The organism is Polyangium sp. y55x31 (assembly GCF_029946505.1).
Classification (GTDB): Bacteria; Myxococcota_A; Polyangia; order Polyangiales; family Polyangiaceae; genus Polyangium.
This window is the reverse complement of the sequence record NZ_JARZHG010000004.1, coordinates 114314-171984: the sequence shown is the minus strand read 5'-3', so window position 1 is coordinate 171984 and position 57671 is coordinate 114314. Positions and strand designations below refer to the sequence as shown.

Here is a 57671-nt window from a genome sequence, read left to right as displayed (position 1 = left end):
AGGACGATGCCGCCTTCATCGAGTTGGTCTTGCGCGAGGGGCGCATTCGTTCGGCGCGGCGCACCGCGGCACACCCGCAGGTCGTTCGGCAGATGAAGGAACGGCTTTGCAGCGACCACGAAGCAATATGAGGTAGCCGCAGGACTATGCAGCAGCTTTGGCGCGCTCGAACACGTCGAGGGATTGATACGATTCAGAAGAACTCCAGGCGGTTCTATCTCATCGGACCACGCCATCCCGACGAGCCACGCTCTTCGCACGGCGAACACCAGGACACCCTCGACAAACTGGAAGCCGTTCTCCAAGCCGGACCCGACGGCGCTTCACGCCACGGGTCAATGCTGCGTTAGCCAGACGAGGCCGTAGCGATGCGACCACTTCGCGCGTTCTGGATTGCACGCTCGCCCTTCGACTCTGCTGGCATCGCGGAGCGATTCGGCATCACCGCGTTCTCGCTGGCGGACGCCCTGGATATTCTTGTTTGGGCTGGCGTGCGGATCCGGGCGAACCGCGGCCCGTTTGTTGTGGTCGCGGTCGTTGACTACCGCGACCTCGTCGAGCAACCTGGATTTCGTTCGCATGTGGAATACAACATGGGCCCGATCGTTTGTCGGAGTCTCTGGTACCCTTGGATTTCGTCCCAACCACCTGCCCCCCGAGCCATGCGCCCAGATGACACGATGTCCCTGCCCCCGCCCCAGAAGCTTGCAGCTTGCCTCGCCGTACTTGAATGTGCGGCGATTCGTCTACGGCTTCTTGGATACGCCGGGGAGAAGGAGGGCATGGCCCCGTCTGATGCCGCCGAAGTAGCTGTGCTGGCCGACGCCGTACATCATCTGCCATATCTCATTCAGCACTGGGATACCTGCGACGAGGAGCTCCTGCGTGGAATGCTGCACGACTACGATAACCGTTTCCCATCGGGACACAGCCTGGTCGCCGCGTACGAACGTGCCGAAGCCGCGGCAGGCTAACAAGCGGCTGGTGTCGACCGCGCTTCGCGCGGCGGCACATCCGTGCGTTGGGCGGACGGAGACGATGGCATGACCACCCGAAGGGACGTCGAAGGTACTCTGGCGCGTTGGTTCGCCGTCGATGCGGACTCCCATATTGGTGTCTTCACTGGCCCGTACGCGGCGTGGCCAGCGTCGGTATTTGATGACTACCAAGCGGTCGACGCAGCCGACGAGTTCCTCGCGTCTGCTCCTCCGAGCACGGAGGCGATCCTCAGTGCTCGGTGGCGCGAATCAGGGGCGTCTCCAGAATTCCCGTCGCTCGAAGCTTCCTGTGGCCTCTACTCCTTTGATGCGGACCCTGGCTACGGGGGACAGACGGTCTACCATCTCGACGCCTCACCCGTACGCCCTCTGCTGGAGCCCGAGGCGCCCCCCATTCTTCGTCGCGCTGCACGTCTTGTCTGCTTCCCAAGCGTCCGATTTGCCACCGTCGCGCAGATCGACCTCTCCGGCCTCGTCCCAATCGTCATCGGCGGCGGTTGAGCCTGAGCTTTGTTGCCCATCCATCTGACTGCTCGTGGTATGGTGCCCGCTGTCGCCACCGGAGGCGGATGCGTGACGCAGCTCAACAAGCGCCTGCTATCGATGGCGCTCTGCGCCGCGGCAGAAGCTAGCGTTCGCCGTCATTGGAGGGCTCGTGGGCAAGATTGATCTCAAGAGCGAGTTGAAAGACCTGTACAAGCCTTCCGCAAAGGAGGTGGTCGAAATCGACGTTCCTGCGTTCGACTTTCTGATGGTCGATGGCGAAGGGAACCCCAACACATCCGAGCGTTACAAAGAGGCCGTAGAGGCTCTCTATTCCGTTTCGTACACCATCAAGTTTGCACTGAAGAAGGAGAAGGGGCTCGACTACGTGGTCATGCCACTTGAAGGTCTGTGGTGGGCGGACGACTTGACCAGCTTCAACCGCGATGAAAAGGGAAGCTGGAAATGGACAATGATGATCATGCAGCCGCCGGAAGCTGCAAAGCAGATCGTCCAGTCGGCGATTGCCAGCGTTCAAGACAAGAAGGGACTGCCCGGGCTCAAGGGTATTCGCTTTGAAAAATTCAAAGAAGGTCGGTGTGCGCAAACATTGCATGTAGGCCCGTTCTCGGCGGAAGGTCCGACAATCCAGCGGGTGCATGACTACATATCAAGCCGTTCTGCCCTCAGGGGCAAGCACCATGAGATCTATCTGAGCGACATTCGGAAGGCGGCACCCGAAAAATGGAAGACAATCATCCGTCAGCCAATGGAATGACGGCCGACGATTCATTCGAGCCGACGCCGCTATCCCGAACCATTCGCTGCAGGAGCGTCCCGTACCGCCAGGGCGTCGTGGAGGTGGCTCCAGCCATCCATGCCGGCTGCGTCAACATCGAGACGTGGCAGATCTCCGCCCATTGGAAAGAATCCGGTCCAGCGTCGGTAGATCAGATCCCCGAGAGCGCGTTCGAGGCCAACACGGAACTCGAACTGACCCCCGGTGAGGCTCGCGCGCTTGCGCGCGCTCTTCTCGACGCCGCGGATGTCGCCGAGCTACCCAGGTTCGAGATCGATGGATCTCGCTTCAGCACGCTCGAGGTGTTCTTCGACGAAGCGTCACGTGTTCTCGCGCCGGGTGAACCTTGGGGACGCAATCTCGACGCGTTCAATGACATTCTCCGTGGTGGGTTCGGCACTCCCTCGGGTGGCTTTCTCATCATCTGGGCGCACCATGGCTTGTCACGCGAGCGGCTTGGGTACCCTGAAACTGTTCGCCAACTCGCGCTCCGGCTGTCACGGTGCCACCCGGAAAATCGTACCCGCGTGGCAACCGAACTCGCAGCTGCGCGTCGGGCAGAAGGTCCCACCGTCTTCGACTGGCTCGTCGAGATCATCTCGGCTCACGGCCCCGGCGGACAAGAGGCAGAAGACGGTGTCCGACTGGAGCTTCGCTGATGCCGGCTGACAATGGCTTGCTGACCCACGCGCGGCAGAAGCTCAGGTCGTTCGGCGGCTACACCGCTTGGAAGTGCAGAATGAAAAACACGTCGATGCAGCCGCAGTTTTCACAAGAGCTTCGCTCCGCTATCGAGGAGCGCATACGCCGGTATCCGGCACTGAGTGAAGCGTATACTGATTTCGGAGAGGAGGTACGTAAGTTCAACGCACTTCCAATCGGATTCGACATGGACACCATTTTCTTTGTCAAACCGAACGGTGAGATCTTGGCGTGGGATCTTCCTTCGGACGAGCCTCGCCCCGTCACCAGCCTGTGGCTTCAGCTCGTATTGCTGAGGCTCGGGGCGATTCATTTTCCAGAGCTGATCGAGGCGCTACCCCGGCGGCCTGATGGCGCACCGAGTTGCAGTGCGTGCGGTGGCAGGGGCTTCGTGGACAATCGGTCCCCTATGGGGGGCGGCTCGGCAGACTGGCCGTGCTGGCCTTGTGGCACGATGGGTTGGCACGATGGTGAACCTCTGTATCCATGAGCGCCGCCGAACCTGCGGTTGCACCGGGCCGCGTGCAGACTGGGCTCGTGCGGCTCAGGGCAGAGCAAGATCGCGCGGGGCCGGTGAACCTGGCGTTCGGCGGGACTCTCACCAAGAAGAGCAGGCTGTTGGTCAAGAGGTAAAAACGCGACCGGCAAGCAGCCGAGTCAGTCAAATGGCGTGGCTGTCGAAGGTGGGGCATGGCGACGTTACCTACGATGCTCACGCTTCGGACGTAGTTCGCCTCCGCGCAACTCGCGGAGTCTGCCAATTCGTACGAGGTCAACGTGGGAATTGATCTTTCCTTGTTCATCGAACGACGGTCGGGCGGACAATGGGTCAATCCCACTGAGCTTTGTGCCCTGTTTCCCCGGGAACCTCCGACGGGTAGGGCGGATATCGAGATCTGTTGGTGGCCGCTGCGCTGGCCTCAGACGGATCTGTTCTTCGGCCCGAACTGCGTTTTCCTGATGGAGCGGGAAATCCCCAGCGACCTGAGCCCCGAAGTGTCGCGCGTCGTCCGCCCCAACTTCGAGAACGACACGACGTACGCCGGATGGATCATGGTAGAAGATCTATTTCTCGATCTCTGGGAGACGGAAATGGTGCTCGTCGAGCATGTGGTACCTGAGCGGCTCGTGGACGCCTTCGGCTCCGGAGAACGAGAAGCCGGACAGATTCGACGATCCCTCGAGGGGATGGGGCTCCAGCGACGAGACGTCGATTCGATCCTGGGGCGTGCTTGCTTGGCTGGGCGTGCGCAGGACTGGCAAGTGGTCCGTCACCATGAACTCCATGGCCTCTCACCAGATCACTTGATTCCCGTGACTTGGCGACAGTCCATCGCGGAATTCGCTGGCCGAGCCATATGGGAAGACGGCCTGAAGCGCCTGCGGGACCTCCCGTCGCTGAACACCTACCGTGTGGTGACTGGACTCGGATGAACTGTCGGCCCAAACGTGACCGTGCGTTCGACCTGGCCGGCTCTGGACGGCCTGCTTTGCAGGGCGACAGGGCTTTCGGAGGACCTTCCCGAGCAGGAAGAAGCCGATTCGATTGGGATGTTCGTGCGACCCTGGAGCACATCCGCGCCTAGCGCCCCGAGGCCGACAAACTCGCCGAGCTCCTCCGGGAAAACAAGGCCTACTACGAGGACAAGCTCGACAGAACGCAGGCGCGCCGGCCGATGAGGCCCCGAGCGAGGCATGACGCGCCCGCCTTGAAACGCCCCGCCTGACCTGCCCCCCTTCAATCCCCCGTCTTCCCGCTCCCCGGCGGATACGCGTGCCTCCGCCCCCACGGATCCTCCACGGTCCGCCGCCCGTCTTCCCCTTCCGCCCCGAGATATCCCGGCCCGATCGGCACCTTCCCGTATCCGCCCGGGATATCCAGCACGTACGTCGGCTGCGCAATGCCCGACAAACTCTGCCGGAGCTCGCGCATGATCGATTGCCCCTCCGCGATGCTCGTCCGGAAATGACCCGTCCCCACCGCCAGATCCCCGTGGTGCAGGTAATACGGCTTGACCCGTAAAACCACGAGCTCCCGGAACAGCTCCTTCAACGTCTCCGCGTCCGCGTTCACCCCGCGCAAGAGCACCGTCTGCGACAGCATCGGGATCCCCGCGTCCACGATCCGCGCGCACGCCTCGCGCGCCTTCGCACCAAGCTCACGTGGATGGTTGGTGTGCAAAACGACGTACGTCGTCAGCCCCGGCACGCGCAGCGCCGCGATCATCGCCTCGTCGATACGCCCGGGCTCCATCACCGGCACGCGCGTGTGTACCCGCAGGATCCGCACGTGCTCGATCGCGGCGAGCGCGGCCGTGATCTCGGCGAGCTTGCGGGGCGGCAGGATCAGCGGATCGCCCCCGCTCAGGATCACCTCCCACACGTCCTCGTGCGCGCGCACGTACTCGATCGCCGCCGCGAGCTCCTCGCGCGACAAGACCTCGCTGCCCGGACCGACCTTCTCGCGCCGGAAGCAGAAGCGGCAGTACGCGGGACAGACGTGGACCGGCTTCAAGAGCAGCCGGTCCGGGTAGCGGTGCGTGATCCCCTTGACCGGCGTGTGCGGTTCGTCGCCGATCGGATCCACGCGTTCCTCCGGCAGGATCCGAAGCTCGCGCTTGCTCGGCAAAAACTGCTTCGCGATCGGGTCGTTCGGATCTCCCGGCGTGACGAGGTCCACGAGGTCGGGCGTGATGGCCACGCTGAAGCGCTCCGCGACACGCTCGAGCGCCTCCAGCTCCCCGCGATCCACGAGACCCTTCTCGACCAGCTCGCTGACGCGTCGCGACGTCCGGCGCGCGTCCTCGTGCGCGCCCTCGCGCTCTTGCGCGCGTTCCACTTCGCATGCCCTCGCAGCCACGGCGCCGCTCCTCCTAGACTCCTTTCGGTCCAAAAGCCAGCGACGTCGAGCGTCCGCCTGCTCGCCAGCCCTCTGTCGCCCCTGGAAAGGGGCCGGCCCGCGTCGTAAGAAAGAACCTGCCTTTCCGGCTCGACGAACATGCGCACGAACCGCTCCTTTCTCGCTGCCCTCTTCGCCGTCACCCTGCTCGCTCCGGCCGGATCCTTCGCGGACGAAACGTCCGGCAAGGTCCTCGGGCGCGTCGCGACCCTCGTGCAAAAAGGCGACTACGCCGCCGCGCAGAAGGAGCTCGACGCCGTCAAGTCCGGGCCCGAGCGTGGCCCGGCCCTGCTCGAAAAAGCGCGGCTCGAGCTCCTCCAGGGCCGTTACGCCGACGCCGTGAAGACGGCGAAGAGCGCCGCGGCGCTCGGCAAGGACACGAAGATCCAGGCCGCGCCCATCATCGCCGAGTCGCTCGCGTCGCAAGGGAAGGTGAGCGAGGCGATCGACGCCGTGAAGGACGTCGCGGACGAGGACACGGCGCACAGGGCGCGGCTCGTCCTCGGCGAGCTCTTGATCCGCAGCGGAAAACGCGGCGCCGCGAGCGTGCCGCTGCGCAGGCTCGTCGAGGCGTACAACGACGACACGATCAACGATCGGGACGCCGAGGGCCTCTCGCTCGTCGGCCGCGCGGCGCACCTCCTGCGCTCGGCGCACGACGCGAACCAGGCCTACGGCGAGGCCGAGAAGGCGGGCGCGAAGACGCGCGTCGAGACGCTCCTCTGGCGCGCCGAGCTTTTCCTCGACAAGTACAACCCCGGCGAGGCGGGCGAGTCCGTCAAGGCCGCGCAGAAGATCGCGCCCAAGGATCCACACGTCCACGTCGCCATGGCGCGCGTCAAGCTCGAGAACGCCATGGACTTCGAGGCGGCCGAGAGCGAGATCAAGCAAGCGCTCGAGGTGAATCCGAACCTCACCTCGGCCTACGTGATCCGCGCCGGCCTCGCGCTGCGCACGATGGACATCGCGGCGGCCGACGCGGCGGTCAAGCGTGGCCTCGAGGTCGACGCGACGAACCTGGAGCTGCTCTCGATGAAGGCGGCGACGCGCTTCCTCGCCGACGATCTCGCGGGCTACGAGGCGACGAAAAAGCAGGTCCTCTCGCTCAACCCCGAGTACTCCGCGTTCTTCCAGATCGTCGCGGAGTACGCCGAGTGGGAGCATCGCTACGAGGACATCGTCCGCATGATGGACGAGGCCACGCAGGTCGACGCCCAGGACATGAAGGCCTTCGCGACGCTCGGCCTGAACAAGATCCGCCTCGGCGACGACGACGGCGGGCTCGATGCGCTCCGCAAATCGTGGAAGAAGGATCGGTTCAACGTCCGCGCGTACAACACGCTGAACCTGTACGAGAAGACGATCCCCGGGGAATACGTCGCGACGAACGGCACGCGCTTCCGCATTCGTTACCACAAGGACGAGAAGCCCGTCCTCGAGCGCTACGTGCCGCGCATGCTCGACGAGGCGTGGGATTCGATGGTGAAGCGGTATGGCTTCACGCCGAAGATGCCCGTCTCGATCGAGCTCTACGCCGACTCGGAGCATTTCAGCATTCGCACGAGCGGCCTGCCGAACGTGGGCATCCAGGGCGTCTGCTTCGGCCAGTCCCTCGCGGCGCTCTCGCCCGGGGCGGGCCCGTTCAACTGGGGCAACGTGCTCTGGCACGAGCTCGGGCACGTCTTCGCGATCCAGTATTCGAAGAGCCACGTCCCGCGCTGGTTCACCGAGGGCCTGAGCGAATACGAGACCATCATCCGCCGCCCCGAATGGCAACGCGAGGAGGATCCGGCCCTCTTCGCCGCGCTGAAGGGCGGGCGTATTCCGCCGCTCGACGGCTTCAACCGAGCCTTCACCCACGTCGACTCCGTGGAGGACGTGACCATGGCCTATTTCGCGGCGAGCCAGCTCGTCGTGTTCATGGCCGACAAATACGGATTCGACAAAGTCGCGGCCATGCTGCCGCGCTGGGGCAAAGGCGAGCGCACGCCGGACGTCATCAAGGGCGCGCTCGGCGTCTCGCACGAGGAGGTCGATCGGCAGTTCCGCGAATGGCTGAAGACGCGGCTCGCGCGTTACGAAAAGCAATACGTGCCGGACCTCCACGCCCCGCCGCTCGACGAGGCCCGCAAGGCGCTTCGTACCGATCCGAAAAACCCGAAGAAGCTCGTGGAGCTCGCGCTCGCGCTTTTCTCGGACGGGCAAAAGCCGGAGGCGCTCGCGGTGCTCGACGAGGCGCTCGCGCTCGATCCGAAGCAGCCCGACGCGAACTTCGTGCGGCTGCGCCTCGCCATGGGCGAAAAGAAGCTCGACGACGCGGCGCGGATCCTCGACAAGATGGTGGCGAACGGCCACGACGGCTACATCCTGCGCATGAAGGCCGCCGACCTCGCGGAGATGCGCAAGGACAAGGCGCGCATGAAGACCTGCTTCGAGGCCGCCTTCAAGTTCGACCCCTCGCAGGCCGAGCCGCTCCAGGGCCTCTACGACCTCGCGAAGGAGCAAAAGGACATCGCCGGGCAGCTCGACGCCCTGCGGCGGCTGTCGCTGCTCGATCAGCACGATCGGCGCGTGTGGGTGCGGCTCCTCGAGCTGCTCGTCGAGCGCGGCCTCTGGGAAGAGGCCGTCAAGGTGGGCGAGAGCGCGATCTACGTCGACGTCGCGAACGCCAAGGTCCACCGCCTCTACGCCAAGGCCCTCGCGCGCACGGGCCGGCAAATCTCGGCCATCTTCGAGCTGAACAGCGCGATCCTCACGAAACCCGAGCCCACCGAGATGACCCAGATCTACGAGGACCTCGCCAAGGGCTACGACAAACTCGGCAAAGCCGATTACGCCAAGCAGGCGCGAGACCTCGCGAAGCTCGTCGCGCCGAAGGGCTGAGCCGATCCCGCGGGCGCAAGGCGCGCCCTGCGCCCGCGCGGGATCGATTCACTTCAGGTGCTGCGCTTTTCCTTCGCGTCGGCGCGCTTTTGCGCGATCTCGTCGAATCCGCCGAAGATCCGCTCGTCGAGATCTCGCGGCAGGTGCGGGTGCTCGACGAGCTCGTCGCGCAGCGCCGCACGGAAACGGCCGAGCAGGCCGATCGTGGTCACGCGGAGCGCCGTCTGCTGGCGGAAATACTCGATCCCCGTCGCCTGCCCGCGCCCCGAGAGGAGCTGCGCGAGTTTGTCGCCGTGATCCACGAACGAGCTCGCCCAGTCGTAGAGCGTCTTTCCGTCGGGCGTCGGCGCGGCGCGCAGATCGGCTTCGAGCTCCGCGAGCTTCGGCCGGTTTTGCTTCGCCGCGGCCGCCTCCTCCGCGTAGCTGTCGCTGAGCACGCCGAGGTCCTTGATGAACGCCTCGCGAATGCGACGCGCCGCCGCGCGCCGCTCCTCGGGCATGAACGGATGGGAGAGGACGGCCTCGGTATAATGCCAGATCGCCGCGCCGAGCCCGTCGTGGTGCGCGTCGGCCTCGGTCAGATCACCGACGGGCCTGCCGCCCGCGTCCTCGAGGTTCTCGATCGCCTTGCGCTTCGCGGCCAGGATCGGGCCATAAAGCTTGCCCGTCTGCGTGGCCTTCAGCGCCTCGTCCCGGTGATGGAACAGGTCGAGCAGGCCCGCGCGCAGGTCGGACAGAGTCAGGTTTCGCATGACAAATCCCTCCGTGAGTCGTTCGTTCCCGCCGGAGGGTAGCAGCCGGCCTCGGCGCGGGGGAAGGACGAGCGCCTCAGAATCGTCCGAGGAGGGAGAAGCCGCCGCCGAGGGGACCAACGGTGGGCACGACGGTCATGGCCGCGCTGTCTTTGCGCTTGCCCGAAGGTGTTACGAACCAAAGGATGCCCGCGGCCACGAGGCTCGCGCCGCCGAGCCCGATGCCGACCGCGGACGTGGCGCTTGTCGGGCCGGACAAACCGTCCGTCGCCGCCGCCACGCCGGCGATGCCCGCGCCCACGAGGAAGGCGCCGGCGCCACCGACCCCGAGCACGAGCGCGGCCGTGGTGCGCGTGCTCGGGGCCGCGGTCTTTGGGCTCGCGTCCGCCGTGGGAATCGCGACCTCGATTCGAGGCGCCGGGGGCGCTTCGTGCTCGCCGCGCAGCGACGGCACGCTGAGTTCGATGGGCACGGACGTGTCGTGCACGGGCACGACGCGACGATAAGGCTTTCGCCCGGGCGCCATGGCTTCGAGCACGTGCTCGCCGAGATCGACCGGGAGCGGATCGCCGGTCCAGGCGGCGCGATCGAGCGGCCTGCCGTCGATCGTGACCTCGAGCTCGGGCGTCTCCGCGACGTCCTTGGGCACCCAGACGACGAGCCGCGCGAGCATCGCCGACAGCGCCTCGCTGCGCAGGCGCGCCCGGCTCTCCCGATCGGTCATGCCGGCGCGCTTCGCCTCGATCGCGACCTCGGTATAGAGCCGGTACGCGGCCTCGCGCCGGTTCGTCCTTTCATAACATTCCGCGAGCCTGTACCGCGTGCCCATGGCCGGATCGAGCGCGAGGCTCTGTTCGAGCATGGGGCAGGCCTCGGGATCACGTCCCTCGGTCGAGAGCTCCATCGCGCGGTTGAAGAGCACCTCGGCGCGCTCGACCGGGCCGAGCTCATGCGCCGACGTGGGCTCCTCGGCGCGGGCGACCGTCATCGTGGTAAAGAGGGCGAGGGCCGTGCACAGCGCGGCGCCTGTGTGCTTCCCGGACGTCATCTGGAGTCTCCCTGGATTTCCCCGTCAATGGCGCCCCGTGAAGGGGTCGTAACCTCGTTGTCCCGTCTGCGCGGGTTTGGCCGAGCTCGTCGTCGTGGGCGTCCCGCTCGGCGTTTTTCGCGAGGGCGCGCGGCCCGGGCCAGCGGACGCCGACGTGGTCGGCACGGGCTCGATCACGATCTCGATATCCGTTTCGTCCGCCGCGGGCGTCACCGTATCCGTGGGCGCCAGCGGCTGCGCCGCGGGCGCGGGGAGCGCTTCCCGCGTGGTCGTGAATGGCACGTGCACGCCGAGGGCTTTCGTCTCCTGGGTTCGTTGCGGCATCGTCCGGAAGGCGGGCCATTGCACGCCGATCGCCGCGACCCCCGCGCCTGCGAGCGCCGAGAGCGCGGTCAGGCCCGCGACGAGCACGAGGCGCACCGGTCGCGAGGCGGGTTTGGAGTGCGGGCCCTCCCAGGGCCCCATGCTCTTGTCGGTTTTCTCGGTCATCTCGGCAGCGGGCTCCTGTTCACCGACGAGGGTGAGGATGGGGCGGCTCGGCATACGCGCGGGCACCGGGGGGGGCGTGGACGGCGGCGCGGGCGTCGGGGGCGACGATTCGAGGGTTTCTCGCGGCGTGACCAGCCGGAGCCGGCCGGGCGGAATGCTGCTGCGGCGCGCGAGGGAGCCAAGACGTGTCGCCTCCCCCTCCTCCTCCATCGTCGCGCCCCAGGGCCCGAACGGCCGGAGCGCGGCGAGCAGCTCCGTGGCAGAGGCATACCGGCGTGAAGGGTGTTTGTCGAGGCAACGCAAAACGACGTTGTCGAGTCCACGCGGAACGTCGGGCCGGATCGCGGAGGGCAGCTTGACGGGTTTGGCGAGGACGGCGGCGAAGATCTCGGGGACCGTGGCAGCCTGGAACGGAGCGCGTCCCGTGAGCAATTTGTAGAGAATGGCGCCGAGGGCCCAGACGTCGGCCCGCGCGCAAACCTTGCTCGCCGAGCGCATCTGCTCGGGCGCCATGTAAAGTGGAGAGCCCATGAGGTCGCGCGCGCCGGTCATCTCGGGATCGTCGCCCTCGGGCCTCGTATGCTTGGAGATCCCGAAATCGAGGACCTTGATGCAGGGCGATCCGTCCGTGCGGCGCGTGAGGAACAGGTTTCCGGGCTTCAAGTCGCGGTGGACGATCCCGGCGCCGTGGGCCTCGGCGAGCGCGTGGCAGGCTTGCGAGACGTACAGGACGGCCTCCTCGATGGGGAAGGCGCCGCGGCGCTTTTGCAATGCGGCGAGGTCCTGTCCTTCGAGCATCTCCATGACGATGTAGGGCGCGCCGGAGTCGAGGCGGCCGACGTCGTACACCTCGGCGACGTGCTCGCTACGGAGACGGACGACGGCGCGCGCCTCGCGCAGGAAGCGCTCGACGGATTGGTCGCTGGACGCCTCGGGACGCATGAGCTTCACGGCCCGGACCTCGCGCAGGTCGAGGTGCGTGGCGGCGACGACGACGCCCATTCCGCCCATCCCGAGCACCTTCTCCACGCGATATTTGCCGGCGAGGACGTCCCCCACCGAAACGATGTTCGATGCCTCCTGCTTCGACATGGTGCCTTCCAATCAAATGAAGAAAGGTAGGTATGGCTCCACGCCCCCCGAGGGCGCGCGGCGGCGAGCACACGAAAGTCCTGCATCCGACGCTGGATCAGCGTCACGGACGTTTCGTCGTGGCATGGCCCCGCCGGTCGGGCCGTAATGTGTCCCACCCCTGTAGCTTTGCAAGTCTCTGCAAAACCGGGCGAGCCGAGATCGCGGAGAAAACCACGAAATCATGCCGTGGATTTTTTTCGTGGTCGGCAGCCTTCTACCCGGGTCGTCCGGGCAGCGGCGCATGTCCGCGTCATGCAGGGGCTTTCCCCCGATGCGGGGCGTTCCTGAAGGAAACACGCGATCAGGGAGAGATCGCGGGGGCGTGGGGTGGGAGAAGGGAATGCGGCGTGAAAACGAGATGCGCCGCGACGGACGCGAGGGCGCCCGGAACGATTACTTCCGCGGCAGCGACACGCGCACGACCTCACCGCCGCTCGTCCCGACCCATACCCAGGCCGAGCCTTTGTTCGTGATGAGCATCGTGGTCGGCTCCCCGCGGGCGCCGAGGGAAAGCGAATGCGTCGCGGTCATCGGCCCGCCGCCCGCGGCGTCGAGCGTCGCGCCGTCGAAGAGCGCCGCGCGTCCGTCGGCGAAGCCCACGACGAGGCTCGTCTCGCTCACGACCGCGCACGTGATCGGCACGCCGACGTCGACCATCTTCGTCGAAAGCCTCCCGCCGCGCTGGGTCACGATGCACGCGGCGCTGTCGCCCTTCTTGTAAAGAACGTGCAGCGCCGTGCCGCTGCTCAGCCGGTCGAACTTCTTCGCCTCGGCGGGCAGGCCCACGCGTCCGTTCGCGCCGGGCTCGGGCGTCGGGCCGGGGTGCATGCGCAGCTCGAGCCCGCCGGGGACCTCCACGACGACTGTGGTGTCGACGGCGCCGAGATCTGCGACCTTCACGTTTCCGCGCAGCACGAAGGGCCGCGCCTCGACCTCGTTGCCCGAGATCGAGAGCTGGATGGCGTTGCCGTCCCAGGTGAGCGCGAGCGCGTGTTCGCCCGAGGCGCGACCGCGCAGCGAGCGCACGTCGCTGGCGACGCGCTCGAGCTTGGCGCGATGGTGGATGTCGAGCACCGCCCAGACCTCGTTTTCGCTGCGCACGAGGGCCACGTCGCGCGACAGCATCGCGACTTCGTCGCCCTGACCGAGCGAGAGGTTCACCGTCTTGTTCGTGCCGCTGCCGATCGGCACGACGGCGAGGCGCGCGGGTGCGGCCGAGACCATGGCCACGAGGCCCGGATTGTCGATCGCGGCCGCGCCGCGGATGTCCGCGTCGAGGGACTCGACACGACGGGGAGCAGAGAGGCTTTTGTAGGGCATCGCGAGGAGCGTAATGGATCCCGTGGCCGGTGCGGAAGCACCTTTCGCCCGCGCGCGCGCATCTTCTCGGGTACGCATTTTCCTGTACGATGCCGCCATGCGCTTTCCCTCCCGCTCCTGCCTCGATACGCCCCGAAAGCTCTTTGCCGGCCTCACGGCGCTCGCCTTGCTCGTCACCGGTTGCAGCGATCCTCCCGAGACCTGCGGCGTCGCCGGGTGCGGCGTGGGCGGCGCGGGCGGCGCAGGCGGCGCAGGAGGCGGCGGCGGCATGGGGCCGACGGGGGACATCACGGCGAACGTCGTCCGGTACGACTACACGTTCGACCTCGTCACGGCCGAGGCGCGCTCGCTCCTCGCGCTCGACGTCGCGGCGCCGGGCGGGGATTGCTACAGCGTATCGTGCGAGACCTCGTCGCTCACGGACGTCACGTGGAACGAGGGGCCCGCGACATCCGCCGAATTCGCGAACAATGTGGTGAAAGCGTGCGGCGCGGGTATGCCCGCGGGCCCGACGGTCACGGTCGGGGCGCGCACGACGGTTTCGAAGGATACGTGGTGGGGACTCGACGTCGGCTTTTCGCGCAAGAAAGACCTCGCGGGCGGCGAATTTTCTTATTTGCTCTCGTGGGTCGGCGGTTGCGACAGGTTCGGCCCTTGCGACGACGATCCCTCGCGCATGAGCGATTTCCATTTCGAGGTCACGCACCCCGCGGGCACCGTGGTGCTTTGCCCGGGGACGCTCACGGTGGGGGACACGAAGACGACGTGTGACGTCACGAATGCGCCGACGTACTCCGCATTCGCGATCGCCGCCGATCCGCTCTGGGAGCGCGCGCCGTATGGCAGCTTCGCGGGCGTCGATCTCGTGTTTTACGAGGTCCCGCTCGGCACCCTCGCCGCGTCGCTCGACAAGGCGAGCGTCGGCGCGTTCATGGACTGGATCACCTCGCTGCTCGGTCCGTTCCCGTATGGCAAGGAGCTGCGCATCGCGGGCGGGCCGACGGCGTGGCTCGGCTTCGAGCACCCGGGCAACATCATCCTCCAGGAGCAACTCGACAAACTGCAGACCGATTACGCCGACGCCATGATGCACGTGCTCATGCACGAGATCGTCCATCAATGGGCCGGCGATCACACGACGCTCGCGTCCGCGGCCGATTTCGTCTGGAAGGAGGCGACGGCCGAGTATCTCGCCTACGTCTTCGAGGATCTGGCGCGCCCCGAGGGCGAGGCCGCGGCGACGCGCGCCTACTGGGACGGCGTCTCGCCGCTCTCCGAGCATTGGCCCCGCCCCACGGACGAGCCCGCGCCCGAGGTGCAGGACTTTTACGGGGACGTGTACGGCCCCGGGCCGATGGTGCTTTATCTCCAGCTCGAACCGCTCATCGGCCGGGACGTGGTGCTCGCGGGCATCGCGGACTTCCTCTCGAAATCGGGCGGTCGCAGCGTGACGGAGCTCAAAGAAGCGCTCGAAGCCGCGTCCGGGCAGGACCTCGACGCTTATTTCGACGCGTGGGTCTTCGGCAAGGGCGCGCCGGTCTGGCCCACGTTCGCGGTCTCGGCGACGCAGCTCGACGGCCTGGCGACGGTCACCGTCACCCAGCAAAACCCGAATGGAAAACTCTTCCCCTGCGTCGTCGAGGTCGAGGTGAAGGGCGCGACGGAGACGGCGCGCGTCAACGTCGATTTTGGCCTCGCTCCCCAGGACGAAAAGGCCACGATGCAGATCCCGTTCACCGAGCCCGTCGAGACCGTCACGCTCGATCCCGATCACCGCCTCCTCGGCACGAAGGCGGGTCTGCAGCCGATCAAGGCCGCGCGGCCCGTCTGGATTTTCTGATTCTCCTCGCTTGACGACATTTTCCTCGTGAGGGCTCATCGATCGCTTTGCTCAGCCGCAAGCGCGCCCGCAAGCCCTGACGACGATGACGCCTGCTCGGCATCCGTTGGCATCATCCTGGCAATCGCTCCGGGGCGAGGGGCCCGTTCGCTTGGGGCGCGCGCAAAACGCGCTCCCCCGGCAGGGCCGCTGGAGGGATATGGTCAGGTCCAAAGGTACGGGACTCGGTCGACTCGCGGCATTCGCGCTTCTCCCGCTTTCCGGTGTGGCACTCGCGGATACGGTTTCGCTTCTCGCGCAACGAGGCGGTCCCGATGGCGGATCCGAGGTTCCACCACCTCCGGACGGGCCAAGTGTCTCGTCGGTTTGGTCCTACGACGAGCTTTTCACGTTTCCCCTCGATAACGGCTGCTGGTACAGCGCGAGCATTCGCGGCACCGTGCGCCCGATCGTGGCGGGCCGCGACGCGGGCCAAAAGGTCGAGCCCGACCTTGCGGTGACGGCCGTGCTCACCTGCCAGGGCGCGACGACGGTCAAGGTCTCCGAGCGCGTCGCGGGCACGGGCCCGATCACGCGGGCGCAGGTGGAAAACCTGCTCGAACGACGCGCGAGCATTCTGACCGACGAGGCCGGAAAGAAATGTTCGTACGTGCCGGAGATCGATCTCGTGGGCGAGGGGCTCGTGGGCGCGGGCGTCACCTACCTCTGCCCGCTGCAGAGGCCGTGAACGATCACCCCTTCACGCCACCCGCCGTGAGACCCGCGACGAGGTGGCGCTGCGCCACGTAAAAGAGCGCCATGACCGGGAGCGACACGACGAGCGCGCCCGCGGCGAATTTTTCCCATTGCGCATCGTACTCGCCGATGAACCGCTGGAGCATCACGGGCAGCGTGAACATCTCCTCCTTGTCGAGCAGCGTCGCGGCGAGGATGAATTCGTTGTACGCGCCCATGAACGCGAAGAGCGCGGTCACGGCGATCGCGGGGCGCGCCGCCGGCAGGACGACACGGACGAATGCGGAAAACCGCGTGGCGCCGTCCACCATCGCGGCCTCTTCGAGGTCGACCGGGATCGCCTCGAACGCCGCGCGGAGCTGGAAGATCGAGAAGGGCACGCTCGTCGAGGCATAACAGACGACGAGGCCCGTCCGCGAGTTCAAGAGGCCCAGGTAATTGAGGATCATGTAGAGCGGGATCGCGCTCGCCACGGCCGGGAACATCTGCGTGGCGAGCAGCGCCCGCACGCCCGACTCCTTGCCGGCGAAGCGGAACCGCGCGAGGGCGTACGCCGTCGGAATGGCGATGAGCACGCCGACGAGCGCCGTCGCGAGCGAGACGACGAGCGAATTCGCGAGCTGGCGGCCGAAGAGCCACACCTCGGCGCCGTCGACCTTGCGCGCGGCGCCCACGACGGCCGAGAGGTGCGCGAGCGTCGGCGCCTCCGGAACGGGAATCACGCGGGCCGAGGGCGTCTGCGTGCCCGAGAACGCGAGCGCGACGACCCAGAGGACGGGATACAGCGCGAACGCCACGGCAATCACGAGGACGACGTGGCACGCCGCCGATTCGAGGAGCGAGGGCTTCTTGTTCACGCCGCACCTCCCGCCGCCTTCGCGATCGCCGCCGCCGAGACCTGCTTTTCGCGCGCCTCGCGCCGCTCCGCGAGCCAATCCGAGAGCCGGGTCCGGCCGAAGAGCAGGAGGAAGATCAACACGGCGTACGCCGCGGCGTACCCGTATTGCGCATTGCGGGTGAAGGCCCAGCGATAGGCCTCGGTGACGAGGATCTCGGTCGTCCCGTCGGGCTCGCCGCCCGAGACGAGGAAGACGACGTTGAACATGTTGAACGTCCAGACCGCGCCCATGGTCACGGCGGGCAAGAGGCTCGGCCGGATCATCGGGAGCGTCACGAGCCAGAGCCTTTGCCAGCGGCTCGCGCCGTCGACCTTCGCCGCTTCGAGCACGTCGTCGGGCACCGCCGTGAGCGCGCCGATCGTCACGACCATCATGAAGGGAAAGCCGAGCCAGACGTTCGTCGCCACGTTCGCCGCGAATGCGGTGGAGAAACGGGCGAACCACGAAATGGGCTCGAGGCTCGTGCCGAAGGTCTCGTTGAGCGATTGAATGAGCCCCGTCACGGCCCCGAATTGCCGGTGAAACATGCCTTTCCACGCGAGCGCGGTCACGTAGCTCGGCACGGCCCAGGGGATGATCAAGAGCACGCGGTAGAGCGCGCGCAGCCGCAGCATCGGCCGGGAGAGCAAGAGCGCGAGCGCGACGCCGATCGCGACGTGGAAAAACACGTTGATCACGGTCCAGAGGACGGTGACGAGCAGGACCACGTAAAACGATCCCGTCGAGAGGAGCGAGCCGCCGCGCGCCGTGAGGATCTGGACGAAGTTCTCGAGACCGACGTAATTGTTCCAGCCGACCTCTTTCAGATTCTGGATCGACCCGCCGAGCAGCGACGTGAGCGCGCCGAGCACGAGCGGCAAGACCACGAGGACGCCGACCGCGATCACGGCATGCGTGACGTACGCATACGCGGGCAGCGAGCGCTTCACTTCCTTCCGGAACTCGGGATCCTTGGCGCGCCGGACGAGCGTCCATGCGCCGAGCAAAAGCAGCGCGCCGAACACGACGAGCCCGGGCGTGCGCGAGGCAGGCGGGGGCGGCGGGCGGCGCACGTCGTCGAATCGACGCTTGGCCTCGGAGAGCGCGGGCGCGGGGAGCGCGTCGCGGCGGAGGACCTTGCGAATGGCCCGATCGGAAGGCTCCCACACGGCGTTCATCGCGAGCGACGAGGGCATCGCAATCGTGGATCTGGCCTGCTCCGCGAAGGCGGCGAGGAAGGCGTCTTCCGGCGGCAAGGGGACGTCGATGCGCGCGGGCAGGGTGCGCGCTCGGTCGAGGCGGATCTTCGTGGCCTCGGGGCTCGCGAGCAGCCGCGCGAGCGCGCGGACCTCGGGGCGCGTCGCGCCTTTCGGCGTGAGCATGACGGCCTCGACGCCGAGATAAGGCTGGATGGGTTTTCCGGCGGCCCGGATCATGGGCAACGGGGCCACGCGGTAATGCAGCGAGGTCGCTTCGGCCAGGCTCGTCGCGAGCCACGGGCCATCGATGGCGAAGGCGGCTTTCCCCGAGCGGAAGAGGTTCGTGACGACCGAGACGTCGGTATCCTCGGCGACGATTTTTTTCGCGCGCAGGTCGAGCACGAAATCGAGCGATTTTTCGGCCGCGGGGCCGAAGAACCCGAACTGATCGTCGGGCGTCAGCATGAGCCCGCCGAACGCGTGGACGAACCCGGCGTGGTAATACGTCGACTGCGAGTTGTAGGCGAGGGGAACGACCCCGGCCGGGAGGTTTTTGGCGAGCGCGGCGATCGATTCGAGGTCCGCCGGCATTTCCTTGACGAGGTCCGTGTTCACGTAGAGAGCGACGCTCTTCTGCGTGATCGGGACGCCGTACGGCTCGCCGTGGAGCGAGACGGCGGCGAGCGTGGGGCCTGCGAACGCATTCCGGTCGAGCGCGTCGCCCACGGGCGCGACGACCTTGCGGCCGTCGTAATCGCCGAGCTTGTCGTGCGCGTCGAGGAAGAGGTCCGGCCCCTCGCCGAACTGGACGGCGGCGGAGACCTTGGATTTGAAGGCATCCGACGGCAGCGCGAGCAATTCCACGCGCTCGCCCTGGAAGCGCGCGACGATCTCTTCGAGCGCTTTTTGCTCGTCGCCGCGCTGCGCGTGCCAGAGCCGGATCGGCTCGGCCCGGGCCGCGGGCGCGAAAAAGACGACCACGAACAAGAGGGCGAAGGCCCAACACCCGCGGAACGGTCGCCGCTCGGTCGATTTCACGCTTTCACCTCGCGCGGAGCGATGTTCCGGTGGCCGCGTCGAACAGGTGGATCGATCGGAACACGATGGGGAGCGTCTCGCCTTTCTTGATGCTCCGGCGAGCCTCCACGCGGGCAATGAACGGCGCGCCCGCGATCTCTCCGTGCGCATACGTCTCCGGCCCGAGCGCCTCGACGACCGTGACCACGAGCTTCGTCGTCTCCCCGCCGCCCTCGGCGAGCGCCACCTCGTGCGGCCGCACGCCGAGCGTCACCTTTCGCCCCGGTTCGAGCCCGCCCGCGAACGTCGCCTCGTCGACCGGCACGACGAGGCCATTGGCACGAAAGACCCACGCCGAGCCGGCCCGCTCCAGCGCCCCTTCGACGAAATTCATCGCGGGGCTGCCGAGGAAGGCCGCGACGAACTTCGTCGCCGGTCTGTCGAAGATTTCCAGAGGCGCGCCGGATTGCTCGACCTGGCCCTTGTTCAGCACGAAGATCACGTCGGCCAGCGTCATCGCCTCGACCTGGTCGTGCGTGACGTAGACGCTCGTCGCGCCGAGCTCGTCGTGGAGCTTGCGGATGTCGACGCGCACCTGCGCGCGCAGGGCTGCGTCGAGGTTCGAAAGCGGCTCGTCGTAGAGGTAAAGATCCGCCTTGCGGACGATCGCGCGCCCCATCGCGACGCGTTGCCGCTGCCCGCCCGAGAGCTGCTTCGGCAATCGATCGAGCAGCGCCCCGAGCCCGAGCATGTCGGAGGCGCGCTTGACCTGGTTTTCGATTTCCGCCGGATCGGTCTTCCGGAGCTTCAGCCCGAACGCGAGGTTTTCGCGCACGGTGAGGTGCGGATACAGCGCGTACGATTGGAACACCATGGCGATGTTCCGGTCGCGCGGCTCGAGCCGCGTGACGTCGCGATCGCCGAGCTCGATCTTGCCGGTGTCGGCCTCTTCGAGCCCGGCGAGCAGGCGCAGGAGTGTCGATTTCCCGCACCCGCTCGGGCCGACGAGGACGGCGAAATGGCCCTCGGGCACGCGCACGTCCACGCCCTTGAGGACCTCGGTTTGTCCGAACTTCTTCTTGAGGGCCGTGACCGTGACCGACGCCATCGATGGGAGCTCCGGGGCTAGCGCTGGGACTCGGGGACGAGGACGGCGCCGCTCGAAGGCGGCAGCTTGATCGAGAGGCGGCCGTCGTTCGTGACGGTATAGGTTTGTCCGCCTTCATTGAGCACGTCGACGAGCACCGTGCCGGGCGCGGCGCCGACCTGCATGGGCTGGCCGCCGAACTCGGGCGAGCCTTCCTTCTCGATATTTGCGTTGATCACGACGATCGCATAGGAGTCGCCCGCGTCGCCGCCCGTGCGCTCGAAGGCGAACACGTTCGCGTCGGGATCATTCGGGCCCGTGCGGTCGCTGGCCCAGAGGATCTGGAGGTCACCCTTGTTGAGGGCGGGGTACTTGCGCCGGATCTCCGAGAGGCGGCGAATCCGCTGGAACGTGGGCGCCTCCATGTTGTAGCCGGAGGTCCAGAGGTCTTCGCGATTGCCGGGATCGTTGCCGCCCTGGAAATCCTGCTCGGTGCCGTAATACACGCACGGAATGCCCTCCTCGGTGAAGAGGAAGAGCAGCGCGTTGTGCAGCATCTTCCGGCGCGTCTCCAGCGCGAGCGGCGTGCCGAAGATGGGATCCTCGGGGTACATGCCCGCGCCCGTGAAGAGGAAACGCGGCACGTCGTGGTTGTCGAGGAAGTTGACGAGCAGCTTTTGCGGCGAGACGCCCTGGCCCGCCGCGTTCACCGCGCCGCCCTGCGCCGGCGTCACGCCGTAATTGGCGGTGCGGTCGGTCCAGAGCTTCTGGATGTTCGAGGTCGGCCCGCGGTAGCGGAAGACGTCGCGGATGACCTGGAATTGCTGCGGGAAGTAAAACACGCTGTCGAGCATGTCCGCCGTCAGCGGGACGCCGTCCGTCACGCACGCGTTGTCCTTGGCGAGCTCGTCGGCGGGCGGCGGCGCGTCATTTCCGTTTTTCGTGAAGGAACCGACGAGCGGATCGCGGCCGTCGAACGCCTCGCCGAACATGAAGAAGTTCGTCTTGCCCTTCGCGGCCAGGCGCTGCCGAACCTTCTGCGTGAAATGCCGCCAGAAGCCGTTCTCGACGTGCTTGACCGTGTCGATGCGGAAGCCGTCGATGTCGGTGAGCTCGATCCAGCGCGTGTAAGCGTCGACCATCGCGTCGCGGATCGGGCAGAGCTCCGTGTTGACGTCCTTCAATCCGCCCGGGAAATCGCCGCGCACGAGCTGATCCGGGTCGTCGAAATTGTACGTGCGGCCCTTGCGGTTGTAGGCGAGCGGGTTTTGCAGGATCTCCGGCAGCGGCGGCATGTGATTCGACGCCGGGTCGTGCGCGAAGATGATCGGCGCGAGGCCCGATTCCCCGAGGGAGGTCTCCGCCTGGACGCCGCGGACGTCGTAGGTCGGGTCGTATTCGTTCTCCTTGACGACGTTCGGCGTGCCGGGCACGGATTGGTTGAGCGGGTCGTCCGCCTGCCCATTGCCGTTGATGTCGTAGAAGAAGAGCTGCCCCATGTGGTTCGTGACGATGTCGAGGATGACCTTGATGTTGCGGGCATGCGCCGCCTTCACGAGGCTCTGCAAGGCCGCGAGGTCACCGAACTGCGGGGCCGGCTGGGTGAGGTCCTGCGCCCAGTAGCCGTGGTAGGCGTCGAACCCGGCGTCCGTGTAGACGTTCTTCACGACGGGCGAGATCCAGAGCGTCGTGACCCCGAGCTCGTCGAGGTAATCGAGCCGGTTCTCGAGCCCCTTCCAATCGCCGCCGTGCCACTTGCCGGGCGCCGACGGATAGATGGAGAAGTTATTGCCCCAGTCGCCGTCGGCGAAGCGGTCGACGAGGACCTGGTAGATGATCTCCTCGCGCCAGTCGGCGACGTTCGTCTTGAGCTCGACCTCCGGTGGGTCCTCGAACTCCATGCAGCCTGCCTGTCCCAGGCCGGCGACGACGAGGCCGAGGATCGCGGCCGATGAACGCGAAAGGTTCATGAGGCTCCTTCGATTCGCTTTCATGTCATCCACCGTAGGTCGTCTGCGCGTTGAACCACCACTCGACCCCGACGCCGAAGAAATGCTCCCATTCCCGGAGGCTGAACACGTCGTCCTTCGGGTACATCGAGCGCGCCCCCTCGTCGCGGTGCGTGAGGAGGTAAATGAGCCGGAGCTGCGGGCGGCTGTAGCTGCCCTTGCCCGCGGGATTCAGGAAAGGCACGAGGCCGATGCGGAAGAGGCCGCCCATGACCGGATCGTTCGTGGGCGCCGGAATGGGCTGGCCCGGCGCTGCCTGAGGCTGGTACCGCACGCCGCGCTGCTGCGCCTGGTACGAAGCCTCGACCGCGACGCCGCCCCACTCCGAGAGGAAGAAATGGGGACGGGCCATGATGATGCCCTCGTCGACGTCGTTGTAATCGAGGCCGGTGCTCGCATCCCGAAAACTTCGGAAATATCCGGCCGCCATGAGCCCGAGCGGGCCCGTCTCCCAGTTGCCGCTGAGCGTGATCCAGAGCTCGCGCGCGCCTGCCGAGGTGCGATCCGGCGCGAGCTGGAACGGCGTGCCGAATTCGCCGTACGCCGCGGCGCCGCCCGCGTACCGGATGAACAGGTTCACGTGCGAGGCGTCGCGCCCCGTGAACGCGCCGAATTGCGCGCCGACCACGTACCCGAAATCGGCCGGCAAGGTCTGGAACGTGCCCTTTACCTCGGTCTCGCGCTGGCCCGAGGGGATGTCGTGCAGCTCGCCGTAAAAGACCGCCTTCACGCCGGCCGTCTCCCCGACCTTGACGATATGGCTCGCCTTCAGGCTCGTGATGAACTTCTGTCGGTCGAGGATGTTGACGCTCGTCGCGCCGACCTGGTTCAACGCCGGTGTGCGCGTGACGGTCTGGCTGAAGAAACCCGTGCGCGGCTGGTTCAGGCCGGCGTGCCAGGCGATGAAGGTGCGGCCGTTCGCGAAATCGTAGCGCAGGCCGCCGCCCATCGTGTTCAGGTTGTCGAGCGGCCAGTAATCGATGAGGTAGGCGTCGTCCCCGCGGTACATGCGCGAGCCGACCCAGGCCGAGAGGCCCTTCGTGACGATGTTGTTCGCCTGGAGGAACAGGTTCCGCACGGCCATGCGGATGTTGAAATCCGCATTGTAATGAAAGAGCGGCGCCGAGGTGCCGAGCGTGATGACGGCACGTGTCGTCGCGCCCGTGGTTTTCCAGTAATCCTGGCGCTGGACGTCGAGCTCGAAATAAGGCGATTCGTCGAGGCGCGAGCCACGCGCGACGATGTCGGCATCACGGCCGGGGCGCTTTCGGAAATCGGTGGCCGCTCCGACGCGGCCGTACGAGCCCAGGAAAAACCCGCTCTCCGGCGGCGGAGGCTCGGCCGCTTTCGGCGCCTCCGCCTTGGGCTCGGCCGGCTTCACGTCGCCCGCCTCGGCGCGCCTTTGCGCCTCAGCGCCGTCGTTCGCGGGGGGCGGATCCGCCGGCTTGCCCGCTTCCGTCGTCGGCGGCGCCGGCGGCGCATCGGCCGGCGGCGGCGCGCCTTCGGACGCGGCAGGCTTCGGGTCGGCGGTGGGCTCGGTTTGCGCTGCCGCGAGAGACGGGGAGGCACAGAGCGCCGCGGCGAGGAGGGCCAGCGGGACGCCGTGAACACGGCTCCTCCGCGGCCCGAATTCGGGTCCGGGTCGTCGCACGTCGGGCACGGTACACCAAGGTGCGGCCCCGCGTGAAGATTGCATCGTCGAGACGCACGACGCCGTCGTCAAACCCGGATCGTGCGCGGCAGGACGCTGCGGACCCAACCGACCACCCGCGCGTAGCCGTCGAATGCGAGGGCGATCACGATGCCATCGTAGGGTACGCGATACCGTACGTCTCCAAAGTAAACGATGGCCATGAGCACGAGGGCGACGAGGTGCGCAGAGAGGAGCGCGTGCCGCGCGAGATCACGTCTGCGCGAGGCGGCGAAGGCCACGAGCATCGGCGGCAGGAGCAGCACGTTGTGCAGATCGAGCGCGCGCCGCATGGGGCGGCGATAGTCGTCGGTGCCCGAGTCGGGCCAGACGATATTGTAGCCCCAGAGCATCACCACGTGGCCGAGGGCGTATCGCGCCTGCCGGACGAGCCCGGTCTTCGCGACGCACTTTTCCGCGAGCGAGTAGAACGGGCCCGCATTCCACATCGTGCCCTGGACCGTGAGCCTCGTGCCGAACGCCGGATCGAGCCGGACGAACGCGTCGGGGTATTTCTTGTCGCGATAGGCGAGGTAGCCCATCGGAGGCGGCCCGAACGAGGCGTAGTAGCCACGCGTGCGCGCCTCGATGTCGACGGCGTGGCAACGTCCGAACGCGTAATTGAGGGGGCCGTTCGCGCTGATCAGGCCGAAGCGGCCCATGTGGTGGTGAAAACGCGCGGCGGAGACGGCGAGCACGAGGACGACGGGCACGAGCGCGCGCGCGATGTGCGCGGGGCGGATGCGCGGCAAGGCGCGGCGGCGCGCGAGCCAGACGAGGAAAAGCAAGGGGAGCGAGAGCAGGATCTGCGGGCGGAACGTGGCGCCGAGCGCGACCGATGCGCCGAAGAGAAAGGCGTCACGCGCGCGGCCCGTATCCGCGAGGCGAAGCGAAAAGAGCGCGGCGGCCGTGACGCAGACGGTGAAGGGCAGCTCGCTCAGGAAGTATCCGCCGAGCGAGATCCACGGGTAATAAAAGCAAGCGACGAGCGCGGCGATCCGAGGCGCGATCCGGCCGCGGCCGAGCCGCTCCGCGAGGAGCGAGACGAGCGGCACGAGGGAAGCGCCGACGAGCGCGTAGAGGACGGCCGGCGCGGCATGGTTTTCCCGGCCAAACACGGCGCGGACGAGGGCGATGAGGACGTGCGTGCCGTACGGGAAAAAGGCGTCGGCGGGGTTCTTGCCGAGCGGGGCGTCGAGCAGCGCGGTCGAGCGCTCGAAGTAACCCGCCATGTCGGAGTAGACGTGCTCGGACGGCGGGTGGACGACGAGGTTCCACACGAGCCGGAGCGCGAGCGCGAGGAGCGTGACGGCGGCGAGGAACGGGCGGCGCAGAGGCCGGAGCGTCATCGACGCGAGGCGCGGAAAGCTTCGGCGAAGCGCGCGGCGAGGTCGCGATCGATCGGGGTGCCGGCGCGTCCGCCTGCGCGGAGCGCGGAGCCGACGATGATGCCGTGGGCTTTCCGGACGGCCGCGAGGTTGTCCATCGTGACGCCGCTCGCGACGTAGACGGGGACCGAGACGGCGCGCGTGACCGCGTCGAGATCGGCCTCGGAGGCGGCGCGGCCGGTGCCGCTGCCCGTGACGAGCAACGCGTCGGCGAGCCCGCGCTCGGCGAGGTCGTGCGCCTCTTCTTCGATGGGGCGTGGCGCGAGGGGCGCGGAGTGCTTGACGTCGACGTCGCAGAAGATGCGGACGCGGTCGGCGGCGAGCGCGCGGCGCGTGCGTAGCGTGTGGTGCGCGGCGCCTTGCACGAGGCCTTGATCGGTGACGCGCGCGCCGGTGTGCACGTTGACGCGGATCATGTCGGCGTGCGTGGCGACGGCGACGGCGAGCGCGGCGTCGGCGTCGTTGCGCAGGATGTTCACGCCGAGGAAGAGGCCCTTGCTGCCCTCGCGCGCGGCGCGCGCGCAGGTGGTCATGCACGCGATCGTGATCGGCGGGACGGGGCCGGGGAAGAAGGGCGCGTCGCCGAAGTTCTCGATGACGATGCCGTCGTAGCCGGCGGCCACGAGCAGCTCCGCTTCGCGAAAGGCGCGCTCTTCGGCGGGGCCGAGATCACCGTCGGATCGAGGGCTGCCGGGCAGGGGCGGGAGGTGGATGACGCCGAGGAGGCTGGGGAGGACGCTCGTCACGCGCAGGCCTTTACCACGAGCTTCACGAAGATCGTTTCTTCGCCGTGAACTGGTTGTAGGTCATACGGATCGTCTCCTTCTGACCGCGGTTCAGATAGGGATCGCCATCGAGGGCCGCGAGGAAATCTCCGCCGCCGCCGCTCGCCGCCGCGGCCGCCGGGGGCGGGGGCGTCTTCGTGGCTTCTTCGCGGGCTTTTCCGAGCTCGGCTTCGAGGGCCGTGGCCTTCGCCTGGGCTTCCTTGGCCGCTGCTTCACGCTCGTAGAGCTTCGCCTCGATCTCCGCGACTTGCTTCTTCGTGGCGGCGGCTCCCTCCTCGGCGGCCTTCTTCTGCCGCTCCACGTCGGCGAGCTTCTTCGCGGCGGCCGCGGCCTCGGCGCGCGCGGCGCTCTCGGCCTTCGCGAGCTCGCTGATCTTCTGCTCGCTCGAGGCCGCTGCGCTGCGACCTTCCTCGGCGGCGCGGGCGAGCTCGGCGATGGTCTTCTGCGCGACGTCGCCTTCGATGGCCTTCGCTTCGAGCGCGCGTTTCGCCTCTTCCTGCGCCTTCTGCGCCGCGTCCCGCTCCTCGGCGAGCCGCGCGACCTCGGCCTCGATCGCTTCGAGCTTCTTCTTCGCCTCGGCGGCCGCTTCGGCCTCCTTCTTCGCGTCCTCGGCTTCCTTCTTCGCGGCCTCGGCTTCCTTCTCGGCGGCGGCGCGCTGCGATTTCTGGTGGAGGAGCTCGCTCGCGTGGCGCTCGCGATCCTTGCGCTCTTCGAGGAGCTGGCGTTGCGCGGTCGCGAGGCGCGCGGCGGTTTGTCGCCGGAGCAACGAGAGCATCACGCAGAGGCCGAGGGCGATGAGGGTGAGCCAGTAGAGCGTGGACTGCGGCATCGAGCTTTGGGGTCTACGGTAACGGAAACGGCGCTTCGTTTCACCTCCCGCGGGCCGAAGTGGTCTGCCTCGATCCTGTGGGAAAAATCTCGAAGACGGACTAGGCTCCGCCGCCATGTGGTGGCTGTGGATCGTCGCGCCGATCGCCGCGGGGCTCATCTTCGTGCTCACGGGGCAGGTCGACAAGCGAGCACTTTCGGCAATCGAAGCGTGGCGTGACGCGCTCGGCGCGCGGCGGGCAGGGCAGGGCAAGGCCCGGTCGAAGGCGGCGGGCGCGAAAAAGAAGAAGGGCAAGGACGCGCGTCCGAAGCGCGTCGGAGCGCTGCCCCCCCCACTCGCGCCGGTGGCGGAGCTCGCGGGCGGCGGGAAGTTGCTCGGCACTTACGAGATCGTGCCGAAGGTGGCGTACGCGTACTTCGTCCAGGGAGACCTCGCGGGCAGCAGCGATCACCAGACGGTGATCGTGGCGCTGGAGGAGCCGGGCCCGGCGTTCACCGCGCGGCCGCTGCCGTTCGTGGACGGCAAAATCGCGCCGAACACGGGCATCCAGTTCCGCAAGCACCCGGAGTTCATGGAGGCGTACCTCGTCGAAGGGTCGACGGCGGCGGCGAAGGCGATCGGCAAGTGGTTGATCCGGCCGCTGCGCGAGCTTCTGTGCGAGTCGGGCGAGGTGTGGGTGCGCGTGGAAGGCAAGGCCCTGGCGCTTTCGATCTACGGCGCGGTGCGCGAGGAGAAGATCGCGGCGCTGCTCGAGATCGCCGACGTGTTCGTCGCGGAACATGGCGCGGAGGGCGGGCCGTCGCTCTTCGGCGAGGACGAGGATGCGCGCGCGGCGCGGCTCGCCGAGGATGATGCGGACGAGGACGACGAGGACGAGGACGAGGACGAGGAAGAGAGCGACGAGGAAGAGGACGACGGGGACGAGGAAGAGGACGACGAGGAAGAGTCCTCGAAGCCTGCGGCGAAGGCACCTGCGAAGCCTGCTGCGAAGGCACCTGCGAAGCCTGCGGCGAAGGCGCCGGTGAAGTCCTCGAAGTCGGCGAAGAGCTGAGCGGCCGGCGCCTAGATCCGATCGGGGAGGCTTGTCAAGCCTGGGCGGAGAGGGGCGCGGCCTCGGGCGGGGCTCCGCTCTGCATGGCGGCGCGCGTGCGGTCGGCGCTCAGCTTGTCGATGTAGGCGAAGAGCGAGGCCTCGTGGCCGGCGGGCAGGGGAGAGCCTTCCCCGCCGCAAGGGGTGGTGATGGCTTCGGGATCGGGCGCGAGGGCGTCGAGCTGTTTGCGAGTATCGAGCGCCGCGGCGGCCTCGTCGGCATAAGGGCGGCGCAGGACGGCGAGCTGGGGGATGAAGGTCTCGCGAATGCGCTGGGCGGCGAGCTTCGTCCCGGCCGGGAGCGTGGGGTGGGCCTCGACGGCAAGGCAGGTGTAATGGATGGCGGTGCCAAACCCGTCGTGCAGGCCGTCGGTGGACGCGAGCTCGGCGGCGAGGGGAGCCTGGGTCAGCGCGGGACGGGCGAGCAAGAACCGGACGGTGTTGTGGGCCGATGCACCGCTGCATCAAAGCGAGAAGAGCAACGCGCGGACGGGGCTCGCTTCGAGCGCGACCGGTAGCGGCGGGCAAACGAGCGTGTAGGTGCCCGCCGCGACGCCATCGAGATCGAGCGCGACGAGCGCGGGCAGCCCCGCGGCCGCGAGGCGGGTATGGGCGGGGAAGGTCGTGGAATCGACAGGGTCGAGGCTGTAGGCATCGAATCCGATGAGGACGGGGCGGCGCGCGAGCAGCGCGTCGATCGCCTGCGGATCCAGAAAGGCGAGGTCGGCGGCGGGAGAAGGACCATGCCAGCAGGCGCTGTTGCGCGTGCGGATGAGGAGGCGGCTCCGGCGCGGGATGCGGGTGAGGTCGCCGAGGTCCGAGGTCTCGATGCGGTCCTTGGGGAGGCGCGCGAGATCCAGGACGAAGGCGGGGCCGACGAAGGTGTCCGGCGGAAAGGCGGAGAGATCCGGGGCGCCGAGGAGGAAATGGGAGGGCGCGTCGAGGTGAGTGCCGACGTGGGCGTGGAGGTGGAGGCTCGAGACGTCGAGCGGGGCGCCGTCACGAATGCGCGCGAGCGGACGAAGCTCCGGCGGTGGATCGCCGGGAAAAACGGGGGTCGTCGCGGCAAGGGGGAGCGAGAGGTCCTTGACGAGGTGCATGGCTTGCGAAGGTGGCCGGGCAGCGGGGTGCGTGTCCGATATCATAGCCGACAACCTCGTAACCATGCCGCGCTCGGCGGCGGCCGGAGTGTCGTCAGGCAAGCTCGCGGTCGCTTCGACCCCGGCCCGAGCCGGCAGCCTGCCGACGCAGGACGCGCCAGTGCACCCACGAAATCGCCACGACGAATGCGGTTCCAAGGAATACGAGCGGGTCGCCGGTCTGAATGAAGTCGCGTGCGTTCCAGCCGATCACCGCAACCCCCAGCGCGACGAACCAGCGCGGATCCGCGAACCCGGAGACGGTGCAAGCGACGAGCAGAAGAGCCGCGACCGCGGCCGCGCTCCGGTCGATTGTGCCGGGCACGAGGTGCCAGGTCGTCGTCGCGAACCAAGCCGCGAGGCGAAAGGTCGTCGTCGCGAACGACGCCAGCGCAAGCCCGACGAGCGCCGGCCGAACGGCGAGCGCGCGCTCCGTCTTCCTCGCGGCCACCGTGAACGCAGCAACGAGGAAGGGAATGGCGCCCGGAACCGCCATGCCGAGAGCCCAGCGGATGCCGATGGGTCCAGGGTAGCGGAGTGTTTCGAGGAGGCCGATGCCGCCGAGGGTGATGGCTCCCGTCCAGAGGAGCACGCGCCGCTGCTGCAGCATTGCGACCGCGAGGAGCACGTACACCGCGAGCTCGAGCGCGAGCGGCCCTGCGTAGAGCGCAAGCTCATCGGACGGCACACCGGCGGCGCTGTTGATGGGAAGCCAATGCACGAAAAACCCGAAACGAAGCAGGAGGGCGCCGACGCGAACGCTGGCGAGGAGGGCCGCGCCCAGCACGATGCCCTGTGCGAGCACGACGCGGAAGGGTTGGTTTGCGGGCGTCGTCGCGTGGGCACGAATCGCCGATAGGACGAGATCCAATACGTCTCGCGGGTGGGGCCAGGACTGCTCGGCCGTGCAAGTCTCGAGCGTGGTACGGACGAGATCTTCCTCCCACCGCGCTCGAAACGACGCAGGAAAGAGGGAAATGAGCGCGCGGACGCGGCGTTCGAGGGGGCTCATCGGTGCGCGAGCCTTCGCTTGGCGAGCCCCACGAGGGCCTCCCGCCGTTCGGTTTCTTCGACGAGGACGCGCCGCCCGCGCCGCGTCAGGCGGTAATAACGTCGCGGCCGCCCCTCCTCGATTTCCTCGCGATCGAGCTCCACGTGACCGGCTTCTTCCAATCGCTCGAGTGCTCCGTACAAGGTCCCGGGGCCGAGCCGGATCGTTCCGCGGCTCAACTCGCTGGCCTCGAGAAGGATGCCGTAGCCGTGGCGAGGCCGATCCGAGAGCGCGAGGAGAATCAGGTACGTGGGGTCCTGCATCGCTCCTCGATCTATCGCATCACGATGTATCGGTCAACGATATATCGAGCCCAGGGGGACCCGAGGTCTCGACCATGTCCACGGAGCGGGTTGCCATCACGGCCAGGCCGAGCGGCGTCGCTGCATCTACGTGGACGGATGATGCTGGCCCTCCTCTATCTTGGCCGCGAGTCGCGCCAGGGCTTGCTCCAGGTTCGTGCGCTGCGAGCGACTCTCGATTCCATACTCGTAGAATCCGTCGTCTCCGCCCACTTGCTCCGGGTAGCGCGAGCGGAGCCACGCACGCAATCGTGCGTCCAGCGCGGCGTGCATGAGGTCGAGCCGCACGCATATGCCGGGGGAGACCCAACTGCCTCGGTACACGCCGTCGTAGGGTGGTGCATTCGGGATGAGCGGGTGCGCAGGCGCCTGATCGTAACGGTACGGGGTCCAGCCAACCTCCTCGTGCGGACGCGCCGGAACCGCATCGAGCGCGTCAGCGAACGGCAGCAACGTGGGCGGGAGCCTGGAGAGGGAAATTGGCATGTGGCGCGAATACCACGCCCTTATGCGCGCGTCGACGCTGGTGGGCGGCAACCGTGCTTCCTCGATAACGGCTACCGTGGCGGGTATCAAAATGCAGACGGCGCTTCGGTGCGGCGGCGCGTGCCTGCCTGCCTACAGTGAGCGATACTGGAGGGGGCCTCGCCATGCTCGATCTACGCCGCACTGGGGTCATGTCCCTCCTCGCCGTGACGGCCTGCCGTTCCTCCAATGAGGCGCCGGCGCCTGCGGCGACGGTGATTCCTGCGCCGCCCAGCGCGCTCGAGGCCGCCCCGCGGCCGAGCGCGACCGCGCCCCCAGCTGCGGCGAGCAGCGCTGCGCCTACCGCGGCCGAGGACGACGGCCCCGAAGCGCTGAAGAAGAGCTGCCCCGCCGTCTCTCCGATCGAGATCGCACTCGGAAAGAGCACCAAGCTCGACCGGGGCACGCGCTACCGGATTGCGGAGACGCGTATCTCGTTGTGCCTCTTGTCGAGCAGTTATCCGCTCGTCAAGCAGGGCGGGCATCATCGTCACGCGATGGCAGTCACGATCGTCGCCGCGGAGGGCGACGAGCTTCTCCAATACGATCTGGTCGGGCCGCAATCCTTCGTGTTCGGCGGGTACGAGGTGAGCTACGAGGCGGCCGGGAGGATCAGCCACACGGAGGCGATCGACATCTCGGTCACGGTGACGCGCAAGGGCGGGCCCGTGCGGCTGTGATGCGCGGCTCCAGGCCTCTGCCTTGATCTGACCTCGCCGTCGGCCTCACCGGTGAGCCCCGCGCCCTGGTCGGACTCCGCCCCGTGCCTCGCCGACGAGCCCCCCGCCCTGATCGGACTCCGCCGTCTGCCTCGCTGGCGAGACCCGCGTCCTGATCGGACTCCGCCGTCTGCCTCGCTGGCGAGACCCGCGTCCTGATCGGACCTCGCCGGGGTCTCGCCGACCAGGCAACCGACGAGGTCCGATCTCCTCCGGGGTCTCGTCGGCGTAGGGATCCGGGTGAACTTACGTTGTGGTGGCGTGTAGGTTGCGCTCCTATGCCCTGATCCATGCGGTAGGGGTGTTCACGCGACGGCGGGCCAGGTACATGGAGGATCCGGCCGGAGCACGTATGAATCCTCGCAACACTGTCGCGACCCGAATGCCGCTCGAAGAGCTTTGGACGGACGACGGTGCGTTATCCGCGACGCGCCTCCGTACGCTCGACCGAGAAGCCGTTCGTGAGCTCCTGCGCCGTGGTCCCGTTCGGTTCGTGATCGCCAATGTCGGCCACCGGCTGCGGTGGATCCCTCCCGCCGAACGATTCAATTTCTGGAAACGCGACGGCGATCCCCACCTCGCCGAAACGGACGAGATGCATCTCGACGATTTTCCAGATGGCATGGTTTACCGGGCGTCCGAATGGACCGTTTCCGGCGGCGAGGCCCCCATCATCCTCCTGGAAGTTCACCATTGAACGAGGCTTCCGTTGCCGGAACGATGAGCGTCCCCATGGCAGAGCACCTTCCTCGGACCGTCGATTACTTTCTGGTGCTGGCCCGCGCACGCGACCTCCTGCCAGATGCAAAGGCGGTTCTCGACGAGAGGGCTCTCGTGAGTCCCGATCTGATGGCCGAAGCATTGTGGATGCGTGGCATGACACCGGCGTGGGCGACGTTCGATCCCGAAAATGCATCGCACCTCGAACGGCTGCTCGAAGCGTTCGCCGGGGACGTCTATGTCGTTGGTCATTCCTCGGAGCTTCCACGCTTGCAGGTGATTCAAGCTCGTCATGATGAATGGGATGACGTTCAGCGTGACGTCGATCTCGGTTTCGACGCCACGCTGATCGGAGTCACTGCTCCAGCCATCGCTCTCCTTCATCACGAAGGACTGTGCGCAGTCGTGACCGGCCTCAGCGCCCACGGGTCGCCGGAAGACGCGCGAGAGCTCGAACGACATCTGCGAGAGCAAGCCGAGCGACGACGTAACGAAGCGCTGGCGAGCGTGCCGCGGGCCGAGCGGGAGGGCATGCTCGCGATGCTCGAAGAGAAGAGGTCCATCGATGCCGTCAAGTATCTTCGAGAACGGCTCGGGTGGTCGCTGGCGACCGCAAAAGGCATCGTCGACGCCGTTCGTCCATGGTGGCCTCGCGGCGCGGATGGGCGATCTACGATTCGATGAGGAAGCAATGGCCACATCCCCTTCCGACATCGAAACCATCCCCGGGTTCATGGACTGGTTCCTCGGGGAGCCCGACGCATCGCGCGGGGCGCCGGCCGCGGTCGTCGAGGTTCACGGCATCGGTTGCACATTCTCTCGATCGCTCACCGAAGAAGAGCGGGCCGAGGTCCTCGGTTTGCTCGTTCGCCACGCCGACGCACACAAGGAGCACCGACTGATCGGAACTCTCGCGGTCCCTCTCGCCGAGATCACGGCGGAGCGTATCGATGAAATCCGCACCGTCGCGCGCGAGATCGAGCTCGCAGGCAATCATGGCGGCTCCTACCCGGACATGAAATGCATGGTGGGCCTCGCATTCGGCGCGCGCCGCGACGCCGCCGAGAAGAAGCGCGCGACCTTCGGCGGCGAGATCCTGGAAGACGACGAGAAGTGCGCCTTGATTGCGTCTCTCGTGATTCCCCTCAGCCAGCACGCGGGGACGGTCGCCGAGATCCAGAAGTACCTCGCGCACGAACGGAAAAGGATCGGTGACGTCGAGCTCGACCGTCCGCCCGTTTTCCTTGCCGAGCTGACGATGGTCTTCGAGGAGCGCGCGGCCGCCGAGGCTCTGCGCCCGCGGTTCGACGCCATCGGGCTCACGACGAATGTCGTCGAGCGTGTCGGCAAGTCGGTCTTCTGGGAGGTCCTTCGGTGGCAGGAGCGCTGGCTGGTCAAGTCGGGGCGCGTCGAAGAGCTGATGCGACCCCGCAGGCTGTCCACGGCGGGATTCCTGGGAGAGACGGAGCGCCTCGAAGAGGTGCTGAAGGAGGACGCGAGCACCCTTGTATCGCTCGGGATCACCGCCGCCGACGTCGCCGGTCGTATTCGCGAGATCGTCGGCAAGGCGCTCCGCAGCCGGTCGAGCCGCTACAGCCGGCAGGATACCTACGACGTCGGCAGATTTCGTGTTCGATTGATGCAATGGGGTGGATCTCAGGAATGCCCCTGGCTTTGCGCGATCGATTCCGGCTGGGCGTCGATCGATTTCGCGATCGAGAACCGCCGGACGGGCGCAAAGCTCAGGGGGCCCGGCCTCATCGTGCACTTGATTGCCGAGCACGGCTTTTTCGAGGGCAAGGAGAGCCCGTACCGCGTGGACCCGAGGCAGGCGGCGGAGGTCCTGGGGCTCCCGCGCAAATGGTGGGATCGGTTCTGGCGGCTCGGATGATGGGGGGAAAGAATCGCATGGCCTCGTCTCCTTACGATATCGAGAACATCCCCGGGTTTTCGGGCTGGTTCGTGCATGCGCGCGACACGTCGGGCGAGGAGCCGGCCGCGGTCGTCGAGCATGATGGCATCGGCTGCACGTTTTCTCGGTCGCTCACCGAAGAAGAGCGGGACGAGGTCCTCGGCTTTCTTCGCAACCACGCCGAGGGATCCGAGGATTACAGATTGTATGGGACCGTCCGAGCGCCCCTCGACGAGGTTTCAGGGATGCACATCTCCGAACTTCGCTCCGCCGCGTGGGGGATCGGGCTCGAGGGCGGCCATGGCGACGCGCGCCCGAGCGTGGACTTCGACGTGGTCCTGTCCTTCGGCGTGCGCCGCTCCGCCGCCAACAAGAAGCGCGTGGAGCTCAAACCCAAAGGCTACCACGCCAACGTCGTGGACCAGGACGGAGCATGGTATTTGATCGTGATCCTTCCCACGTCCCGCCGCAAGGAAGAGGGGACGGCCGCCGAGATACGGCAGCATATCGAGGTCGTACGCAAAGAGATCGGAGACGTCGAGCTCGACGCCCCCCCGATCTTCCGGATCCGGTCCGCCTGGCATCTGCGTGCGCGCGCGGCCGTGGAGGCCGTGCGCGCATACCTCGACGCTGCCGGCTTCACGACCGGGGTCGAAACGCATGCGCATCAGAAAGCTCGCATGTGGCAAATGGTCTGGGTCAAACAGAAGCCCATGTACGATATCGAGAACCTCCCCGGGTTCGTGGGCTGGTTCGAGGGGGAGCTCGAAGCGCCTCTCGGGGATCCAGCCACGATCGTCGAGGTCGATCGTCTGGGCTGCGTGTTCTCTCGACCGCCGACCGAAGACGAGCGGGCCAAGACCCTCGGCTTTCTTCGCAATTACATCGAGCGGCACAAACGGTACGAGGTGCGGGGATCCCTCACGATGCCTCTCGCCGAGATCTCGGGAATGCACATCGAGAAAATCCTCACCGCCCTGCACGATAGCGAGGTCGACGGCCATGACAGCATGAGTGCGCACCTGCGCTTCGGGGTGGTCCTGAGCTTCGGCGCGCGGCGCGACGCCGCCGAGAAGCTGTGCAGGGAGCTTTGGCCCAGCGTGTTCGATGCGGAGATCGTGGACAGGGACGGAGAGTGTTTCGTGATCCGGCGTCTGTTCATTACCCTCCAGGGCATGGAGGTCGCCGAGATGGATAAAGCCATCGAGGACGCACGCAAAGAGATGGGCCAGGTCGCGCTCGACGTCCCCCCGAAGGTTCGCGCGGATCTATCGTGGAGCTTTCCCGAGCGTGCGGTCGCCGAGGCCGTGCGGGCGCGGTTCTGCGCGGCCGGGCTCACGGCCGAGGTCGTCGAGGAGGTTTTCCAGTCGGTGCGCATGCGTCTCGTCGAGCAGAACCGGTGCCGGATGCTCGCGTCCGGGAGCATCGAGGACCGGATGCGACCCGGCGTGCTGTCCATGGCGGGATTTCTGGGGCTGAGGGAACGCCTCGACGACGTGCTGAAGGAGGACGCGAGCACCCTTGCATCGCTGGGAGTCACGACCGCCGAGGTCGCAGACCGCCTCCGCCCGCTCGTCGGGGAGGCGATCTCCCGCTACTGGAAGAACCCGGCGGATGGTGCATTTCACGTGATCGGCATGTTCCGCGTCGCCATCCATCAATGGCGCGGGACGCAGGAATGCCCTTGGGACTGCGACGTCGATTCGAAGTGGTCCTCGATCGATTTCGTGATCGAGAACCGCCGCACCGGCGACAAGCTCAGAGGGCCCGGCCTCATCGTGCACCTGATCGCAGAGCACGGCTTTTTCGAGGGCAAAGGCACCCGCTACCGCGTGGACCCGAGGCAGGCGGTGGAGGTCCTCGGGCTGCCGGGCGAATGGTGGAGCCGGGTTTTGCGGCGCTGAATCAATCCTCCCGCACGAGCAGCTTCCGCAAAAGCTCCAGCGGATGGAAGCCGAGCATCTCTTCGAGCTCTCCATGCTGCGCGCTCTTCGCCGCCCGATCCCACAATCGCTCGATCGACCCCGCCACCACCCCGTTCGAATCGACCCGCTCCATCACCCTGCGCATCGCCAAGAATGCCGCGCGGCTCGCGTCGATCCCCAGCGGAATCGCCATCGGCGCAGGCAACGGCGAAAGAATGATGTCCCGCACGAACGCCGCGCGCGCCCACGCGCCCGGGCTCGGGTCCACTTCGAGCGCGCGGAACGTCGCCGTCTCCGCGTAACACCCGAACGCGATCGGCCCGACACGATCCTCGATCGCATGCGACAGGTGCCGGTAGTCGCGGCGCCAATCGCCCGAGAGCAGGCCCATGTCGCCGCGGATCTCGTCGGGGCCGAGGATCAAGCTGATGCCGTCCTGACCACGACGCAGGGCCACGCTCGTCCAGAGCTCGCCGCCCTCGAAGATGCCGAGCACCATCGCCTTGCCGATCGGACACACCGCGTCGAGGCTGCCACGCACCATGCCCGGCGACGGGATCGGCACGCCGCGAAGGCGCAGCGGCCACGCCGAGAGCCGGCCCACCGAAAGCTCCGCTTGCGCGAGCGAGAAGAGCGTGAGCGTCTGCGCCGCGAGGTCGTCGCCCTTGCGCGAGCGCGCGGCGAAGCGCTCCATGATCCGTTCGAGCGTGCCGCTCTCGAGCACGATGCAGAAGCTTGCCTCGTGCCGCTTGGCGAGCTCTTCGGCCGTCATCGGCCACTCGATGTCCTCGATCCCGAGGCGGCCCACGTTCGTGTGCAGGAGCTTGCGCAGGCGGCCGCGGTCGTGGATGGCGATCACGCCGCCGCGCGGGCGGTTTGGATCACGCAGCTCGCCGGTGGTGCGCCGCGGCCGGAAGAGCGACAGGACGCGGACCCAGTCCGTCGCAGTGAACCCCTCGAAGCGTACGTGGGGGGAGAGCACGGCGGCGGAGGGTACCCCGACGCGTGGAGGTTGTCAGGTCCCGCTCTCGGCCGCGGGCTTCTTCTTCTTGCGCTTCTTCTTCTTGCCCTTGTCGTCCTCGGGCTTCTTCCCCTTGCCCTCGTCCTTCGGCTCCGCCGAGGCAGGCTGCGTCACCGGCGCCTCGCCCTCGGGCGCGGCTTCGGCCGCGCTCTTGCTGCGGTAGTGCGGGAGCCCGAGCTTCTCGTAAGGGTCGCGCTCGCCCGTGCGTCCAGGCTCGCGGCTCTCGATCATGCCGCCGGCGGGCTCGGGCTCGGTGGCGCCCGGCGTGCGGATGTCGGGGCCCTGCGTGAGCACGAGGTACTCGTCCACGACGTACTCCGGGTGTTCGTCGTCCTTCGCCTTGACGTCGAGCTCCTTCGGGCCCGTGCCGACGTTGATGATCTGCGCCGTCGGCGGGTACTGGTCGCTCCACTTGTACCGGAGCGCGTGCGCGCCGTCGCGCACGACACGCGAGCTCGTGGTCTTGAAGCCGGGGATGCCGCGCTGCGCGAGCACGCGCATGCCCTCGGGGAGTTTGGGCGTCTGGCGCTCGACCTCCTCGAACGGGAGCACCTCGTCGATGCGCCGGAAGTACGTGACCGTGTGGCGGCGCTCGGGGCCGAGGATCTCGGCGCGCACGATGCCATCCGAGACGGTCTCGTGCAGGACGATCGGGAAGTCGAAGGGGTTGCGGAAGCGGAAGTTGATCGTCGGGTAGACGACGGTCGCGTCGAGGCCGAGCTTGATGTAGGAGCTCGGCCGCGAGTGCGGGTAGCGCTCGACGATGTCGAGGCCCGCGAAGAACGCCGCGCCGTGCAGGGTGCCGGAGATCTGGCAGGTGCCGCCGCCGAGGCCGTCGACGAGCTCGCCCTGCGCGATGACGGTCGCGACGCGGTAGCCGTGCGCCTCGTCGCGCGGGCCGACGACGTCGTTGAAGTCGAAGACCTCGCCGGGCATGACCACGGCGCCGTCGAGCTTCGAGGCCGCGAGCCGGAGGTTGTACGTGCGGTCCTTCGTGCGCTCGCCCTTCGTGTAGCCCGTCTGGAACCAGCCGAGCACGTGGTCGAACTTCACGTTGCCCATCTGCTCGGCACGGCGCTTCGGCGGGACCTTTTCCACCGCGGCCGCGACCTCGTCCGCGCCCTGGCGGAAGGCCGCGTCGATGCGCGCGATCGTGCCGTAGACGTCGAGCCTGTGGCCGTCCTTCTCGGGGACGAGTTTTTTCTGGGCGAGGTCGACGTAGGCGTCGGTCGGGGCGGCGTCGAGCTCGCTCTTCAGCGCGAGGAGTTTGTCGACGGCGGCCTCGGCGTCGAGGATGAGCGGCAAGGGGACGTCGAGCGGCTTGCCGGGGTTCGCCTCGTCGTGGGCGCGGCGGAGCGGGCTGCCTTCGCGCAGGGCCTCGCGCACGAAGCCGGCGAGGCGGACGCGATCGATCTCGGCGCCGAGCGCGCCGCGGCGGATCTTGCGGCCCGTGCCGTCGGGCAGCTTGATCGTGATCTCGCCGGCGGCGTACCTGCGCACGAGGTCGAGCGCGTTCGCGACCGGATCTCCCTGCATCGGCACGGCCATGCCGGCGACGCGCAGCTCGGGCGTGGGAAGCTTGACGGGCGCCTCGGGCGCGGGCGGCAAGAGCAGCCACGTGATGCCGAGACCGGAGGCGATCGCGACGGCAGCCATCGCCGCGTAACGTTTGACCTCGGAGGATCGCGGGGCTCGCATCGCCCCGGCATCTTGGAAAGAGAGGCGGGAGGCGTCAAGGGAACGGCGCAATGCAACAGTGTTGCAAAAGCATCCGAGGTGGTATAGAAGGGATGTCGTGGCACGGCGGTTCGTTGGTCGACCGCCGTGCGTCACGCCGCTCGCGGGGGCGCGGGTTCCCGGACCCCTTCTTCCCCGCGCCCTCGCGAGCGTTCTTTTTCGGCGTCAGCTTCGGGGCGTCTCGTCAGCGACAAAACCCTTCCAGCGCCGCATGTAGTCGATGAACTTCGGGCTGAGGCCACGTTCGGAGAGCTCCTCGGCCGTCATCGGAGGGCGCCTCGGCTCCCACGCCGCGTCGCGCGCGCGGAGCGGCCAGTCGGGGTTCAGGATGGCGGAGCGGGCGAGCGAGACGCCGTCGGCGCCACGTTCGAGGAGCGATTCGGCCTCGGCGCGCGTCCAAATTTTGCCCGCGACGAAGAGCGGGATGTCCGCCGGGAGAGCGCGGCGGAAGAGCGGGATGGGATGCTCGTCGGGGCGCTTCTTCGTGCTCGCAAAACTGTCCCAGAGCGAGACGCCGAGGAAGTCGATGCCGTCGTCGGCGAGCCATCCCGTGAGCGTGAGGTTCTCGTCGAGGTCGAGGCCCTTGGCCTGGCCCCAGTCCTCGGGCGAGAGGCGCATGCCGACGAGGAACGACGCAGGGACGGCGGCGCGCACGGCGCGCGTGGCTTCACGCATGAGGCGCGCGCGGTTCTCGAAGGAGCCGCCGTAGGCGTCGTCGCGCTTGTTGCCGGTGGCGCTCAAGAACTGGCCGAGGAGGTAGCCATGCGCGCCGTGGAGCTGGACGCCGTCGAAGCCAGCACGAAACGCGCGGACGGCGGCGTCGCGGAAGGCGGCGATCACGCGCTCGATGTCCTCACGCGTCGCGGCGCGTGGATTTCCGGGGTCGCCGTCGATCTCGCTCGCGCTCCACGGGCGCGTGCCGGTGACGGTCGCGTCGGCGCGGGCGCCGCCGTGGAAGATCTGGACGATGGAGAGGGCGCCGCGATCACGGAGCGTCGTGGCGAGGCGCGTGAGGCCCGGCAGGAGCTTGTCGTCGTAGATGCCGAGCTCGCCGGGCCAGCCCTGGCCGTCGAGCGTGACGTGCGAGGCGCACGTGGCGATGATGCCGAAGCCGCCCGCGGCGCGGACCTCGAGCCAGCGGAGCTCCTCGTCGGAGAGCGTGCCGTCGGCGTGGCTCTGGAGGTTCGTCATCGGGGCGAGGGCGATGCGATTGCGCGCCGTGCGGCCGTTGCGGAAGGTGAGCGGCGAAAAGAGGTCTTTCGAGGCCATCGTGCGGCGAGGCTAGCAGCGCTCCCGGCGGGGGTCATGCTCGGACATTGTGCGTCCGAACGAAGGGGCTCGTTCATTGAAATGGGCCGGGCGATCCATTAAAGAGAGCAGACGTACCGCGGCCGATCGAGGGACGCGGCGAGGGTGGGCCGGACGCGCCGGCTGCCCGCGCCGCGCGGCGGGCGGACGTACGTGGTTTCAACGAGGCTCGCATGAACCTTGCTGCACAGCGCTCGCCCGCGGCGCGCTCGGGCGTGGACGATCGATTCGTCGCCGATGAATTCCTCAGCATTCGCGGCCGCGCCGTCCGATGGGAGCTCGCCGCCTGGTCGGGGGCGATCACGCAGGCGCTCGCCCGGGCCCTTGCGCAGAGCCGCGAGGACAGGCTCGCGGCGCTCGCGCCCTGCTTCGAGGAGGCCACGATCGTCGCAGGTCACCTCGGCAGGCACGAGGACGCGCGGCGCATCGCGGAGGCGTCTGTCCGATTTTATGCGGCGATCGCGCGGCAAAAGCGATCGGCCGAGGCGCTCGCGTTCGCGGTCTCCGCGCTCGTCGGGCTCGGCGCCGCGGAGCGCGCGGCAGGTCGGCTCGACGAGGCGCTTTTGCACCTCGGGCGCGTGCGTTCGCTCGGGCTCGGCGCGGAGATCGGCGCGGGGCTCGTCCGCGTGTCGCGCGCGCAATGGGAGAGCGTGCTCGCGCTCGAGCCGACGGCGGCGCGGGGGATCGCGCTCGCGTCGGCGACGGAGGCGCTCTCGGCGCTGCTCGCGGCGCGCAGGCTCGAAGACGTGGTTTCGCTCGCGCTCGTCTCGCGCCGCGGCGCGACGGATCCTCCCGCGCTCGAATGGGCGCGCAAGGAGGCCGCGCTTTCCGCGCTTTGCCACCTCGGCCGCCCGGACGAGGCGCTCGCGCTCGCCGCGCGTTACACCGTCGAGGCCGGTGAAGCGGAGCGGCTCGTGTTCGAGCTTCGTCGGGCCGAGGTGCTCGCGTGTTTCGGCGACGCGACGAAGGCGCGCGCGCTCGCCGAGGTGGTGCTCGGGCAACTCGAACGCAAATGGCGCGCGCGGCCGGGCACGCTCGAAGACGTGCGGCTCGCCGCGCGCGTGGCGAGGCTCTGCGCGCTGCTCGGCGAAGCGACGTCGGCCGATTTCTGCTGGGCCGCGCTGGCCGAGGCGCTCGCGATCGGCGACGTGCCGCTGCAAGCGGAGCTGCTCGTGTCGATCGTGGAGACGGACTGGGATCAGGAGCGGCGCGAGGACGCGTCCGATCTCTTGCGCGCGGTGGCGCTCGGATCGGGGTATCGATTGCCTGCGGCCGAGCGGCTTCTTTCGCCCGAGGACGGACCACGCTCGTCGCGCTCGGCCGACGAGCGCGCGCCTGGTTTCACGGCGCTCGTCGCTTCGCTCTGCGCGCTCGATCCGAGCAAACGCACGTCGTGACCCTCGAAAGCCGCGCCGATCCGTGTAGCATCGGTCTCGGCCCGCCATGACCGATCCCACGACCGACCAGATCACCCAGGGGACGATGCGCACGCCCGGCGGCGCGCCTTTGCCGCTCGAACACACCGACGTCGAGGCCAAGATCAACGGCCCCGTCGCGAGCGTCACGCTGAAGCAGCGCTTCCGCAACACGACGGGCGGGCCCATCGAGGCCGAATACCTCTTCCCGCTGCCGCACGAGGCGTCGGTGCACACGATGCGTTTTCGCATCGGCGAGCGCACGGTCGAGGCCGTCGTCAAGGAAAAGGAAGAGGCGAAGCGCGCCTACGAGGCCGCGCGGCGCGAGGGGCGCAGCGCGACCTTGCTCGAACAGGATCGGCCGAACCTGTTCACGTTGAGCGTCGCGAACATCCCGGACGGCGAGACGATCGAGGTCACGCTCGGTTATCAGGAGAGGCTCGCGTTCGACGAGGGCGAGTGGCGCTTCGTGTTCCCGATGGTGACGACCGAGCGTTACCACGCGAAGACGGCCGCGGACGTCGCGGACGCGGGGGCGATTCGGCCGCCGCGCGCGGCGACGGGCGAGCGGAAAGCGGACGTGAGCGTCAGCGTGGAGATCCGCCCTGGCACGCCGATCGAGCCGCCGCGCTCGCCTTCACACCGGATCGATCTCGAGCCGCTCGAAGGCGGCGCATTCCGCGTGAAGCTGCATGCGTCGGAGACCGTCGCGAACCGGGATTTCGTGCTCGCTTATCACGCCCAGCACGACAAGGGCGTGCGGCCGCGGGCTTATTTCGAGCGCCAAGCGGACAAGATGGGCACGTTTTTGCTCGTCGTGACGCCGCCTGTCGCGCCGATCGAGGATCTTTCCCTGGCGGAGGCGGGGCCGGCCGGGGATCATCGTACGTTCCGCTGCAACAATTGCGGCGGTGCGCTGCGGGATCCTTCGGTCGTGAAGGAATGGCCGGGCCTCGGGCCGGCGTGGAAATGCGAGTATTGCGGCGCCGTCGTGGCGGCGACGCGTGAGCTCGCCAAGGTCGGGCTTCCGCGCGATGTCGTTTTCCTCGTCGATCGCTCCTGCTCGATGCGCGGGCAGAGCCTGCCGCAAGCGCGGCGCGCGGTGCGCTTGATCCTCGATCACCTCGGGCCGAACGATCGCGCGCAGGTCTTCGCGTTCGATCACGACCGGATCGCCGCGGATCAGCAAGGCGAAAAATTCGTTCCGATCACGAAAGAATGGGTCGAGCAGATCGACGTGTTCCTTCGAGGCGTGACGGCGCGCGGCGGCACGGAGCTCGAAGAGGCGCTCGTCCGCGCGGCGAAACTGCCATCCGAGAAGGGCCGGACGCGGCTCGTCGTCTTGCTGACGGACGGCGCCGTGGGCAACGAGGGCCGGATCTTCCGGCGCGCGTCGGAGATCCTCGGCAAGGAGACGCGCCTCTACGTGCTCGGCGTGGGTCCCTCGGTGAATCGTTATCTCGTCGAGCGGCTCGCGCGGGCGGGCGGAGGCGCGAGCGACGTGCTCTTGCCCGGCGAGGACGTCGAGACCGTCGTGCCGCGTTTCGCGCGCCGCGTCCGCCAGGCCGGCCCCGTGCTCACGAACCTGCGTTTGTCCTGGGACGACGCGATGCCCGTGGACGTGTATCCGAATCCGGCGCCCGAGCTCTTTGGAGGACAAACCGTGCAGCTCCTCGGGCGTTTCGCCGGGTCGGGAAAGAGCCGGCTCGTGCTCACGGCCGAGCGCGCGACGGGCGAGCCGTTCCGGCAGGAGGTCGACGTGGAGCTGCCGGAGCAATCCGATCAGATCCCGGGGCTCGAACGGCTCTGGGCGAGGCTCCGCATCGACGCTCGACTGGCCCGGCTCGCCGAGGCGCCCGGGGAGGCGGCCGAGGTGCGGATGGAGGTGCTCGCGCTCGCGCTCAAGCACAAATTGCTGAGCCCGTACACGGCGCTCGTGGCCGAGGACAGCGAAAAACGCGTCGAAGGGCCCGCGAAGAAGGTGCAAATGGAGGCGGTAGCCTCGCACGCGGACGAATTCGAGGAGGAGGCGGAAGACGAGCCGGCCGCGGAAGGCGCCGGGGGGTTCGGCGAAAAAATGGCGAAGGGGGGCGGGGCAAGTCGGGAGAGAGGGGGCGGCGGCGCGATGGATATGCTCTCCGCCCGCTCGATATCCTTCGAGGACGATGCCGAGGACGGCGCCGAGGAGCATTCGAGGAGCCCGCGCGCCCGCACGATTCGAAGCTCGGCCCCGCGTGGAGCCCCCGTGCCGGGGCGCGCCGCCATGGCCGCGCCCCGCGCGGCGGCAGGCCCGCCCCCTCCGTCGCCGGCGTTTGGCGCGCCACCCAGCGCCGAGCCTGCGCCGCCGCCGCCCGCGCCGGCGCCGTTCGCCCCCGAATCGGCCGAAGCGGCCAAGCGCGGCGGAGGGTTTTTCTCGAAGGTGAAGGAAGCCCTCGGAATCGGCGGAAGGGCAAAAGAAGAGGCGCCGTCTGCGCCGGCGACCATGGACTTCATGCCGATGGAGTCCGCGTTCGCGGACGACGAAGAAGACGCGCCGAGCATGCCGCACGAGCCCGCGGAGCTCGAAGCACGCGTCTCCGCCCCGAAACCCGTGGCTGCGCCGGCTCCGGCCGGGCGGGCGCCGCAAGGCCGGTCGCAAGGCGCGCCGCCCTTGCAATCGAGCGACTCCGAGGCCTATTCGCCGGAGATGCTCGCCCGCGTGGCGAGCGCCGGCGTCGGCGAGCTCGACCTCGTGTTCCTCGTCGACGAGACGGGCAGCATGGGCGCATACATCGAGGAGGTGAAGCGCAGGCTCGTCGAGATCATCGACGCGCTCCGGAGCGCCCCGCTTTGCCGCAGCCTGCGCCTCGGCCTCGTCAGTTATCGCGACCATCCTCCGCAGGATCGCTCCTTCGCGAGCCGCGTCGTGCCCCTCACCGACGATATCGCGTCGATCAAGAAGGGCGTCGAGCGTATGCAGGCCTCGGGCGGCGGCGACGGCCCCGAATCAGTGACGGATGGGCTCTACGACCTCGTCCGGCTCGATTGGCGGCCCCGCGCGGCGCGGGTCGTCGTCTGGGTCGGCGACGCGCCGCCGCACGGCGTGGAGCCCTCGGGCGACGCCTTCCCCCAGGGCTGCCCCTGCGGGCACCACTGGTATGCGCAGGCCGAGAACGCCCGCGAGATGGGCATCGTCATTCACGCCGTCGGCTGCCTGCCCACGCTGCGACAATACGTGGGCGCCGAGGACGTGTTCAAGACGGTGGCGCGGACGGCCCGCGGCCTTTATTTGCCGCTCGAACGCGCGAACCTCTTGATCCCGATCATCACCGGCGTCGCCGAGACCGAGCTCGACAAACAACGCATCGAGGAGCACATCGCCGAGGTGCTCGCGAAATACGAAAAGGTGCTCGTCCCGGCCGATCAGGAGGAGCGCGTCCGTTTCGTGACCGACGTCCTCCGCCAGGGGAACGTGCGCCCGCGCAGCCTCGCCTACGACCCTTCGAAACCCGGCCCTTCGCCGCTCCGCTTCCGCGACATCACGCCCGCCGACGTGGAGGAAGGAATCGAGCGGCTCCGCAGGGTCGCCCGTACCTCCCTGTAAAACGCATTCCTCTCAGTGGCAAAGCTCGGGCTGCGAGCTCCGCGGGCTCGAAGAAGACCGCTCGCCCGTGATCGCGCGCGCGCTCGCATGCGCCGCCTGTACGCATTCGCGCAAAAAATGCCGGTAGATGTCGAGCGCGCCCGCGCCGATCTCGGCGAGCTGCTCGGCGGCGTCGGGCATCTGGTCGAGGATCGTCTCCAGCGTCGTGGCATACAGCGCCGCGCGCTCCACGCCGACCGACGAACGCTTTCGCAGCCACGTGAGCCGCTCGGCCATCTCTGCGCCGAGCACCCGCTGGGACTGGATCAAGAGCCCCACGGCGAGCGCGCTCGTGACGCGCTCGATCTCGTACTGGATGGCCGCATACCCGAGGAGAAGATCCGCCCCGAGGACCTCCTCGTTCAGCACGCGATAGGCGCGCATGACCACGGTCGGGCGCTCGGCGAGCATGGCGACGTCGATCGAGATGCCGCACCGCATGCAAACGATCTGGGCGACGGCGCGCGCGTCGCGCAGGACGAGCGAGGCGCGGACCTCTTCCTGCGCCGCGTGCTCGCGGAACGAATGGGCGACGTCGTGGAGTCCGAGCGCGTCGCATTGCTCGGCGGCGCGCCGCGACCAGCGCGCCGTCGGCTGCGTCAGGTAAGGCGTCCGGGCGAACCATTCGAGCAAAAAGCACTCGACCAGGACGGGGGATGCGTCTTCCGCCAGGATCTCGCCGAGGACGTGGTCATTCTCGACCTCCGCGCGGAGAGACAGGACGCGTGGTTCGTAGAGAGTCTTCAAGCTGTTCATGGGGAATGCCTCGCGCGGATGAATTTGCATTCGCCATGCCACGAGCGAAAAAGGCCGGGAAACTGGAACCGTCATCGGATTGTCGAGCCGATTCTGCTCGATTGGCGCTTCGCGAGCCCTCGTTCGGGAGGAATCGCACTGACGCGCATGCCCTACGGTGATGCTTTCCCTCATCAGGGATGCGATGCAGGCTCCACAGTGCGGCGCGCACCTCCGCACCCATGTTTCATTGGTACATTCGCGCACATCGAACATGACTGTTGACAAGGAAACGTTTTTCGTGTGGAGGGCCTGTCCGGCATCCTCGCGGCCCGGACGGAGTGGGCGGGGACGCCGAGAAAAGGGAAGCGAGCCCACCGTGAACACGCCCGACAGCCGCTCCGCGAGGCCACACACGACCCGCGCCCACCTCGGGGGTGGTTCGAAGCGAACACGCAGGCGCATGGTGGCTTGCGTTTCGGGGCGTGCTCGACCTACGGTTCCGCGAGCGGTGCTTTCCATCGGAACGAAGGGAACGACGAGAACGTGAAGGGGCGCCTCGAGCTCGCAGTCTTCGCCGCGGGCGGCGTCACCCGTCACCCGCTGCCCGCCGAGGGGAGAGTGATCCTCGGACGCGCCGAGGAGAGCGACGTCCGGATCGACGACGGCTCGGTCTCGCGCCGTCACGCGCAGATCCACCTCGGGCCACCCTTGCGCATCGAGGACCTCGGCAGCGCGAACGGAACCACGGTGCGTCGCGAGAAGGGCGCGGGCGGGACGGTGCGCCTGCTCGACACGCGCGTCGAGCCCGGAAAACTCGTGGAGTTCGGCGTCGGCGACGCCATCAACCTCGGCTCGACGATCCTCGTCGTTCGCAAGGTCGACGACGAAGAGCCCGAGGTGCGCGGCGACGGATCGCCGAGCAGCTACGTCATCCGCGACGAGGCGATGAAGCGTCTCTACGCGCTCGCCGAGCGCGTCGCGGAGGGCCCGATCAGCGTGCTTTTGCTCGGCGAAACCGGGTCCGGCAAGGAGGTCCTCGCCGAGACGATCCACCGCAAGTCGCCGCGCGCCTCGGGGCCGTTCCTGCGGCTCAACTGCGCCGCGCTGAGCGAGTCGCTCCTCGAGAGCGAGCTCTTCGGTCACGAGAAGGGCGCGTTCACGAACGCGGTGCGCTCGAAGCCGGGCCTCTTCGAGACCGCGGAGAAAGGCACGGTTTTCCTCGACGAGGTCGGCGAGCTGCCGCTCGGCATCCAGGTGAAGCTCTTGCGGGTGCTCGAGGACCGACAGGTGATGCGCGTCGGCGGGCTCGCGCCGCGGCCCATCGACGTGCGCTTCGTCTCCGCGACGAACCGCGACCTCGCGAGCGAGGTGCAGAAGGGCACGTTCCGTCAGGACCTCTACTTCCGGCTGAACGGCATCGCGCTCTCGATCCCACCGTTGCGCGAGCGTCGCTCGGAGATCGAGCCCCTCGCGCGGACGTTCGCGGGGCGCGCGGCGGCCTCGATCGGCAGGAGCCCGCCGGAGATCACGCGCGAGGCGCTCGCCGCGATGACGAGCTACGACTGGCCGGGCAACGTGCGCGAGCTGCGCAACGCCATCGAGCGCGCCGTCGTGCTCTGCGAGGGCGTGATCCGACCCGAGGACCTCGTGCTGGAGGGGCGCGTGCAAGGCACGGCCTCTTCGCCGCGGAACGTGCCGCTCACCGGCACCGTCCCGCTCACCACGATGGACCCGCCGCTGCAGTCGTTCACGGTCACCGCCGACGATGCGACGTCGCAGCTCCGCGGCAGCGCCGTCGACACGATCGCGTCGGGCAGCTTGCGCGAGGAGCTCGGCTCGCTCGAGCGGCAGCGCATGATCGACGCGCTCGAGAAATGCGCGGGCAACCAGACCGCGGCCGCGGCGATGCTCGGAATGCCTCGACGTACGTTCGTCTCGAAGCTCTCGGCTTACAACATCCCCCGGCCGCGGAAGAAGGGCTAGCAGCCTGTGGACTTATCGTCGCGAGCGCCCCGAAGCTAGGGCGACGGAGCGAGGAATCCTGAAGGATTTCGAGCGATGTCGACCGACGATTCGGGGCGCGCAGCAGATAAGTCCACAGGCTGCCAGGGTCGGTGTGACGATGGGGGCGTAGCTCGGCGAGCCGAGCCACGCTTCCAAACTCCCGAGGGGGGTCGGGATCCGGATCACGCGAAACGCGTACGATCTTGGTCCCGCGCGCCCGAACTCTGGCATAATGAGGCAATCATCCGAGGACGGCATGGGCGCCCCGAGCGTGGTCTTTCTCCCGACTGGAACGCTATTTCACGAGCGTTATCGTGTCCTTCGGGGCATCAAGGCGGGCGCGATGGGCGCGGTCCACGAGGCGCGCGACGAGCGCACCCACGGCCTGTGCGCGCTCAAGGTGATGCTGCCCGGCGTGCTCGAGGACGCGGTGCTGCGGGACAGATTCGCCCAGGAGGCGCGGATCACCGGCGAACTCCGCAGCGATCACGTCGTGCGCGTGACCGACGCGGGCATCGATCAACCGACGAGCATGCCGTTCCTCGTGATGGAGCTGCTCCACGGCGAGGAGGTCGGCGCGATGCTGAAGAAGCGCGGCCACATCCCGATCGACGAGGCGCTCGTCTACCTCGGGCAGGTCGCGTTCGCGCTCGACAAGGCCCACGCCGCGGGCATCGTCCACCGTGATCTCAAGCCGGGCAACCTCTTCATCACCGAGCGCGACGACGGCACGCCGTGCGTGAAGATCCTCGATTTCGGCATCGCGAAGATCGTCTCCGAAGGGACGAACTCGAACATGACGCAGGCCGTCGGGACGCCGACGTACATGGCGCCCGAGCAGATCGCCGGCAAGAGCAGCCAGATCGGGCCCGCGACTGACATCCACGCGCTCGGCCACATCACGTACACGATGCTCACGGGCGAGGCGTACTGGCAGGAAGAGGCGCGCGAGCACGGCGTCTACGCGCTCATCCGTCGCGTCGTCGAGGGGCCGGAGGAGATGCCCACGGCGCGCGCGCTCCGCCGCCGCGGCATGGTTTTGCCAGCCTGGTTCGACGGCTGGTTCGCCCGCGCGACGGCGTTGCACCCCGAGGATCGTTTCCAGCGCGCGACGGAGGCGATCGCGGAGCTGCGTGATCAGTACGCGGAGTCGGGGCCGGATTCGTTCCGGATGAACCTGACGATCCCGCTCGTGCGGCGCTCCGAAGGGCCGGAACGGCCGCTCGAAGAGGCGTCGACGACACGCGCGTCGGTGGCCTTGATTCAGGCCTCGACGCCGCCTGCGCCGCCTGTGCGTTCGCGCTGGACGCCGGGGCTCGTGGGGCTTGTTTGCCTCGTGCTCACGGTCGTGAGTGGGCTCGGCGTGCAGGCGCTCGTCGGCGGGGCGCCGCGCTCGGTCGCGCGAGCGGGGTTGCCCGATACCGTGCCGCTTCCGCCGATCGCGGCGGGCGAGGCGCCGCGCACCGAGCTCGCGAATCCCGCGCCGCCGCCGTCGCCGCCCGACGTCGAGGCCGAGGCGATCGACGTCGAGCCTGCCCCGGCGGGCGGGACACCTGCGCCTCTGCAGACGGCGGCCTTGTCCGGAAAAACGGGATCGTCCGGGCAAACGGTACGCCCGGCTTCCACCGGAACGCAGCCTCCCTCCACGAAGAGCACGGGGACGAAGTCGACCCGCAAGCCCTACGAGCCTCCGACCTCGATCGATTAGGAGACGGCTTTGCCCATGATGAGCGGAAAACCCGGCGCGTGGCTCGTTCGTTCGTTCGTCGCGCTCGGGGGGGTCCTCGTCGCGTCGGGCGCGCGCGCGGCAGACCCGGCCGACGAGGCGCGGGCGAATACGCTGTTCCAGGAGGCGCGCGCGGCGTTCATCGCGGAGGATTACGCGACGGCGTGCCCGAAATACGAGGAGGTCGTCAAGCTGCGGCCGGGCCTCGGCGCGCGCATCGGCCTCGGCGATTGTTATCGCAAAATGGGCCGGCTCGCGCGGGCGTGGGAGACGTATCGGGGCATCGTGGACGACGCGGCGCGCATCGCCTCGACGTCGAAGAGTTTTACCGAGAAATCGACGGCGCAAAAGCGCGGCAACGAGGCGAAATCGCGGATGGGCGAGATCGAGCCGCGGCTCGGCTGGATCACGGTCACCGTGCCCGAGGCCGTCCTCGTTTTGCCGAGCCTCGTGGTCACGCTGGACGGGGCCCCGCTCGCGCGGGAGGTCATCGGGACGCGCCTGCCGGCCGAGCGTGGCGAGCACGTGGTCGACGCCAGCGCGCCGGGGAAAAGGTCCTGGGAGAAGAGCCTGGCCATTGCCGAGGGCGCGGAGCTCACGGTCGCGGTGCAGGCGCTCGAGGACGAGGCCGCGCCGAAGCCCGAGCCGAAGCCGTCCCCGGAGACGAAGCAGGAGCCGCCCAAGGGGACGAATGCGGCGACGCCGCCGACGCCGCCGACGACGCAGGGCCCCTCCGGGCCGCGGGAGATACGCGCGTCCGACCGCATTCCGGACACGCCGAAGGAGAGCTTTTTCAGCACCCAGCGCATCGTCGGCCTCGGGCTCGGGATCGCGGGGCTCGGGGCAGGCGCCGTCGGCACGTATTTTGGTCTCCGCGCGATCGAGAAGCGCGACGAGAGCGAGGTGGACGGGCATTGCGCCGGCAACACCTGCAACGAGTTCGGCTACGACGCGCGCAAGGACGCCTATCAATCGGGCAACCTCTCCACGGGTCTTTTCGTCGCGGGCGGCGTCGCGTTCGCCGGCGGCCTCGCCCTCTTCTTGACCGCGCCGAAGCGCACGAAGACGCAGACGACGTCGCTTGTCGTGGGTCCTTCTTCTTTGTTCTGGACGGGGCAATTCTAGCGCCCGAAAGGGAACTCGGTCATGCGGCGTGCATTGGTGCTTGGGCTCGTGCTCATGGGGGTTGGGGCGGGGGCTGTCGGGTGCAATGCAGCCCTCGGGGTCGACGATCCGGTGCTCGTGCAGACGGGGCCCGGCGGGACGGGCAGCGGCGGCCAGGGCGGGGCCGGAGGCCAGGGTGGGACCGGCGGCGCGGAATGCACGGCCGTGGAGACGGCCTGCGATGGGCTCGACGACGATTGCAATGGCACGATCGACGACCTGCCGCTCGCGAGCTGCGGGGACGGCGTCTGCCGCGTGACCGTGGAGGCGTGCGTGGACGGCACGACCGTGCCGTGCGTGCCCGGCTTGCCCTCGCAGGACGAGCTCTGCGACGACGACAACGACGGCATCGACGATAACTGCAATGGCCAGGTCGACGAGGGCTGCCCCTGCAAGGTCGGCGAGACGCAGGCCTGTTATACCGGCTCGGCGGACACGCGGAACATCGGCGCGTGCAAGGACGGCTCGCAGACGTGCATCGCCGAGAACACGTGGGGGCCCTGCGAGGGCGACACGCTCCCCTCGATCGAGACCTGCAACGCGGTCGACGACGATTGCGACAACGTCGTCGACGATGGCTTCCCGGAGATCGTCTGCGGCGAGGGCGCCTGCCAGGTGACCGTGTCCTCCTGCAACCCGGCCGGCGGGGATCCGCCCGAATGCACGCCGAAGGACCCGGTCGAAGAGATCTGCAATGGCCAGGACGACGATTGCAACGGCATCGTCGACAACGGCGACCCGGGCGGCGGCGGCGCGTGCGTGTCGGGGTCACCGGGGCAATGTGCCATGGGGACGTACCATTGTGACGGCGGTGCGCTCAACTGCATCCCCGACGCGAAGCCCACGATGGAGACCTGCAACAACGTCGACGACGATTGCGACAATGCGACGGACGAGGGGGACCCGGGCGGCGGCTTCGACTGCCCGACGGCCCAACTGGGCGAGTGCGCGTTCGGCAAGACGAAATGCTTCATGGGCGCCTTGATTTGCGCCGCCCCGCTGCCGGTGGACGAGATCTGCGACGGCAAGGACAACGACTGCGACGGCGAGATCGACACGCACGGCGTCGACGCCGACAAACCGTGCACGACGGACATGCCTGGCGAGTGCGCGCCGGGCAAGACGCTCTGCGTGATGGGCGAGCTCCAGTGCAAGCCTTCGATGTTGCCCCAGATGGAGTATTGCGACGGCAAGGACAACGACTGCGACGGGATGACGGACGAGGGCAACCCGAACGGCGGCGCGGCTTGCACGCTCTCCTTCAACAAGGGCGTGTGCGCGGCGGGGACCGAGACGTGCGTGGGCGGCATCGTCACCTGCGTGCAGAACGTGCAGCCCTCGGCCGAGATCTGCGACGGCCTCGACAACGATTGCGACGGCGACGTGGACGAGAGCCTCGCCTGCGGCTCCTGCGGCTCGACGACGATCGCCTCGGGGAGCTGCACGAGCTTCGCGATCCCCGCGCAAAACCCGCTCACGACGAATTGCGAGCAGATCTTCCCCCCGACGTCGACGATCCCGGTCTCGATCGCGGAGACGGCCGTCAAGTATTACGTCAATGCCGCCGGGGGCAATGACAACAACGACGGCAAGAGCCCCGCGAAGGCCTGGGCGACGCTTTGCAAGGCCGTGGCGATGGCGCCCGCGGGGGCCACGATCCTCGTCGCGCAGGGCGGCTACGCTTCGACCTCGGTCATCGTGGCCAAGGAGCTCACGATCAAGGGCGGGTTCAGCTCCTCGTTCGCGAACTGGAACCCGGACACGTATCCCACCGCATTTTACGGGCAGCTCACGCTCGACCACAACAAGGCGGTCTGGGGTGGCTTCCGGATGCTCGCGTCGCCCACGACCTCGCTCACGCAGCACAACCTCCGCGCCGGCACGTTCGTGCGCAATTACGTGGAGACGCTCTTCAGCGGCGGCGCCACGACCTCGGCCGCCCTCGGCGCGACGGCCTGCCCGGGGAGCACGTCGACGCTCTTCGGCAATGACGTGTACGCCCGCTCGACCACCTCGACGACGCACGCGGCCATCCAGTTCGGCAATCAGCGCGGCGCGACGATCCTCGATTCGAATCGCGTCTGCGTGGAGGGCAAGAGCAGCGGCGCCACGACGTACGCGATCAATGGATCCGGGCCGAACACGGCCAGCGTGGCCTCCCTGATCGCCCGGAACAACGTGCTCGAGGCGGCGAGCAACAATGCCTACCTCGTCAATTTCCTGGGGAGCAACGGCGGCGTCGATTTCAACCTGATCTTCACGAACAACACGATGTTCGCCCGCACGTACGGCGTCTGGGGCACCGCGGCGTCGAGCGGCAAGATGCGCTGGCGGCTGACGAACAACATCCTGTTCAGCATCACGGGCGGCAGCACGGCGGTGAACCTCGGCGCGGGCGCGGGCGTCTCGCTCGACTCGGCGGAGGGCAACCTCGTCTTCGGGTTCAACAACAACCTCTTCAGCACGCCCGTCCCCTTGGCCTCCTCGGCCAACGACACGACGAACACGCCCACCGTGACGAGCGTCTTCATCAATGCGACGGGCGGTGATCTCCGGCTGAAGACCGGCGGCCAGGGCGACGGTACCGGGAAAAACGTCTACAACCAGGCCACGTACGGCACGGTCACGACGGACATCCTGCAATCGGCGCGGCCCCAGGCGGGTGTCTGGGATCGCGGGGCGTACATGAATTGAGACGAGCGTCGTGCGAGCGAGAGCATTCCGGCGCGAGATCCTCGTCGTCCTCTCGACGCTCCTCCTCGGCGTGAATTGCACCGAGCTCGCGGGCATCGAGGAGGCGCACCTGGCCGATCCGCTTCGATGTGCTGCCCCCTCTGAATGCGAGGCCTTCGTGGTGGAGCCTGCGTGCCGGCAGGTGCTCGGCTGCGTCGAGGGCCTCTGCAAATTCGAGGACGCGCCGGAGGGAACGCGGCTCGACGGACAAACCGTCGGAGACTGCCGCGCGATCGTGTGCGACGGCGCCGGGCGGTCGAAGATCGAGCTCGACTCCGGCGATCCCGCGAATGACGGGAACCCTTGCACGGATGACGCGTGCGAGGGGTTCGTCACGACGCACATCGACCTCGTCTCGGCGCTTTGTTACACCGCGCCTCACGAGACTTTGGGCATTGGCCGGTGCGCAGCGGGCGTGCAGGAATGCCAGGGCGGGCAGCCCGTGGGACCTTGCCTCGGCGAGCGGGTGCCCGTGGTCGAGTCGTGTGAATCTCCCGAGGACGACGATTGTGACGGCGCGACCAACGAATCGGGCGTGGGATGCGTGTGTGTCCCGGGCGAGGTCGTGCCCTGTTATTCGGGGCCCCCCGAGACGCTCGGCGTGGGCCCCTGCCATGCCGGGCAGAAGACGTGCGAGCCTTCGGGGCTCGGGTACGGGCCCTGCGAGGGCGAGCGCGCGCCGAGCAAGGAAGTGTGCGAGCCGGCGGGCATGGACGAGGATTGTAATGGTCTCGAGGACGACGCCTTCGAGTGCCATTGTGGCAATGGCGTGCTCGATCCGGGCGAGATTTGCGATGACGGAAATGGTTTGCCGTTCGACGGCTGCACGAACGCTTGCCAGCTCGCGAAGTGCGGCGACGGCGTCGTGGCGAACGGGGAAATCTGTGACGATGGAAATGAGGTAGACGGGGATGCGTGCCCGTCGACCTGCGTTTCGCCTCCCGTGAAGCGGGTCAGCCTCGGCGCGGTATTCGGATGTGCGCTGCTCGCGGGGCAGGGCGTGAAATGCTGGGGCAGCAATCTCTTCGGCAAGCTCGGGCGCGGCACCGGCTTCCAGGATCATGTCGGCGATCAACCCGGCGAAATGAATACCTTGGGGCCGATCGATCTCGGCACCGACGTCCCGATCGTCGACGTCGCGGCGGGCACGTCCCATGCTTGTGTCCTCTTCGAGGACGGCGCAGTGAAATGTTGGGGCCAGAATTATGGTGGGGCTCTCGGCCTCGGCGACGAAGAGAATCGGGGCGACGAGCCCGGCGAGATGGGCGTGAACCTGCCGCCGGTCGACCTCGGGCCGGGCAGGAGCGTCGCGCGGGTGGCCGTCGGAATGAACGTGACGTGCGTGGTGATCGTCGACGGATCCCTTGAATGCTGGGGCAACAACAATCGAGGTCAGCTCGGCCTCGAGGATACGGACGCCCGCGGCGGCCATGACGAGAAAGAGCTCGCGGACAAGCCGCCCATCGTGAACCTCGGCGTCGGCGTGCAGGTCGTCGACGTGACCCTCGGCATGTACCACGGCTGTGCACTTTTGCGTGATGGCGCAATCAAATGCTGGGGCGAAAACCGGAAGGGCCAGCTCGGGCTCGGCGATACGGTGGATCGAGGGGACAATCCTGGCGAAATGGGCAACCACCTCGGTTTCGTCGATCTCGGTGAGGGTCGACGGGCTGTCGACGTGGAGGCGGGGGACGAACATACATGCGCGCTCCTCGACGACGGTTCGGTGAAATGTTGGGGCTCGAATCAATATGGGCGGCTCGGGCTCGGCATCGAGGACACGTTGCATCAGGGCGACCAGAAGACGGAAATGGGGAATTCCCTCCCGTCCGTGGGGCTCGGGACCGGCGCGAAGGCCGTTGCGCTCGCCGTCGGCGGCGGGCATACCTGTGTGCTCTTGCAGGACGGTCGCGTCAAATGCTGGGGCCGAAACGAATGCGGTCAACTCGGGCTCGGAGACGCGATGCCTCGGGGGGGCGACGGCTCCCCGATGGTTGAGGATTTGCCCGCGGTCGATCTCGGCTCGGGGCTCCGCGCGATTTCGATCTGGGCCGGCGCCATGCACACGTGCGCGCTCCTCGAAAATGGCAGCCTGAAATGCTGGGGCCAGAACTCGGTATCCGGCGTCTTCCCGCAGGCTGGAGCGCTCGGCCTCGGCCACACAGAGCATTGGGGCGACCAGGGAAACGAAATGGGCGACGGCCTGCTCGCGGTGAAGCTTTATTGAGGGCGCGATGCAGCGGAGACGAACCCTCGCGAGCTTGGGGCTTTGCCTCGTCCTCGGCGCATGCAACGCCATCGCCGGCATTTTCGAGGGCAAGCTCGATCCGCGTCCACGCTGCCACGTCACCGAGGATTGTCCCGCCCTCGAAAGAGAGTGCGTGGAGAGCGTGGCGTGCGAGGCCGATCATTGCGTGTACACGTTTGCCGCCGAGGGCACGCCGCTCGCGGCGCAGGTCGAGGGGGATTGCGCGGAGCTCGTGTGCGACGGCGCGGGCCGTGGCACGCGGATCCCGAGCGGCACCGACGTCCCCGACGACGGGAACTGGTGCACGGAGGATCGTTGCCAGGGGACGACCGCGACGCACGTGCGGCTGCAAGGATTCGGGTCTTGTTACGATGGCCCCCACGAAACGGCGGGCCGCGGCGCGTGCGTCGCCGGGTTCGTCGCCTGCGAGGCCGGTGTGGAGGTTTCGGCGTGCACCCTCCAGGTCACGCCGAAACCCGAAAATTGCCTCGATCCCGGGGTGGACGATGATTGCGACGGGCTCGTCGACGAGGAGGGGGAGGGGTGCGTCTGCGGCGACGGCATTCACTCCGTGAAGCTCGAATCGTGCGAGGACGGGAATGCCGACCCGACCGACGGATGCACCGCGCGCTGCGAGATCCCCGCGTGCGGTGACGGAATCGTCCATCCCGGCGAGAGCTGCGACGACGGCAATACGACGGACGGCGACCTTTGCCCTTCGGATTGCCGACTGCCCGTCCTTCGTATCGAGCTCTCCGGGAGGAACCTCTGCGGCATCGGAGTTCTCGCTTGCCGAGGCCATTCCTGCGCCCTCTTGCAGGACGGGTCCGTGCAGTGCTGGGGATACAACGAATCCGGCCAGCTCGGCCAGGGCGACAAGGAGAATCGTGGGGACCAGGGAGACGAAATGGGTCCTTCCCTGGAAGCCGTGAAGCTCGCCCCGGGCCTGCGCGTCGTCGGGCTCGCGCTCGGGAGCATGCACACGTGCGCGCTCCTGCAAGATGGCTCGATCCAGTGCTGGGGAGCCAATGCGAACGGGCAGCTCGGCGTCGGTAATAGCGTGATGTACGGCGACGGCAGCGAGGAAATGGGCGACCATCTGCCGTTCGTTCGTCTCGGGAAAAACCAACGGGCCGTCACGCTCGCCGCCGGCGCGGCCCACACGTGCGCGCTCCTGCAGGATCAATCCATTCGATGCTGGGGGGCGAACGGTATGGGCCAGCTCGGCCTGGGCGACGGAGCGGATCGGGGGACGAGCAAAGAAGCGATGGATGACCTGCTGGCCGTGAACCTGGGCAATGGCCGAAAAGCCCTCGCCTTGGCGGCGGGTGCGTTCCATACGTGCGCGCTCCTCGATGGGGGCTCCGTCAAATGCTGGGGCTCGAACGACGTCGGCCAGCTCGGTCTCGGGAAGGCCGGGGACCGCGGGGACGAGCTCGGCGAGATGGGAGATGAGCTCCCCGCCGTCGATCTCGGGACCGGAAAGAGGGCCGTGGCGATCGCGGCGGGGGCGTCGCATACGTGCGCGCTCCTCGAAGGCGGCTCCGTCAAATGCTGGGGGGAAAACGACACAGGCCAGCTCGGGCTCGGAAAGCAGGGAAATCGCGGC

At 67.9% G+C, this 57671-nt stretch carries 46 protein-coding genes (2 of these 46 running past the window's edge); 24 read left to right on the top strand and 22 right to left on the bottom strand.

The annotated features are described in order from the left end of the window. The 7 genes from QHF84_RS09665 to QHF84_RS09635 form a co-directional block, all read left to right on the top strand. Window positions 1-131, top strand: the 3' portion of a protein-coding gene (locus QHF84_RS09665) for a DUF6210 family protein (protein ID WP_281312927.1). The gene continues 100 nt to the left of window position 1, outside the view; 131 of the gene's 231 nt are visible here — the last part of the coding sequence; the start codon falls outside the window, past its left edge; its stop codon occupies window positions 129-131. Window positions 132-368: 237 nt separating this feature from the next. Beyond that, complete coding sequence (locus QHF84_RS09660) at window positions 369-974, top strand: hypothetical protein (RefSeq protein WP_281312926.1); 606 nt, start codon at window positions 369-371, stop codon at window positions 972-974. A 69-nt stretch (window positions 975-1043) separates the two neighbouring features. Beyond that, complete coding sequence (locus QHF84_RS09655; protein ID WP_281312925.1) at window positions 1044-1499, top strand: hypothetical protein; 456 nt, start codon at window positions 1044-1046, stop codon at window positions 1497-1499. A 154-nt stretch (window positions 1500-1653) separates the two neighbouring features. Next, entirely contained in the window at window positions 1654-2259 is a 606-nt protein-coding gene (locus tag QHF84_RS09650; RefSeq protein ID WP_281312924.1) for a GyrI-like domain-containing protein, read from the top strand. Then, window positions 2226-2939: a barstar family protein gene (locus tag QHF84_RS09645; protein WP_281312923.1), complete on the top strand. Its 714-nt coding sequence runs from the start codon at window positions 2226-2228 to the stop codon at window positions 2937-2939. Before QHF84_RS09650 ends, QHF84_RS09645 begins: the two co-directional genes overlap by 34 nt. Then, entirely contained in the window at window positions 2939-3472 is a 534-nt protein-coding gene (locus QHF84_RS09640; RefSeq protein ID WP_281312922.1) for a hypothetical protein, read from the top strand. The genes QHF84_RS09645 and QHF84_RS09640 overlap by 1 nt, the downstream gene beginning before the upstream one ends. 287 nt (window positions 3473-3759) lie before the next feature. Beyond that, window positions 3760-4416: a hypothetical protein gene (locus QHF84_RS09635; RefSeq protein WP_281312921.1), complete on the top strand. Its 657-nt coding sequence runs from the start codon at window positions 3760-3762 to the stop codon at window positions 4414-4416. A 304-nt stretch (window positions 4417-4720) separates the two neighbouring features. Here QHF84_RS09635 and QHF84_RS09630 read toward each other — a convergent pair whose 3' ends face one another. Then, window positions 4721-5842 carry a lysine-2,3-aminomutase-like protein gene (locus tag QHF84_RS09630; RefSeq protein WP_281312920.1) on the bottom strand — a complete coding sequence of 374 codons (1122 nt, stop codon included), beginning with the start codon at window positions 5840-5842 and terminating at the stop codon, window positions 4721-4723. A gap of 138 nt (window positions 5843-5980) precedes the next feature. Here QHF84_RS09630 and QHF84_RS09625 point away from each other — a divergent pair, with 138 nt between their 5' ends. Further along, complete coding sequence (locus tag QHF84_RS09625; protein WP_281312919.1) at window positions 5981-8764, top strand: tetratricopeptide repeat protein; 2784 nt, start codon at window positions 5981-5983, stop codon at window positions 8762-8764. A gap of 53 nt (window positions 8765-8817) precedes the next feature. Here the strand turns inward: QHF84_RS09625 and QHF84_RS09620 are convergent, their stop codons facing one another. From QHF84_RS09620 to QHF84_RS09605, 4 genes are all read right to left on the bottom strand, one after another. Next, window positions 8818-9516 (bottom strand): hypothetical protein, encoded by a 699-nt coding sequence (locus QHF84_RS09620; protein ID WP_281312918.1) that lies wholly within the window; start codon window positions 9514-9516, stop codon window positions 8818-8820. A 76-nt stretch (window positions 9517-9592) separates the two neighbouring features. Next, the gene (locus QHF84_RS09615; protein WP_281312917.1) at window positions 9593-10564 is read right to left on the bottom strand and encodes a hypothetical protein; all 972 of its coding nucleotides are present in this window, start codon (window positions 10562-10564) and stop codon (window positions 9593-9595) included. A 24-nt stretch (window positions 10565-10588) separates the two neighbouring features. Next, window positions 10589-12145 carry a serine/threonine-protein kinase gene (locus QHF84_RS09610; RefSeq protein WP_281312916.1) on the bottom strand — a complete coding sequence of 519 codons (1557 nt, stop codon included), beginning with the start codon at window positions 12143-12145 and terminating at the stop codon, window positions 10589-10591. 435 nt (window positions 12146-12580) lie between these two features. Continuing rightward, window positions 12581-13507, bottom strand: coding sequence for a hypothetical protein (locus tag QHF84_RS09605; RefSeq protein WP_281312915.1), 927 nt, complete (start codon window positions 13505-13507; stop codon window positions 12581-12583). Window positions 13508-13604: 97 nt separating this feature from the next. Here QHF84_RS09605 and QHF84_RS09600 point away from each other — a divergent pair, with 97 nt between their 5' ends. After that, complete coding sequence (locus QHF84_RS09600; RefSeq protein ID WP_281312914.1) at window positions 13605-15347, top strand: M1 family aminopeptidase; 1743 nt, start codon at window positions 13605-13607, stop codon at window positions 15345-15347. Window positions 15348-15786: 439 nt separating this feature from the next. Continuing rightward, window positions 15787-16074 (top strand): hypothetical protein, encoded by a 288-nt coding sequence (locus tag QHF84_RS09595; protein WP_281312913.1) that lies wholly within the window; start codon window positions 15787-15789, stop codon window positions 16072-16074. Window positions 16075-16078: 4 nt separating this feature from the next. Here the strand turns inward: QHF84_RS09595 and QHF84_RS09590 are convergent, their stop codons facing one another. From QHF84_RS09590 to QHF84_RS09555, 8 genes are all read right to left on the bottom strand, one after another. Continuing rightward, window positions 16079-16939, bottom strand: a complete 861-nt coding sequence (locus tag QHF84_RS09590; RefSeq protein WP_281312912.1) for a sugar ABC transporter permease — start codon at window positions 16937-16939, stop codon at window positions 16079-16081. Further along, entirely contained in the window at window positions 16936-19197 is a 2262-nt protein-coding gene (locus tag QHF84_RS09585) for an extracellular solute-binding protein (RefSeq protein ID WP_281312911.1), read from the bottom strand. The genes QHF84_RS09590 and QHF84_RS09585 overlap by 4 nt, the downstream gene beginning before the upstream one ends. A 4-nt stretch (window positions 19198-19201) precedes the next feature. Further along, window positions 19202-20284, bottom strand: a complete 1083-nt coding sequence (gene ugpC / locus QHF84_RS09580) for a sn-glycerol-3-phosphate ABC transporter ATP-binding protein UgpC (protein ID WP_281312910.1) — start codon at window positions 20282-20284, stop codon at window positions 19202-19204. Window positions 20285-20301: 17 nt separating this feature from the next. Next, complete coding sequence (locus QHF84_RS09575; protein WP_281312909.1) at window positions 20302-22233, bottom strand: alpha-amylase family glycosyl hydrolase; 1932 nt, start codon at window positions 22231-22233, stop codon at window positions 20302-20304. A 25-nt stretch (window positions 22234-22258) separates the two neighbouring features. Further along, the gene (locus tag QHF84_RS09570; protein ID WP_281312908.1) at window positions 22259-23923 is read right to left on the bottom strand and encodes a carbohydrate porin; all 1665 of its coding nucleotides are present in this window, start codon (window positions 23921-23923) and stop codon (window positions 22259-22261) included. A 68-nt stretch (window positions 23924-23991) separates the two neighbouring features. Further along, window positions 23992-25311, bottom strand: a complete 1320-nt coding sequence (locus QHF84_RS09565) for a glycosyltransferase family 39 protein (RefSeq protein ID WP_281312907.1) — start codon at window positions 25309-25311, stop codon at window positions 23992-23994. Next, the gene (locus tag QHF84_RS09560; RefSeq protein ID WP_281312906.1) at window positions 25308-26096 is read right to left on the bottom strand and encodes a BtpA/SgcQ family protein; all 789 of its coding nucleotides are present in this window, start codon (window positions 26094-26096) and stop codon (window positions 25308-25310) included. The genes QHF84_RS09565 and QHF84_RS09560 overlap by 4 nt, the downstream gene beginning before the upstream one ends. Window positions 26097-26118: 22 nt before the next feature. Then, window positions 26119-26964, bottom strand: a complete 846-nt coding sequence (locus QHF84_RS09555) for a hypothetical protein (RefSeq protein WP_281312905.1) — start codon at window positions 26962-26964, stop codon at window positions 26119-26121. A gap of 115 nt (window positions 26965-27079) precedes the next feature. Here QHF84_RS09555 and QHF84_RS09550 point away from each other — a divergent pair, with 115 nt between their 5' ends. Beyond that, window positions 27080-28015 carry a hypothetical protein gene (locus QHF84_RS09550; RefSeq protein WP_281312904.1) on the top strand — a complete coding sequence of 312 codons (936 nt, stop codon included), beginning with the start codon at window positions 27080-27082 and terminating at the stop codon, window positions 28013-28015. 34 nt (window positions 28016-28049) lie between these two features. On the opposite strand, the gene QHF84_RS09545 is transcribed toward QHF84_RS09550, so the two are convergent. The 5 genes from QHF84_RS09545 to QHF84_RS09525 all read right to left on the bottom strand — a co-directional run bounded on the left by QHF84_RS09545 (window position 28050) and on the right by QHF84_RS09525 (window position 31031). After that, complete coding sequence (locus tag QHF84_RS09545) at window positions 28050-28481, bottom strand: hypothetical protein (protein ID WP_281312903.1); 432 nt, start codon at window positions 28479-28481, stop codon at window positions 28050-28052. Window positions 28482-28517: 36 nt separating this feature from the next. After that, window positions 28518-29153: a cyclase family protein gene (locus QHF84_RS09540; protein WP_281312902.1), complete on the bottom strand. Its 636-nt coding sequence runs from the start codon at window positions 29151-29153 to the stop codon at window positions 28518-28520. A 94-nt stretch (window positions 29154-29247) separates the two neighbouring features. Beyond that, a complete protein-coding gene (locus tag QHF84_RS09535) occupies window positions 29248-30204 on the bottom strand; it encodes a hypothetical protein (protein ID WP_281312901.1) in 957 nt (318 codons plus the stop codon). Beyond that, window positions 30201-30506 (bottom strand): helix-turn-helix transcriptional regulator, encoded by a 306-nt coding sequence (locus tag QHF84_RS09530; RefSeq protein ID WP_281312900.1) that lies wholly within the window; start codon window positions 30504-30506, stop codon window positions 30201-30203. The genes QHF84_RS09535 and QHF84_RS09530 overlap by 4 nt, the downstream gene beginning before the upstream one ends. Before the next feature lie 126 nt (window positions 30507-30632). Further along, window positions 30633-31031 (bottom strand): hypothetical protein, encoded by a 399-nt coding sequence (locus QHF84_RS09525; RefSeq protein WP_281312899.1) that lies wholly within the window; start codon window positions 31029-31031, stop codon window positions 30633-30635. Window positions 31032-31195: 164 nt separating this feature from the next. On the opposite strand from QHF84_RS09525, the gene QHF84_RS09520 reads away from it, so the two are divergent. From QHF84_RS09520 to QHF84_RS09500, 5 genes are all read left to right on the top strand, one after another. Then, entirely contained in the window at window positions 31196-31750 is a 555-nt protein-coding gene (locus QHF84_RS09520) for a hypothetical protein (RefSeq protein WP_281312898.1), read from the top strand. Between the two features lie 391 nt (window positions 31751-32141). Next, a complete protein-coding gene (locus QHF84_RS09515; RefSeq protein ID WP_281312897.1) occupies window positions 32142-32486 on the top strand; it encodes a hypothetical protein in 345 nt (114 codons plus the stop codon). A 35-nt stretch (window positions 32487-32521) separates the two neighbouring features. Then, window positions 32522-33193, top strand: a complete 672-nt coding sequence (locus QHF84_RS09510; RefSeq protein WP_281312896.1) for a hypothetical protein — start codon at window positions 32522-32524, stop codon at window positions 33191-33193. Between the two features lie 7 nt (window positions 33194-33200). Beyond that, window positions 33201-34400, top strand: coding sequence for a hypothetical protein (locus QHF84_RS09505; RefSeq protein WP_281312895.1), 1200 nt, complete (start codon window positions 33201-33203; stop codon window positions 34398-34400). A gap of 17 nt (window positions 34401-34417) precedes the next feature. Next, entirely contained in the window at window positions 34418-36325 is a 1908-nt protein-coding gene (locus QHF84_RS09500) for a hypothetical protein (protein ID WP_281312894.1), read from the top strand. Window position 36326: 1 nt separating this feature from the next. On the opposite strand, the gene QHF84_RS09495 is transcribed toward QHF84_RS09500, so the two are convergent. The 3 genes from QHF84_RS09495 to QHF84_RS09485 all read right to left on the bottom strand — a co-directional run bounded on the left by QHF84_RS09495 (window position 36327) and on the right by QHF84_RS09485 (window position 40373). Continuing rightward, on the bottom strand, window positions 36327-37328 hold the full coding sequence (locus QHF84_RS09495; RefSeq protein WP_281312893.1) for a hypothetical protein: 1002 nt from the start codon (window positions 37326-37328) through the stop codon (window positions 36327-36329). 33 nt (window positions 37329-37361) lie between these two features. Then, window positions 37362-39065, bottom strand: coding sequence for a VanW family protein (locus tag QHF84_RS09490; RefSeq protein ID WP_281312892.1), 1704 nt, complete (start codon window positions 39063-39065; stop codon window positions 37362-37364). A 204-nt stretch (window positions 39066-39269) separates the two neighbouring features. Then, window positions 39270-40373 carry an NADH:flavin oxidoreductase gene (locus QHF84_RS09485; RefSeq protein ID WP_281312891.1) on the bottom strand — a complete coding sequence of 368 codons (1104 nt, stop codon included), beginning with the start codon at window positions 40371-40373 and terminating at the stop codon, window positions 39270-39272. A gap of 212 nt (window positions 40374-40585) precedes the next feature. On the opposite strand from QHF84_RS09485, the gene QHF84_RS09480 reads away from it, so the two are divergent. Beyond that, a complete protein-coding gene (locus QHF84_RS09480) occupies window positions 40586-41809 on the top strand; it encodes a hypothetical protein (RefSeq protein WP_281312890.1) in 1224 nt (407 codons plus the stop codon). A 46-nt stretch (window positions 41810-41855) separates the two neighbouring features. Then, the gene (locus tag QHF84_RS09475; protein ID WP_281312889.1) at window positions 41856-45410 is read left to right on the top strand and encodes a VIT domain-containing protein; all 3555 of its coding nucleotides are present in this window, start codon (window positions 41856-41858) and stop codon (window positions 45408-45410) included. 12 nt (window positions 45411-45422) lie between these two features. On the opposite strand, the gene QHF84_RS09470 is transcribed toward QHF84_RS09475, so the two are convergent. Next, window positions 45423-46205, bottom strand: coding sequence for a hypothetical protein (locus QHF84_RS09470; RefSeq protein ID WP_281312888.1), 783 nt, complete (start codon window positions 46203-46205; stop codon window positions 45423-45425). A 525-nt stretch (window positions 46206-46730) separates the two neighbouring features. Here QHF84_RS09470 and QHF84_RS09465 point away from each other — a divergent pair. From QHF84_RS09465 to QHF84_RS09440, 6 genes are all read left to right on the top strand, one after another. Then, window positions 46731-48170, top strand: a complete 1440-nt coding sequence (locus QHF84_RS09465) for a sigma 54-interacting transcriptional regulator (protein WP_281312887.1) — start codon at window positions 46731-46733, stop codon at window positions 48168-48170. Between the two features lie 253 nt (window positions 48171-48423). Then, entirely contained in the window at window positions 48424-49899 is a 1476-nt protein-coding gene (locus tag QHF84_RS09460) for a serine/threonine protein kinase (protein WP_281312886.1), read from the top strand. 15 nt (window positions 49900-49914) lie between these two features. Continuing rightward, window positions 49915-51042 carry a tetratricopeptide repeat protein gene (locus QHF84_RS09455; protein WP_281312885.1) on the top strand — a complete coding sequence of 376 codons (1128 nt, stop codon included), beginning with the start codon at window positions 49915-49917 and terminating at the stop codon, window positions 51040-51042. A 21-nt stretch (window positions 51043-51063) separates the two neighbouring features. Further along, a complete protein-coding gene (locus tag QHF84_RS09450) occupies window positions 51064-53775 on the top strand; it encodes a MopE-related protein (protein ID WP_281312884.1) in 2712 nt (903 codons plus the stop codon). A gap of 10 nt (window positions 53776-53785) precedes the next feature. After that, complete coding sequence (locus QHF84_RS09445; protein ID WP_281312883.1) at window positions 53786-56041, top strand: DUF4215 domain-containing protein; 2256 nt, start codon at window positions 53786-53788, stop codon at window positions 56039-56041. 7 nt (window positions 56042-56048) lie between these two features. Further along, window positions 56049-57671 carry the 5' portion of a DUF4215 domain-containing protein gene (locus QHF84_RS09440; protein ID WP_281312882.1) on the top strand. It continues 411 nt past the right edge of the window, so only the first 1623 of its 2034 coding nucleotides appear in the window; it begins with the start codon at window positions 56049-56051; the stop codon falls past the right edge of the window.

What these genes read in the sequence shown, in the direction of transcription:
- QHF84_RS09615 (WP_281312917.1), bottom strand. Translation starts at nt 10,564, where the DNA reads ATGACGTCCGGGAAGCACACAGGCGCCGCGCTGTGCACGGCCCTCGCC.
- QHF84_RS09530 (WP_281312900.1), bottom strand. Translation starts at nt 30,506, where the DNA reads ATGCAGGACCCCACGTACCTGATTCTCCTCGCGCTCTCGGATCGGCCT.
- QHF84_RS09620 (WP_281312918.1), bottom strand. Translation starts at nt 9,516, where the DNA reads ATGCGAAACCTGACTCTGTCCGACCTGCGCGCGGGCCTGCTCGACCTG.
- QHF84_RS09550 (WP_281312904.1), top strand. Translation starts at nt 27,080, where the DNA reads ATGTGGTGGCTGTGGATCGTCGCGCCGATCGCCGCGGGGCTCATCTTC.
- QHF84_RS09520 (WP_281312898.1), top strand. Translation starts at nt 31,196, where the DNA reads ATGCTCGATCTACGCCGCACTGGGGTCATGTCCCTCCTCGCCGTGACG.
- QHF84_RS09565 (WP_281312907.1), bottom strand. Translation starts at nt 25,311, where the DNA reads ATGACGCTCCGGCCTCTGCGCCGCCCGTTCCTCGCCGCCGTCACGCTC.
- QHF84_RS09600 (WP_281312914.1), top strand. Translation starts at nt 13,605, where the DNA reads ATGCGCTTTCCCTCCCGCTCCTGCCTCGATACGCCCCGAAAGCTCTTT.
- QHF84_RS09460 (WP_281312886.1), top strand. Translation starts at nt 48,424, where the DNA reads ATGAGGCAATCATCCGAGGACGGCATGGGCGCCCCGAGCGTGGTCTTT.
- QHF84_RS09500 (WP_281312894.1), top strand. Translation starts at nt 34,418, where the DNA reads ATGGCCTCGTCTCCTTACGATATCGAGAACATCCCCGGGTTTTCGGGC.
- QHF84_RS09525 (WP_281312899.1), bottom strand. Translation starts at nt 31,031, where the DNA reads ATGCCAATTTCCCTCTCCAGGCTCCCGCCCACGTTGCTGCCGTTCGCT.
- QHF84_RS09555 (WP_281312905.1), bottom strand. Translation starts at nt 26,964, where the DNA reads ATGCCGCAGTCCACGCTCTACTGGCTCACCCTCATCGCCCTCGGCCTC.
- QHF84_RS09625 (WP_281312919.1), top strand. Translation starts at nt 5,981, where the DNA reads ATGCGCACGAACCGCTCCTTTCTCGCTGCCCTCTTCGCCGTCACCCTG.
- QHF84_RS09605 (WP_281312915.1), bottom strand. Translation starts at nt 13,507, where the DNA reads ATGCCCTACAAAAGCCTCTCTGCTCCCCGTCGTGTCGAGTCCCTCGAC.
- QHF84_RS09470 (WP_281312888.1), bottom strand. Translation starts at nt 46,205, where the DNA reads ATGAACAGCTTGAAGACTCTCTACGAACCACGCGTCCTGTCTCTCCGC.
- QHF84_RS09535 (WP_281312901.1), bottom strand. Translation starts at nt 30,204, where the DNA reads ATGAGCCCCCTCGAACGCCGCGTCCGCGCGCTCATTTCCCTCTTTCCT.
- QHF84_RS09475 (WP_281312889.1), top strand. Translation starts at nt 41,856, where the DNA reads ATGACCGATCCCACGACCGACCAGATCACCCAGGGGACGATGCGCACG.
- QHF84_RS09455 (WP_281312885.1), top strand. Translation starts at nt 49,915, where the DNA reads ATGATGAGCGGAAAACCCGGCGCGTGGCTCGTTCGTTCGTTCGTCGCG.
- QHF84_RS09515 (WP_281312897.1), top strand. Translation starts at nt 32,142, where the DNA reads ATGAATCCTCGCAACACTGTCGCGACCCGAATGCCGCTCGAAGAGCTT.
- QHF84_RS09640 (WP_281312922.1), top strand. Translation starts at nt 2,939, where the DNA reads ATGCCGGCTGACAATGGCTTGCTGACCCACGCGCGGCAGAAGCTCAGG.
- QHF84_RS09610 (WP_281312916.1), bottom strand. Translation starts at nt 12,145, where the DNA reads ATGTCGAAGCAGGAGGCATCGAACATCGTTTCGGTGGGGGACGTCCTC.
- QHF84_RS09485 (WP_281312891.1), bottom strand. Translation starts at nt 40,373, where the DNA reads ATGGCCTCGAAAGACCTCTTTTCGCCGCTCACCTTCCGCAACGGCCGC.
- QHF84_RS09575 (WP_281312909.1), bottom strand. Translation starts at nt 22,233, where the DNA reads ATGAACCTTTCGCGTTCATCGGCCGCGATCCTCGGCCTCGTCGTCGCC.
- QHF84_RS09510 (WP_281312896.1), top strand. Translation starts at nt 32,522, where the DNA reads ATGGCAGAGCACCTTCCTCGGACCGTCGATTACTTTCTGGTGCTGGCC.
- QHF84_RS09480 (WP_281312890.1), top strand. Translation starts at nt 40,586, where the DNA reads ATGAACCTTGCTGCACAGCGCTCGCCCGCGGCGCGCTCGGGCGTGGAC.
- QHF84_RS09645 (WP_281312923.1), top strand. Translation starts at nt 2,226, where the DNA reads ATGGAAGACAATCATCCGTCAGCCAATGGAATGACGGCCGACGATTCA.
- QHF84_RS09660 (WP_281312926.1), top strand. Translation starts at nt 369, where the DNA reads ATGCGACCACTTCGCGCGTTCTGGATTGCACGCTCGCCCTTCGACTCT.
- QHF84_RS09655 (WP_281312925.1), top strand. Translation starts at nt 1,044, where the DNA reads ATGACCACCCGAAGGGACGTCGAAGGTACTCTGGCGCGTTGGTTCGCC.
- QHF84_RS09490 (WP_281312892.1), bottom strand. Translation starts at nt 39,065, where the DNA reads ATGCGAGCCCCGCGATCCTCCGAGGTCAAACGTTACGCGGCGATGGCT.
- QHF84_RS09540 (WP_281312902.1), bottom strand. Translation starts at nt 29,153, where the DNA reads ATGCACCTCGTCAAGGACCTCTCGCTCCCCCTTGCCGCGACGACCCCC.
- QHF84_RS09505 (WP_281312895.1), top strand. Translation starts at nt 33,201, where the DNA reads ATGGCCACATCCCCTTCCGACATCGAAACCATCCCCGGGTTCATGGAC.
- QHF84_RS09450 (WP_281312884.1), top strand. Translation starts at nt 51,064, where the DNA reads ATGCGGCGTGCATTGGTGCTTGGGCTCGTGCTCATGGGGGTTGGGGCG.
- ugpC (WP_281312910.1), bottom strand. Translation starts at nt 20,284, where the DNA reads ATGGCGTCGGTCACGGTCACGGCCCTCAAGAAGAAGTTCGGACAAACC.